Here is a 41610-nt window from a genome sequence, read left to right as displayed (position 1 = left end):
TCACTCAAGCGCACGGCTCCGGCAGCCCCGATCGAGATCGCTGTCAGGCCACAGCCCGCGACGCAGGCGGTTCCTGTCGCCTTTACGGAATCGCTCAAGGAAGCCCGCTGGACGCCGGGCTCCGGCACGCTCCTGGAACTGGCCGAGGCGCGCGGGCTGGAGCCGGCATTCAGCTGCCGCGAGGGCCATTGCGGCACATGCCGGACCAAGCTCGTCAAAGGCCGTGTCGCTTATGTCCGGGAGCCTGCGGCCGCATTGGAAGAGGGCGAGATCCTGCTCTGCTCGACCGTTCCGGCCGAGCCGGAGGGGAGCGGCGACAACAGGATCCAGCTAGCGGTCTAATCTCATCCGCCGTCATTGCTGTCTGGCGCGCAATAATCCCTTCCGCCTTTCGAGCATTCAACACGATGGCCCAACCGATCATTCTTCAACTCAGACGAGAGCGGTTCTCTCGCCTTCAAAACAGGAGAAACATCATGTCCTACATCCCGACTCCCGCGACGATCGAAGAGGCGCCCGAAGGCTCGCAACCGATCCTCGAGACGATCCGCAAGCAGATCGGCACGGTGCCGAACATCTTCCGGCTGGTTTCGACCAGCACCGCCGCTCTGACGGGCCTCACCGGCTTCCAGGCCGCCTTGGGCAAGGGCAAGCTTGCACCGGCGACTCGCGAGCGGATCGCGCTGGCGATGGCCGGCGTCAACGGCTGCGATTACTGCCAGGCGGCGCACACCTATTTCGGCGGCAAGTTCGCCAAGCTCAGCGACGATGAGATTGCGGCCAATCTGGAGGGCACCTCCCAGGATCCCAAGGCGGCTGCGGCGGTCGCCTTCGCGCGGGCCCTGGTGGTCTCGCGGGGATCGGTCGGCCCGGCCGCGCTCGATCAGGTTCGGGCCGCCGGGTACAGCGATGCCGAGATCCTCGAAATCATCGGCCATGTCGCTGTCAACACCTTCACCAACTACGTCAACGAAGCGCTCGGCACCGAGGTCGATTTCCCCCTCGTCGAGCGTCTCGCGGCCTGAAGTCGACGGCCGGCGCGCTCGATGCGCCCGGCCGCCGCTTTCCACCCAATTCCAGGAGATTGAAAATGTCCCGCCCGCCGCTGCCGCCCTTCACTGAAGAGAGCGCCATCGAGAAAGTCCGCCTGGCTGAAGACGGCTGGAATACGCGCGATGCCGCCAAGGTCGCGCTCGCCTACACGCTCGACACGAAATGGCGGAACCGGGCGGAATTCTGCAACGGTCGCGATGAGGCCCAGGCCTTCCTGACCCGCAAGTGGAATCGGGAGCTCGACTACCGCCTTATCAAGGAGCTCTGGGCCTTCCGCGGCAACCGGATCGCCGTGCGCTATGCCTACGAGTATCATGACGACAGCGGCCAGTGGTTCCGGGCTTATGGCAACGAAAACTGGGAGTTCGCCGAGGATGGGCTGATGCGGTCGCGCCATGCAAGCATCAACGAAATGCCGATCAGCGAGGCCGAGCGCAAGTTCCGCTGGCCTCTGGGCCGTCGCCCTGACGATCACCCCGGCCTCAGCCATTTCGGCTTTTGAAATCCTTCGTTCTTGCGGAGACGCGGCCGTGATTCCCGATCCAATCAACGAGCGCGTTCGCGTCTCGATTGAGCTTGCCTTGATTGAAGGCCCCGATGACCCGTCCGCATATTGGCAACAGTATGCGGACGCCAAGCGGCTCGGGATGAGTGAGGCTGAGATCGACATTGCAAGAGAGGGGCGGAGCTTCGATGTCCAGACCGCTACGGTTCAGGCGGTCGCGATCGCGGCACTGTCCGAAGATGAGGCGCTGCGAGCTGCCGCTCGCGCGAGGGCGGAGAGCCTCGGCCTGTGCGAGGACACATGCCGAAAGATCGAGACCTTCGCCAGACGCTTCATCGCGACATTCAAACAAGGCTCGGCCAGCAGGGCGTAAGCCCATGGCGGCCCAGTTTTGCGCAACCTCTTTGCGACCCGCTATAGGCTGCTGACAGCATTGCAGCGGGCAGACCGGCCGTAGGGGGCAATTGATGGATCGCTGGCAGGCCATGCGCATCTTCGTGAAGGTAGCGGAGACCGCGAGCTTTTCGGAAAGCGCGCGCCAATTGCATATGAGCGCGCCTGCCGTGACGCGCTCCGTGGCTGCCCTGGAAGACGCCATCGGCGCGCGCTTGTTCGTGCGCACGACCCGATCCGTAAAGCTCACCGAAGCCGGCGACCGCTACTTCGACGATTGCCGCCGAATCCTCTCGGACATCCTGGAGGCGGAAGCTGCGGCTGCAGGGTCCTATGCGACGCCCTCAGGAACGCTCGCGGTCACCGCGTCGCTCCTGTTCGGCCAGATGTACGTCCTGCCGATCGTCACGGATTATCTTGACGCCTATCCGACCATGGCGGCAAGGACCCTGTTCCTGGACCGCCAGGTCAATATCGTCGAGGAAGGTATCGATGTCGCGGTCCGGATAGGGCATCTCGCAGATTCCGGCTTCACCGCAGTGAAGGTCGGCTCGGTTCGGCGGGTTGTCTGCGGCGCCCCGTCCTATTTCGAGAAGCATGGTGTCCCAACGACCCCCCAGCAGCTCAAGGACCATCGGATCGCGGCCTCGACGAGTGCCTGGGCTTCGCCGGAGTGGCGGTTCGCTCGCGACCAGCGGGTCACCGTCCATCCCTCGCTTCAGTGTAATACCAACGACGCGGTCATTGCGGCCGCCATTGCTGGGTGGGGGTTAACCCGCGTCCTGCATTATCAAATCGGTCCGGCATTGTTGGATGGACGCCTCCAGGTCGTGCTCAGCGACGACGAAGAACCGCCCTTGCCGATCCACGTCGTGTATACGGAAGGTCGCCAAGCCCCGGCCAAGGTACGCACATTTGTGGACGCCGCCGTGACGGCGCTCCGCGCCAACCGTCTCCTGAACTGATCCCCTGCCAGGAAGGCCAGTTCGGCCCGTTCATTGCCGTCCGGGCCCCGTGCGCCAACCCTCACCCCAAAATGGAGCGCGGTTCCAGGAATGCCTCCAGTCCGAATGAGCCGTACTCGCGTCCGATACCCGACTGCTTGAAGCCGCCGAAGGGCGCGTGCGGTTCGTGTTTCGCTCCATTGATGACGACGCGGCCCGAATGCAGCTGCGACGCAATGCGCCGGCAACGCTCTGGGTCGGTACCGATGACATAATTCTGAAGGCCGTAGTCCGTGTCGTTTGCGATGCTAATCGCGTGGTCCTCGTCACGATAGGGCAGAACGCAAAGCACCGGTCCGAATATCTCCTCCCGTGCGATCCGCATGCTGTTATCGACCTCGCCAAAAAGCGTCGGTTTGACGAACCAACCGCTATTCAGGCCGTCGGGCCTGCCTTCGCCACCCGCGAGAACGCGAGCCCCCTCTTGTGGGCCGAGCGCGATGTAAGACTGGACGCGCTCCCACTGCCTGGCGCTGACCATCGGGCCTATGCGCGARGCCGGATCATTGCCGGGTCCGACCGACCAGTTCGCCAAGCCTGCCACCAAGCGCTCTTGCATCGTCGTCAGCTTGTGTTCCGGGACCAGAATGCGCGTTCCTGCGATACAGGCCTGCCCGCTATTGATGAAGCCGTTGGCGAGCACTTGAGCCGCGGCAGCGTCTGGATCGGCATCGTCGAGAACGATCTGCGCGCCTTTTCCGCCTAGTTCGAGCGTGACCCGCTTCATTGTATCCGATGCTGCGCGAAGGATCGCCCGCCCGGTCTCAGTCGACCCGGTGAATGTAATTTTGGCGATGTCGCGATGACGGGTCAGAGCGTCCCCGGCCAATGCTCCAGTCCCGTTGATGATGTTGTAGACGCCGTTCGGCAGTTCGGCCTCATCGAGCGCCTCCGCGAGCACCTGCGTCTGCCAGGCRCTCATCTCCGAAGGCTTGATCACGATCGAGGTGCCCGCCGCGATGGCTGTGGCGAGCTTCGAGCAGATGAAGCCGAGATTGCTGTTCCAGGGCGTGACAGCGGCGGCCACGCCAACCGGGCGCATCTCGACCAGTGCCGATCCGATTTGGCGCTGCCAAGGATAGGCCTCGACCGTTCGTGCCATGTCGAGGAAGACCTGTCCTGCCCGGCTGGCGCTGGCCTCCACGAATGGCGCGGGTGCGCCGTATTCTTCGCTCATGGCCTCGGCGAGATACGCGCTGCGTCGCGAGACGACATCCGATAGCCGATGCAGCATCGCGACGCGCTTGCTGTTCGACATCGTCGAAATCTCCGCATAAGCGGCCACAGCCGCTCGAACCGCTGCATCAACATCCGCGGCATTCGACAAATGGACCGTGCCGATCTGCTCCTCCGTCGCGGGGTTGAACAGCGGCCCTAGGTCAGTGCCTTGCACCGGCACGAAGCGGCCATCGATATAGTTCTGATTGATTGTTCGCATCGAAAGCTCCTGTGTCTGGCTTTCGATATGCAGGGCGACGTGCGATGAAAGAAGCCACGTCAATCTCATCGGATCAATGAGAAGAATCGAGCAATGAAGCTGAGCTTTGCGGAGGCCGAGGCGGTTATCGCCGTGGCGCGCCATGGAGGATTCCGCGCGGCCGGGCGCTCGCTCGGGCAGACCTCGTCTGCGCTGAGCCATGCCGTCGCTGGTTTGGAGAACCGGCTGGCGGTCAAGCTGTTCAATCGCACGACCCGGAGCGTCTCGCTGACGGCAGCCGGTGAGCAATTCGTCAACGGCATCGGTCCGGCCCTCCAGTCGATCGGTCAAACGATTGACGAACTCGGCGCGGAGGCGAGCGAGCCGTCGGGGACGTTGCGCATCACCACATCCTTGGGCGCAGCGCGCATGATGCTGGAGCCGATCCTGCTCGCCTATTCGACACGCTACCCCAAGGTGACGCTGGAGATCGCGACCGATGCGGCCTTTGTCGATCTTGCGGACGGATCGTTCGATGCCGGTGCACGGCTGGCCGACGCAGTGCCCCCTGATATGGTCGCCGTGCCGATCTTTCCCTGGCTCAGGATGATCGTCGTCGGTGCGCCCAACTATTTTGCAGAGCGCCAAAGGCCTTCATCCCCGCTCGACGTGGCGAAGCATCAGTGCATCCATCATCGGATGGCCAACGGTCGCCTTTATCGGTGGGAGTTCGAGCGCCGTGGCGAAGCAATGACTGTCGATGTACCAGGCGTGCTCATCTTCGACGCCACAGAACTCGCTCTATCCGCTGCTCTGGCAGGCGTCGGTCTCGCCTACGTCGAGGAGACTTCGGCCCGCCCGCATGTCGAAGCTGGCCGGCTCATCGAGGTGCTTAGCGAGTGGACGCCGCCTTTTCCGGGCTTGTCGCTGTATTTCTCTGGGCGCCGGAACATCCCGCTGAAGCTTCGCGCGCTCATTGATCTGATCAGAGAGGGAGGCCGATAGCTTACGGCACATTAACAGAGTGGGATGAACGAGAAGCGCCAGGAGCCGACTCTGGCCACTTGCCTAAAAACGGACTTTCCTGCCCGAGTGCGGCGGGCTGCTCATTCCAGCGTGGAATCACTTCGCACACGGCGGTCCATCGCCCAATCAAGCCTATGGGTCGCATTTTCAAGTCGTTCTCGCAGTGGTCCTACGTCGCTGGTATCCAGCATTTATAGCGGGAGGATCGCATGCCGGGCCGCATAGTCGACTACGTCACACCTACGCGGCTTTATCGCTATCGAAGCTTCCGACGCTTCGACGACGATACCGTTGAGGTTCAGCGCCGCGAACTGGCGGCTATCCAGGAGGGGTATATTTGGGCCGCGGCGTACCATCAGATGAACGATCCGATGGAAGGCACATTCTTCGCTCGCCGCCACGGTCCGGGCGATCTCTACTTCCAGACCATTCTCGAATCGATTCGCGAGGGCAAGCAGCGGACCGGGATCGCCTGCTTCAGCGAGACGCCAACTAATGAGCTCATGTGGGCGCACTATGCCGACGAGTTCCGCGGCATTTGCATCGCATACGATTTCTCAGACCTGCGCGATTCCCTTGAGGGAAACGCTGCGTTCTCGCGGCTCTTCTACACCGAGAGCCCACCGAACCTTGATCTCGGAGAGAACGATCTCGAAACCGATGTCCGTAGAGTGCTGTCTTCGAAGAGCCAGAAGTGGGGTTACGAACGTGAGTGGCGCATGTTCACGCAGCGGCTGGGCCGGATCGGCTATCGCAACCCAGCCACTGTCCGCACGATCTACTTCGGTCATCGGATCGACCCGGACATCCGCCACACCATCGAAAGGCTGGCGCGGCAACAAAACATCGATTGCTCTGAGATGCAGCTCAATGGCTATCGACTAAGCTTCGACAACACTGAAGCTCGCATGCGGCGCCGCTGATCAGAAATGAGGTCCATTAACCTGCCGACGTCGACGCTAGAAATACCCTTGATCACTGGCCTGACGAGATGGTGGCGTGGAAGCGAGCAATTTCTCGAAACATCGTAGGCTAACCAGGATTGACGCGGCTTGGGCATAACGCGGGCTAGGACGTTGCCTGAGAGATGCCTTGGCCCTTTAGTGAGTGTTCCCTCCAACAATCGCGAGCGGTCATGTCCGACTGGATGACCCCACACCAGCGTCTGCAATGGCAGATGTCCCTTGAGCTCAAGCTGCGCCGAATTCACGGAGACGGCTTCCAGGAGTTCTTTTCCGAAGTGATGGAGCGGCTCCATGGCGCCGACTTCGTTCCGGCAAGAGCGATGGGCAGCCTCGGTGACAAGGGCTGCGACGGTTACCTGCGAGGTTCGGGGTTCGTCTTCCAGTGTTACGGCAAGCGCCACGACACGCCGGTGAGCGCCGCCACAGTGACGAAGAAGATGAAGGAYGACTACGCCGCCGCGGCGTCGAAGCTGCCATCAATCATGAAGGAATGGCACTTCGTCCATAACCTGTTCGACGGCGTACCCGTCGATGTCATCGAGTTGATCGAGGCTTTCGGCCGCCAGTACTCGAAGCACCGTTTTGGACTGATCGGGCCGCCGGCGTTCAGCGACCGCGTCCTCGGCCTGTCAGAGAACGACATCGTGTACCTTCTCGGCCCGGTCGCCTCGGCCGAGGACAGCATGAACATGCAGGTGGAGGAGGTCGCGACGCTGATGGCCGGCGTCATCAAGGGCATGGACGAGGCGCCCTTCGCCGATGCCAAACCCAACCAGCCGCCCGTGAATAAGCTTGAGATCAACCGGATCCAAGGACACTGGCGGCGGACCTTGATCGGCGCGAGTGGCAATGCGACCGTCGTGGCGACCTATGTCGACCAGCATCCCGATCCGGAACTCGGGAAACAGGTAGCCAAGGTATTCTCGCAACGCTATGCCGACCTCGACGCCCAGAACCTGCCTCCGCACGCGATCCTGACAGCGCTCTACGAAGGCATCACTGGGATCGGCAGCGTCCCGCCGGAGCGGCAAGTCGCCGCGCAGGCGCTTCTCGCCTACCTCTTTGAGGCCTGCGATATCTTTAAGGATGATCCGTCCAAGGCCGCCGCATGATCCTTCCCGGGAAACATCTATCACCGCATCGCGCCATCGTCGGCGTTGGCGCGGAGATCCTTGCCCAGCTCGACCGTCCCCGGGACGTTTCCGAGCTCTGGGAACGCGTGCGCGCGTCACGAGCGGCGCTTCAGGAGGCCAGCCCGATCTCGTTCGACTGGTTCGTCCTCGCTCTGACCTTCCTTTATGCGATCAAGGCCATCGATGAGACAGGCGGGCTGATGCGGCCGGCGGAGCCGGCATGATCATCTCGATCAACAGCGACCTGAAGACGTTCAAGCCCGTGCGCTTCCATGGCGGGCTCAACGTCCTGCTGTCTGATAAGTCGTCGAAGGAGGACGACGCCAAGACGCGCAACAGCGCTGGGAAGTCGAGCCTCATCGAGATCATTCACTTCCTGCTTGGGGCCAAGGCAGATCCGGATAGCCTCCTACGCCACAAGGCCCTGATCGAGAACACCTTCCGCGGGACCTTCCGCGTGGCGGGCCGCGACGTCGAGGTCGAGAGGAGCGGATCGAAGCCGAGCCGCATCTACATCGACGCGGCGAGCGTCGAGCACTTCAAGCTGACGGCGAAGAAGGACAAGGCGGGCGTCGGCTCGGCCTCGAATATCGGCGGGCTGTCGATATCCAACGAGGAATGGAAGGACTTCCTCGCCCATCACATGTTCGAATTCCCGTCCGTGATGAAGGGCTCGGCGTTCGAGGAGAGCTTCTCTCCAAGCTTCCGGTCGCTGATCGGCTACTTCGCCCGCCGTCAGGGCTCGCGCGGCTACTCCTACGTTGAGCGCCAGGCCGAGGCCCAGCAGCGCCCGGATTGGCAGGTGAGCCTCTCCTACCTGCTCGGCCTGGACTGGCGAATTCCCAGGGCGCTTCAGTCCATTCGGAAGCGCGAGAAGCAGCTCGAAGAGCTGAAGAAGGCGGTTGAAGACGGCGCGTTCGGACAGGTGATCGGGAGCGTCGGCGAGCTACGATCGGCGCTCGCCGAGGCTGAGGCGAGGGCTATCAAGCTCAAGGAGGAACTGGGCCGGTTCCAGGTCCACGAAGCCTATCGCGAGATGATGGACCAGGCCACCAGGGCCAAGGTGGAGATGCAGGCGATTTCGCGACGTGCGGTGCCGCTTCGCGAGACCGTCGCGCACCTACGCAACGCCATCGAGGTGGAACGCGTTCCCGAGCGAAGCGACGTCGGCCGGCTGTACGCTGCCGTGGGCATCGAATTGCCGGACGTGGCCATTCGGCGATTCGACGATGTTGCCCGCTTCCACAAGAGCGTGATCGATAACAGGCGCACCCACCTCAGTGAGGAGGTCGATGAGACCGAGCGGCAGATCAAGAAGGGCGAGGACCGGTTCGCGATCCTGGACGCCGAGCGGAGCGAGATCCTGCAACTGCTGGAAGGGCGTGGGGCTCTTGAGGATTTCGTCGGCTTGCAGAAGCGGCTGGCCGATGCCGAGGCCGAGGCCGCCTCGCTGCGCGATCGCTTCCAGTCGGCAACGGTCCTTGCCAGCGAGGGCACGGAGCTCACCATCGAGCGAGCGAGCATCAAGCAACGGCTCCAGCTCGATCACCAGAACCGACACGAGCGGCTGAACGAGGCCATCCTCCTCGTCGGAGCGGCGATCAAAAAGCTCTACGAGGACAGGAAGGGCAAGTTCGAGGTCGAGGCCACGGAGAACGGTCCAGAGTTCCGGATCACGATCCAGGGCGACCGTGGCGGGGGCATCTCAAGCATGGAGATCTTCTGCCTAGACTACGCCTTGTTCTGCATCTGGTCGAAGCGAGGGAACGGACCAGGCTTTCTTATCCACGACAGCCACCTCTTCGACGGTGTCGATCCCCGGCAGGTTGCGCGTGCCATAGGTCTGGGTGCCGCTGCCGCCAGAGATTACGGGCGGCAGTACATCGTCACGATGAACAGCGACATCTACGATTCACTGAAGCTCGAAGACGGCATCGACCGTGAGGCCGCGATCATAGAACCGAGGCTATCGGATCGGGACGAGACGACCGGGCTCTTCGGCTTCCGATTCGACTGATCGCGCCGGCAGCATCCCGCGAACGATCTCTATCTAGAGGTCCGCCTCGTCGGACAGGTGTTCCAGATAGCCGGGACCGGGACGCAAGCAGCGCTTATCGACGAAGATCGCCCGGCGCTTGGGCGCGCCGGGATCGGAGAGCTTGGGCGTGAGCGAGATGATCGCCACTTTCCAATCGGCGGATCCCGGGATTGGCGCGTCGGCGATGCCGACGAGAACCGTGACGCCGCGGCGGCGCAGATCGGCAACCGCGGCCAGGATGCCGTCGCAGAGTGCCCGCCGACGGATCGGCCTGCCCCCGTCGACGGGGGCAGGCCCCAGTGCGAAGGACGCCAAGTCTAGCCACTCCCGCAGGCCCGCTACCTGCTCGTCGTAGGCGGCCCCTACCTCGGGGCGGTGGATGTAACAGGCCTGGGTGGCTGCGATCATTCTAATCTGGCGGTGGGTTTCGAACGGGCGCACCTCGACCTGCTGGAGATTTCCGAGCTGATCGACCATCTGCGTGGCCGCCTCTTCCTTGGGGATTGGCAGGCGGGGCGCTGAGAAGGCGCCGGGTTCGTAACCGAGTGCCTGAGCGATTCGGTCGAGGCTTTCGATACTGACCGGCTCAGCGCGCTCGACGCGCTCGACCGTGGACATGCTGACGCGCGCGAAGTCGGCGAGCGTGTCTTGCTTCCTAGGGTGTAAACAATCGGCATGCCCGAAAGCGGACATTGCCAGCGTCAGCAATGGGCCGGTTCCGGCTGAGCGACTGTCGGCCACCTTGGAGAGGCCGAAGTAGGCATTTCGGCCAACGGAGCCCGTATATCGACGTGAAGTCACGAACTATCGCCCTCGCGTTCGTACTGGGCTAGCTCGGCGTTAGGCTCTTCGAAGAGTTCATCCGACATGCTCTCGAGCGTCCCAACGTTCAGTGCATTGTCATGAAGCTGTAGTCGTTCGTCGTCTCGAAGCCCGCCATTCTTGTCGACGCTGAGGAGCGCGCCAGATGGTTGCTTGGTAACATTCCAATGAGGAGCAGCCTCAATGCCCGCGGCCAGCCTCCACGCATGCTTCAGCCTCTCGGCAACTCTGCCTTGACGTTTGCGGCGCTTACGCATGGCGGTCATCGATGCGGTGACCATTTCCCGCGTCGGCGCTGCTGGAACGAGCCGCCACTGGGCGGCATCAAGGTCCTCGAGTAGGAAGCGTGCCAACCGAGCGGTGTCTTCATCGGAAATCTTATGATTGAGCTGCTGAAGGTTGTCGCGGAGGCGGTTTTTCACCATTGCGAGGATGGTGTTGTTCGTCATCGCCCGGCCCTTCATGTCCCTTTGCCGCTCTTGTTTCAGAGTGGCTGACATGCACGAGTCAGTGATGAAGCTTCTCGTCTGGCTTGAGGAACGTCATCAGCGCCGTGAGCACGGTGACGCCAGACGACATCAATCCTGCGGAGACAGCGTAATCCTGGAAGAAGGCGCCCCCCGCTAGCGCGCTCAGCCCTACGGAGGGAATGCCGAAGATATAGTTCCACCTCGTCCAGCGGGTCGCGGCGTTGAAATGAGCCTTGCCGGAGTGGGTGCAATCCTCCTCCATCCGCAGCAGCTCGGCCACGACCTTATCAGATATTGCAACAGACACGGGCACGCTCGCGAGCTTCCTTTAGATATTCGTCGCGAGGCTAGGATGAAACCGGAAGGAGCAATACTCGGCGAGAGCGACATCTGGTAGTTGTCCACCTCAAACTGGGCCGAGGAACTCGGATCCCTAAAGAACACTTGGGATTAATCGCGGAGTTGCCGCTGGTGGAGGAGCTCGCGACGCGATCTAATGGTGTTGCCTGGGAGATTCGCGAATGGCCGGCCATCATCCTGGCGCTGCGTGGCGGCGCGTCGACCTGCAATGCCGTACGCCACGGGACGTGGCTCGGGATTTCCCTGCCAAGTCGGTTGGTGAGCGATCCCAATGACCACGGTCACCAGACATGCTCTGAGAGTATACGCCGCCCTTTCGGGGTTGAAGGTGAACCAGGACGGCGACGTGCTCGACGCCCTCATCCCGTTCCTCGAACCGGTCCTGGCCGCGATGAACGGCACCATCTTCGACGGCGGCCTTCTCTCGCTAGGCGTCCAGAAGATCTATGGGTGGAGGTTCAACAAGGATGTCGCCGAGAGCTTTACAGGCCGCCTGCTTGCGAAAGGTTATCTGAAGCGACAGGCTGGCGCCGTCTTCACGGTCTCGTTCCAGCCTGCGGCTGACGATGACGAGAACCAGATCGAGATTGTTCAGGTCCTGGATCGGATTGTGGACGATTTCGAAAAGTTCCCACCGAAGGTCACTGACCTGTTCCAGTTCTCCCTGGATCGCGAGAGCTTGAAGGACATTCTGATACGCTTCCTGGTTTCCTTCGACGCGTTCACGGAGGAGGCGTTCGCCCTGCATGTCGAGCGCATCCGATTGGGGATGGCGAACCAGGCTGTCCTCGATCGGCTTGAGGAGGGCGGACGGACGCTGAGCCGCGAGGAGCAGTACCTGTGCGCCCGCTTTGTTCACGACTTGGTCAAGAACAAGAGCGAATTCGTTCCTCACCTCGCCAGGTTGGCCTCGATCGGATTGCTCACCGAGGTCGTCGAGGATTTCGTCAAGCCGACCGGGGAGACCAAGAAGTCCGACCTCACGCTGATCCTCGATACCCCGGTTGCGCTCGATCTTTTGGGATTGTCGGGGAAGGAGGCCTGCGAGGACATCGCCAACGTCGTGACCTCGCTGCGCGGCATCGGTTGCAACGTCATCGTCCTTCCGGTCAGCGTGGAGGAGATGTCGAGAAACCTGCAGAGCATGCTCTCCCAGCCGCTCTCCGCCCGCCATGGGCCGACGCACTCGGCCCTGATGAAAAACGAGATCAACGAGGATTTCGTTAGGTCGGTGATCCGGGATCCCGAGCGCGCTCTCCAGCAGGTCGGTGTTACGGTGCGTCCGATCGACCTGACCACGACGCCCTCCCAGACGAAGTTCTTCGACAAGGCGACCTATGACGACTTTTTCGCCGGTATCCGCTGGAAGGTCGATTCCGTCGACGCCCGGGAGCACGATGCAACCTGCGCAGCGCTCACCATGCGGCTGAGGGCGGGGCACAAGAGCGCCGACCCGTTGACCTCCAGGTTCGTCTTCGTCACCACGAACCCGATCTTCGTGGACTACGCCCGCGACTTCTGCCGCAAGAACCGGATGATCAACGATCGGCAAACACCGCCCGTCATCATCAAGCGCGAGCTCGCGATGACGGCCTGGCTTCGGACCGGCCTCGTCAGGGACGATGCTAAGGCCAAGCAGGTCGACATTCCGCGCGGGCATCTCATCGCCTCCTGCGAACGCGTCCTCAGGCCGCGTAAGGAAGTGCTGAAGGCCGTCCACGACAAGCTGAAGGAGTTTGACCCCGAACGCGCCCAGCAGTTCGAGCTGCTGCTCTCCGACCAGCGCAGTGTCGAACGGCTGATGGACGAGACGCTCGGCCTCGAACGCCTAGCGACCACCGCCAATCCCCAGATGCTCCTGGAAGAGATGCGCAACGCGACCGCCAACGAGGTCCGCAGCGAATATGAGAGGAAGGCCCGGGTGGCCGCGCAGCGTCACGGGCAGGAAAAGCGGGAGCTCAAAGAGGCCCATGAGGCAGATGTCGCCGAGGCGAAACGAGCTTTGGGGCAACGAGACGCTGAGCTGGAAGCGTTGCGCGCGGAGCGCAAGCGACTCCACGGGATCGCCTTGGCGGCCAGACAGGGCGAGATCGACAGAGTTGACACATTGATCTCGGGATCGAACAGGTTCATCGGTCGCCTCGAAACAGGACTGACTTGGTCGACGGTTGTCATCCTTTCGGCCGGAGCTGCTGGATCGGTGGTCGGACTGCCTCAGTCCGCTGYAGTCGCGACCGCCGGCATCTTGGGTCTCACCGGCCTTTACCATACGGTCCGCGAGTTGCAGCAGAAGCCGAAGATCGGGTTCCAAAACCTGCTGGACGGTGTGGCCCGTTTCCGGCTGCGACGGGGTCTGAAGACGCTCGGCCTCGATCGCGCCAAGTTCGAAGACGCGGTCGAGCTCCGGTACGGCAGGATTTCCTGGGTTACGGAAAAACGGGCCGGCCTGCTGCCGACGAATGATCGCAAGTTGGTCGCGGCGGCCCCACCGCGCGATCTGGAAGAGGCGTAGGGGCTCAAACGGGCATTCGCCATTCCGGCGCATCGTGCGCTGGGGGAGTGGAGGGTATCGACCGTGCCGACGCGTGAGCAGGTGTTTTTCGTCGCGGACAGAATAACCCATAGCTCTACGTACAGCGCTACGCGGAATCGTAGCCATCGGGGGCTGGGTCGTGCAGGTCCATGTCCATCGACGGCAGAACGTCGAGGAAGTGGACGTGCATCGCCTGTAGGCGCGCCATGACGGCGCCGAGCAGCGATTTGTTGAGAATCTTGGCCTGCTGGACGCGCTGGTAGTCCAGCATGATCCCCTCGTTGAACCTTGGCGGGAACAGGGTTGTGAAAGGCTCGCCAGCGCCGTCGCGGCCCTTCATCACCACGGGGGCTCTGTACGCGACCTGGCTGGCGTCGCTGTGAGCGAAGATGGTGTTCCGCTTGCTGATGAGGTCGTCGTGCAAGGCGCGGGTGAATGGCGAGAGCTTGATCCCTAGGGCGCCGTAGGAGAGGGAGGGAATGTCTCCCCTCGATTCCGAGAAGGGTCGGCAATAGGAGACGATCAAGGTCGTTTCGTAGCAGAGGAACTTCCTCACGGCCGCGAGGGGATATCGTCCATCGTGGTCCACCTCCTCCTCGATGAAGGCGATCGCGCTTCCGGCGTGCGACAGGTCCCTGACGCTCAGCACCAGGCGCTTGAATAGGCCCCGGTCCTTCAGCAGATTTTCGGGCATCCGATCCAATCGAGGTTGGTCGAATGCACGGACACCCCCGCTTCCTGAGCGGTCGTCGATGCGTTCGTAGTAGAACCACTCGTCGGGAAAGCCGTACTGCTGCTTGAGGAGTGCCTCATAGGCTTGCGTCGCCTCATTCCCATCCGACATTTGCATCACACCTCGGGAAAATGGTCGATCCGATCGTAGCGGAGCGCTCGGCAAGAGCGAAGCGAGCTCCCATCCTCGGGACCATCGTCATCGGATTGCGGTGCTCAGCGACGGGTGGATCGGCCGACGCCGAGAGGCGCCGCTGCCTCTTGTCACCATTGCTAGGATGGTGTTGTTCGTCATCACTCAGTCCTTCATGTCCCTTTGCCACTCCTGTTGATCAGAGGGGCTGACATGCACGAGTCAGTGATGAAGCTCGTCGTCTTCGACCTCACGTTTAGTTCAGGCCTGACGGATGCTGGCCGACGCGCCGTGTTCCAGGCCGTTGGAAGCTAGCGGCCCCGAATGCCCGATCTGATTGGCTGAAAAGCAAAGCGCCGCCCGGCTTGATGGCCGCGCGGCGCAAATCTGTTTGCGGAACTTTTCCTAAAATCGAGGCAACATTATGCCTCTCTTTTCACAATCAATACACGGAGTAACTAGCTACAGCCGGTCGTGCTCCCGCACGTGTTGCACTTCAGGCAGGTGCCGTTGCGGACCAGGGTGAAGTTGCCGCATTCGCCGCACGAGTCGCCGACATAACCCTTCATGATCGCTTCGGCGCGCCGCTCGGAGGCTGTCGGCTGGGCTGCCGGAGCGGCGAAGCCGAGCTTGGCCATTTCCGCCTCGCCATAGGTTTCCGGCTCCTCCTTCAGAGCCGTGGCGCCGGCGGTGGCGAGGCCGGTCGTGGAGGCGACCGAGCGGGCGACCGCGTCGTTCGCAGCATGGCTTCCCTGGCCGCCGCCCTGGATGGCGAGCAGGTTCATCGGCTTGCCGCGGCGGAAGCCGGTCGAGGCGAGGGGGGTCGAGGTGATCGGAGCCGCGTCCGGCGCCTTGTCCTGGCCGACGCCGCCGCCCATCACGTCATGGCCGATCTCGCTGGGATCGACATGGGCGAGGTCGTTGCGGCCGAGATAGGAGATCGCGAGCTCGCGGAAGACGTAGTCGAGGATCGAGGTCGCGTTCTTGATCGACTGGTTGCCGGCAACGAAGCCCGAGGGCTCGAAGCGGGTGAAGGTGAAGGCCTCGACATACTCCTCCAGCGGCACGCCGTATTGCAGGCCGAGCGAGACCGCGATGGCGAAGTTGTTCATCATCGCCCGGAAGGCCGCGCCCTCCTTGTGCATGTCGATGAAGATCTCGCCGAGGCGCCCGTCCGAATACTCGCCGGTGTGGACATAGACCTTGTGGCCGCCGACCGTGGCCTTCTGGATGTAGCCGGTGCGGCGGTCGGGCAGCTTCTCGCGCTCGCGCTTGCGCTCGATGCGCTCGACGATGCGCTCGACGATCTTCTCCGAGATCTGGGTGGCGCGGGCCGCCATCGGCTGGGCGACGAGCGTCTCGACCGCGTCGTCGGCCTCGTCGTCATCGTCCGAGATCAGCGCCGAGTTCAGCGGCTGCGAGAGCTTGGAGCCGTCGCGGTAGAGGGCGTTCGCCTTCAGCGCCAGCTTCCAGGAGAGCATATAGGCGCTCTTGCAGTCCTCGACCGTCGCCTCGTTCGGCATGTTGATGGTCTTSGAGATCGCGCCCGAGATGAAGGGCTGSGCCGCCGCCATCATGCGGATATGGCTCTCGACSGAGAGATAGCGCTTGCCGATGCGYCCGCAGGGGTTGGCGCAATCGAAGACGTTGTAGTGCTCGGTCTTCAGGTGCGGAGCGCCTTCCAGGGTCATCGCGCCGCAGACATGGACGTTGGCGGCCTCGATCTCGGCCTTGCTAAAGCCGAGGAAGGGCAGGAGCTCGAACGACATGTCGTTGAGCTTCTCGGCCGGGACCTTGAGCGTGCCGGTGAGGAAATCCTCGCCCAGCGTCCACTTGTTGAAGACGAACTTGATGTCGAAGGCGCTCTTCAAGCCCTTCTCGATCGCCTCGATCTTCTCGTYGGTGAAGCCCTTGGCGCGCAGCGTCGAGGGGTTGACGCCCGGCGCCTGCTTCATCGAGCCGTGGCCGACGGCATAGGCCTCGATCTCGGCGATATCGGCCTCGCGGTAGCCGAGCGCACGGAGTGCATCCGGAACGGCGCGGTTGATGATCTTGAAGTAACCGCCGCCGGCGAGCTTCTTGAACTTCACCAGCGCGAAGTCGGGCTCGATGCCGGTGGTGTCGCAATCCATGACGAGGCCGATCGTGCCGGTCGGCGCGATCACGGTYGCCTGGGCGTTGCGGTAGCCGTAGCGCTTGCCCTGCTCCAGCGCTTCGTCCCAGACGATGCGCGRGCGCTCCGMCATGGTGRCGSYCGAGCCGCCGAGACGGGCGAGSGTSSCRTGGTCGAGCGGCACGGGAGTGACGCTCAGGCCCTCATAGCCGTCGGCAAGGCCGTGGGCCGCCGTGCGGTGGTTGCGGATGACGCGCAGCATGTGGCTGGCGTTCTTCTTGTAGCCGGGGAAGGGACCGAGCTCGCCGGCCATCTCGGCCGAGGTCGCATAGGCGACGCCGGTCATGATCGCGGTCAGCGCACCGGCCAGCGCACGGCCCTCGTCGCTGTCGTAGCCGAGGCCCATGGTCATCAGCAGGCCGCCGATATTGGCGTAGCCGAGGCCGAGCGTGCGGTACTCGTAGGAGAGTTCGGCGATCTCGCGGCTCGGGAACTGCGCCATCGTCACCGAGATTTCGAGCACGACGGTCCAGAGCCGGCAGAGATGCTCATAGGCCGCGACGTCGAAGCTCTTGGTTTCGGTGTCGTAGAACTGCAGCAGGTTGGCCGAGGCCAGGTTGCAGGCGGTGTCGTCGAGGAACATGTACTCCGAGCACGGATTGGACGCCCGGATCCGGCCGGAAGCCGGGCAGGTGTGCCAGTCGTTCATCGTCGAGTTGAAGTGCAGGCCGGGATCGGCCGAGGCCCAGGCGGCGTAGCCGATCTTCTCCCAGAGGTCGCGCGCCTTCAGCGTCTTGTGGACCTTGCCGGTGGTACGGGCGGTCAGGTTCCAGTCATTGTCRTTCTCGACGGCGCGCAGGAAGTCGTCGGTCAGCGAGACCGAGTTGTTCGAGTTCTGGCCGGAGACGGTGAGATAGGCGTCGGAATCCCAGTCGGTGTCATAGGTGTCGAAGGAGATGTCCTTGTAGCCCTGCTTGGCGAACTGGATGACGCGCTTGATGTAGTTGTCCGGCACCAGCGCCTTGCGGGCGAGCTTGATCTCGCGCTTCAGGGCCGGATTCTGCTCGGGATCGAAGCAGCTGTCGCCATCGCCYTCGCAGTTCACGCAGGCCTTSAKCACGGCCTTCATRTGCTTCTKGACGRTCTTGGAGCCGGTGACGAGGGCGGCGACCTTCTGCTCCTCCTTCACCTTCCAGTCGATATAGGCCTCGATATCCGGATGGTCGGCATCGACCACGACCATCTTGGCGGCGCGGCGGGTGGTGCCGCCCGACTTGATCGCGCCGGCGGCGCGGTCGCCGATCTTGAGGAAGGACATCAGGCCGGAGGACTTGCCGCCGCCGGCGAGCTTCTCGCCTTCGCCGCGCAGCATCGAGAAGTTCGAGCCGGTGCCGGAGCCGTATTTGAACAGGCGGGCTTCACGGACCCAGAGATCCATGATGCCGCCCTCGTTGACGAGGTCGTCCTGCACGCCCTGGATGAAGCAGGCATGCGGCTGCGGATGCTCGTAGCTCGACTTCGACTTCACCAGCTTGCCGGTCTTGAAGTCGACGTAGAAATGGCCCTGGCTGGGGCCGTCGATGCCATAGGCCCAGTGCAGGCCGGTATTGAACCATTGCGGCGAGTTCGGCGCGACGCGCTGGGTCGCGAGCATGAAGCGCAGCTCGTCATGGAAGGCCGCGGCATCCTCCTCGGAGGAGAAATAGCCGCCCTTCCAGCCCCAATAGGTCCAGCAGCCGGCGAGGCGGTCGAAAACCTGCTTGGAGGAGATTTCGGAGCCGTAGCGCTCGCCCTCGGGCAATTCGGCAAGAGCCGCCTCGTCGGCGACCGAGCGCCAGAGGAAGGAGGGAACGTCGTTCTCCTCGAACTTCTTCAGGCGCGCCGGCACGCCGGCCTTGCGGAAATATTTCTGCGCGAGCACGTCGCTCGCCACTTGCGACCAGGTCTCGGGGACCTCGATGCCTTCCAGCCGGAAGACGACGGAGCCGTCCGGGTTCTTGATCTCGCTGACGGCCGATCGGAACGGGATCGCGGCATAGGGCGACTGTCCGGCGGTGGTATAGCGGCGCTCGATGCGCATGATCTTCGTCCCTTGATCTGCCGCGGGTGGATGCCCGCGCGGCCGGTTGATCACCGGCTCCTGATGTCGGCCAACTCGGTTTGATGCCCCGTGGGTCCTGGCGGTGTCGTCCCGCCTGTGGGCCCGGTCGCGGCCAGAGCCGTCCGCGCATATCCGTTCGCTTCCACGATCTCTCGCGGATGCGGCGGCAGGCCCGGACAACTCTGGGAAACTATGGTCTCGCCGTTTCCAGAGGCGTCGCCGCCAGCCGTCATGCGATAGTCAAAATCTAGTCCCGTCGCACCCCTCTCGTCAAGGAATAGTGCGGGTCGATCCTCGTGGACACGACATCTGGTATGAATGTGTGAGTTGTGGGGATAAGTTTCAAGGCGCTGGCTAAGCCTTGGAAATGGCGGGAAGAATCACCGCCGCGCGGCAAGATTGCCACAGCGCCGCATGAAGCGCAGTCCCTAAAATCCCCGCTATTCATGGTTGACGAGGCGTAAATGCGCGTTCGTCCGAGCGGTCTTGCAGATGCCGGTTGCGTGGACCGTCGCAAGTGCTTGAAGTCGGGGCATTTCGGCTGCCCGATTGTGGCGGTCGCCGAGCCGAATCGCGGCGAAAATCCGGCAAGATGATTCCGGCGGGGGCTGACAGAATCAGGCGTCGGCTGGCGCTGATTGCGCCACCGCTTTGTCCAGGCTGGGCTGCAAAGAACCGACCGATCCCGAACGCCGGCGCCGATTCTGCCGTCGCCCCCGTTTTCGAGCTCAGGCGCTAGACGCTGAAGCCGGGCCGGCGCGAGACGCTGATCGTGATCTTCGATGCTGTCACGCGGGGCGGCCACGTCGCTGCGGACTGGACAGGGGCGGGCGCTGCCGCCATAAGTCCGCGACAGACGCGCACGCATTTGCGAGCGCGCGAGTGCATGGACTGAGGACGATGAAGAACTGGCTGCTGCAGATCTTCACCTGGTGGAACGGCCAGACGATCGGCACGCGCTTCCACACCTGGCGCTTCGGCGAGARGGTSGGCSAGGACGAATTCGGCAATRYCTATTACCGCACCAAGGGTGGGGTGAAGGACAAGGCGCTCGGCTTCCAGCGCCGCTGGGTGGTCTATAACGGCCCGATCGAGGCGTCGAACATCCCCGCCGGCTGGAATGGCTGGCTGCATCACACGGTCGATGTCGCTCCCTCCGAGGAGAGCTACCAGCCGCGCGAGTGGCAAGAGCCGCATCAGCAGAACTGGACCGGCACGGCGCTGGCCTATCGGCCCCAGGGCTCGACGCTGGCCGAGGGCGAGCGCCCGGCCGCGACCGGGGATTACGAGGCCTGGACGCCGGGTCGCTGAGGCGCTGAGGCTCCCGCTATCGGGCCGCTCCTGCCGGGGCGGCCTTTTTGATGGGCGCGCGCTTCCTTCCCGGCGCGCATGATGGTTCTTCTGCGCGGCGGCGTGGGGCGGCGGCGCGGTTTCCGATGCAACGCCCTTTTTCCGCTGCCTTCGCCGTGTTACTGCGCCTCGTCGCGCCATGTCCGCGATGCCGGAGAGATTCGCGCCAGCATGCCGTCCTTGTCCCGTTTCCCGATTCTGGCTGGTCTCGCCGCGAGCGCTCTGACGATGACGGTTGCCGCCGGCCCGGCGCTGGCCGACCGCATCAAGAACCCGACGGCGATTTTCGCCGGCCTCGACAAGATCACCGGCCGCATCATCTCCTTCGAGGTCTCGATCAACGAGACGGTGCAGTTCGGCGCCCTCCAGATCACGCCGCGCGTCTGCTGGACGCGGCCGCCGACCGAGGCGCCGCGCACCGATGCCTTCGTCGAGGTCGACGAAGTCACCTTCAACAACGAATACCGCCGCATCTTCTCCGGCTGGATGTTTGCCGACAGCCCCGGCCTGCACGGCGTCGAGCACGCGATCTACGACGTGTGGCTGACGGACTGCAAAGGCGGGACCGAGGTGATCGTCGATCCGAAGGAGCCCGAGCCGCCTCCGCCGACGGACGACCAGCGCAAGCCGCGCACGACCCCGCCGCGCGACGTCAACCAGCCGCCGCCGGGCGGCGGCCGCATCGATGTCGAGCCGCCGCGCGGCGTGCCCGTGCAGCCGCAGCGGCCGAGCCAGCGCTTCTTCCCGACCAATCCCGTCCCCGGCCGCGATCCCACCGGCGGCGGCTGAGCCGTGGAGCCCGCGCCTGCCGACAAGGGAGCGGGGCGCGAGAGCAGGCGCATCCGGCGCCTGCGCGGATATCTGGCCGAGCTGCGCAAGCGCCTCCCGGTCAGGCGGCGCCTCGCGGACGGTCTCGAGCACGCGCTGATGTCGACGGTCGCGGCGCTCGCGGCCTATCTGCCGACGCAGGCTCTGGGACTGCGCGAAGGCTTCTGGGCCGCGATCACCGCCATGGCTGTCGTCCAGACCGAATTCGGCGCGACGCGCACGACGGCCCGCGACCAGTTCGTCGGCGCGGCCATCGGTGGCGTCATCGGCGTCGCGGTGGTCCTGACGACCGGGCAGCACATCGTCAGCTATGCCATTGCGGCCGGGCTTTCGGTGCTGGCAGCCTGGCTGCTCAATGTCGCGACGGCGGCACGCCTCGCCGGCATCACCGCCACCATCATCCTGCTCGTTCCGCATCCCGGCACGACCGCGCAGGTGATGATGCTGTCCCGCGTCTTCGAGGTCGGCTGGGGCGTCAGCGTCGCCATCGTCATCGTCTGGCTGGCGGAGCGGCTCGATCCGCGCCGGCCGGACTGATCAGCCGCGCAGCACGGCCAGCGCGTCCGCTCCCCTGATCTGCGCCGCAGCCGGCCAGGCGAACCAGTTGCCGCGCTGCTGCAGGGCCTCTTCGAGCCTGAGCCGATAGGCATCCCGCGGAATCTCGATGGTGCCGAACTGGGCGAGGTGGCCGGTCTGGAACTGGGTGTCGAGCAAGCGGTAGCCGCCATGGCGCAGCCGCGCGACGAGATGGACGAGCGCCACCTTGGAGGCGTCGGTCTCGCGGTGGAACATGCTCTCGCCGAAGAAGGCGGCACCGATCGACAGCCCGTAAAGCCCGCCGACGAGCCGGCCCTCGCGCCAGCATTCGACCGTGTGGGCATGACCGAGAGCGAAGAGCGCGCCGAAGATCTCGCGGATGCGCCCGTTGATCCAGGTCTCCGGCCGATCCGGCAGCGCCTCGGCGCAGGCGGCGATCACCGCCGCGAAATCGCTGTCGACGCGGATCTCGAAGCGGTCGGAGCGCACGGTGCGTGCCAGCCGCGCGGAGAGGTGGAAGCCGTCGAGCGGGATGACGCCGCGCCATTCCGGCTCGACCCAGAACAGGCCTGGATCGTCGGCGGTCTCGGCCATCGGGAAGATGCCGGCCGCATAGGCGCGCAGCATGATGTCCGGCGTGATGGCGGGCGTGCGCACGGGGACGGAACGGGCTTTCATCCAGGGATGGGAGCGCGGGGCGCTCGGCGAGTCAAACGCGTTCGCGGCTCTGCTCGGTATGGAGCTGCCTGCGGGGGCGCGTCATCCCGGACAAGCGGCGCAGTCGCGCCGATCCCGGATCCATGCCGGAGCGGTGCCGAAGAACGTTCGGGCATGGATCCCGGGTCTCCCTTCAGTCGCCCGGGATGACATGCGCGAGAGATGGAAACATCAGACAGCACTTGCAGATGTTTCCATAGAAGGCTGATCTCTCAGCCTTCCGTCGGCTCCGCGCCCGGCGCTTCGTCACCGGTTTCCTCGTCGCCTTCGCTCTCGCCATCGTCGTTGATGCACTCGACTGAGACGACCTTCTCGTCCTTGGCGGTGTTGAACACCGTCACGCCCTGCGTCGAACGGCCGGCGATGCGGATGCGGTTGTCCGGGCCGGCGTCGACCGGCACGCGGATGAGCTGGCCGCCATCGGTGACGAGCATCAGCTGGTCTGAGTCCACCGCCGGGAAGGAGGCGACGAGCTTGCCGTTGCGGTCGTTGACGACCATGGCGACGATGCCCTTGCCGCCGCGCCCGGTCACCCGGTACTCGAAGGAGGAGGTGCGCTTGCCGTAGCCCCTCTCCGAGATCGTCAGGATGAACTGCTCGGCCGCGCCCATGGCGGCGTATTTCTCCTGCCCGAGCTCGATATCGCCCGAGGCGCTCTCCTCGGCATCGGCCTCGGCTACAGGAACGGCCTCCGTCGCCTCGTCGGCCTCGCCGTTGAGAGCACGGCGGTTGGCCGCGGCGCGCTTGAGATAGGCGGCGCGCTCGTCCGGCGTGGCGTCGAGATGGCGCAGGATCGCCAGCGAGATGACCTCGTCGTCCTTGGCCAGGTTGATGCCGCGCACGCCGGTCGAGTCGCGACCCTTGAAGACGCGCACCTCCGGCACCGCGAAGCGGATGCACTGGCCGTTGGCCGTGGTCAGCAGCACGTCGTCATTCTCGGTGCAGATCTGCACGTCGACGATATGGTCGCCCTCGTCGAGCTTCATCGCGATCTTGCCGGCGCGATTGACGTTGACGAAGTCCGAGAGCTTGTTGCGGCGCACCCCGCCCGAGGCGGTGGCGAACATCACATCGAGCGTTTCCCAGCTCGCCTCGTCCTCCGGCAGCGGCATGATCGTGGTGATGCGCTCGCCGGCCTCGATCGGCAGCATGTTGACCAGCGCCTTGCCGCGGGCGTTCGGCGCCGAGAGCGGCAGCCGCCAGACCTTCTCCTTGTAGACCTGGCCTTCGGAGGAGAAGAACAGCACCGGCGTATGCGTGTTGGCCACGAACAGCCGCGCGACGAAATCCTCGTCCTTGGTCGCCATGCCGGAGCGGCCCTTGCCGCCGCGCCGCTGCGCCCGGTAGGTCGAGAGCGGCACGCGCTTGATGTAGCCGCCATGCGAGACGGTGACGACCATGTCCTCGCGGGCGATCAGGTCCTCATCGTCGAGGTCGGAGCCCCAATCCTCGATGGTGGTGCGCCGCGGCGTGGCGAAGGCGGCCCTCACCTCGGCGAGCTCGGTCTTGACGATCTCCTGGATGCGGGCGCGCGAGCGCAGGATGTCGAGATAATCCGCGATCTCCTTGGCGAGCTTTTCCAGCTCGTCGCCGATCTCGTCACGACCCAGGGCGGTCAGGCGGGCGAGGCGCAATTCGAGGATCGCCTTGGCCTGCGCGTCGGAGAGGCGATAGGTGCCATCCGGGTTCATCGGGTGGCGGGGATCGTCGACCAGCGCGATCAGCGGCGCGATGTCTTCGGCCGGCCAGTCGCGCGCCATCAGCGATTCATGCGCTGCGGCCGGGGTCGGCGCGGTGCGGATCAGGCGGATGACCTCGTCGATGTTCGCGACCGCCGTGGCGAGGCCGCAGAGCACATGGGCACGCTCGCGGGCCTTGTTGAGCAAATAGCGCGTGCGCCGGGAGACGACCTCCTCGCGGAACTCGACGAAGGCCGAGATGAAGTCCTTGAGGTTGAGCACCTCGGGGCGGCCGCCATTCAGCGCCACCATATTGGCGCCGAAGGAGGTCTGCAGCGGGGTGAAGCGGTAGAGCTGGTTCAGCACGACGTCGGCGACCGCGTCGCGCTTGACCTCGATGACGACGCGCACGCCCTCGCGGCTCGACTCGTCGCGCAGGTCCGAGATGCCCTCGATGCGCTTCTCGCGCACGAGATCGGCGATCTTCTCGACCATCGTCGCCTTGTTCACCTGATAGGGAATCTCGGTGACGATGATCGCCTCGCGCTCCTTGCGCAGCTCCTCGATATGCGTCTTCGAGCGCATCACGATCGAGCCGCGACCGGTGTGGTAGGCGGAATGGATGCCGCTGCGGCCCATGATCGAGGCGCCGGTCGGGAAGTCCGGGCCGGGAACGATCTCGATCAGGTCGTCGATCGAGATCTCGGGGTCGTTGATATAGGCGACGCAGGCATCGATGACCTCGCCGAGGTTATGCGGCGGGATGTTGGTCGCCATGCCCACGGCGATGCCGCCGGCACCGTTGACGAGCAGGTTGGGATAGCGCGCCGGCAGGACGGTCGGCTCATGTTCCTTGCCGTCGTAGTTCGGCTGGAAGCTGACGGTGTCGAGGTCGAGGTCTTCCAGCAGCGGCATCGCCGCCTTGTCGAGGCGCGCCTCGGTGTAACGGTCGGCGGCGGGGCTGTCGCCGTCCATCGAGCCGAAATTGCCCTGGCCGTCGATCAGCGGCAGGCGCAGCGAGAAATCCTGCGCCATGCGCACCAGCGCGTCATAGACCGCGAGGTTGCCGTGCGGATGGTATTTACCCATCGTGTCGCCGACGATGCGGGCGCATTTGGTGTAGGGSCGGTCCGGCAGGTTCTTGTTCTCGTGCATCGAGAACARGATGCGSCGRTGAACGGGCTTCAGGCCGTCGCGGACATCGGGCAGAGCGCGGCTCACGATCACGCTCATGGCGTAATCGAGATAGCTCTTCTTCATCTCGTCGGTGATCGCGATCGGCTTGATGTCGCCGCCGAAACCCGGGGCGTCGTCGCGCTTGTCGTCGTTGTCGTCGCTCAAGAGGGAATATCCCGATTTCTATTCGTTTTCAGGCTTCTGGCTACCCGATTCCGCGCCTTGGCGCCAGCAAAAGCCGACGCTGTCCAAGCAAAAATTTCATGAATGATTTCATATTGTTATGGCTTGTTTTTCGGGCGTCCGGCGCGCCCCGCCACAATCCCGCCTTTGTTCACGGATGACGCGGGCCGAAACTCGTGGTCAAGTCGCCGCCATGTTCACCGAATTCGCCACCGCCGCGCTCGTCACCATGCTGGTGACGCTCGATCCGCCGGGTCTCGCCCCGATCTTCCTGTCGCTGACGCGCGGCATGTCGGCGGCGGAGCGGCGCCAGGTGGCGGTGCGCGCCTCGATCATCRCCTTCTGCATCATCGGCTTCTTCGGAGTGGCGGGGGACGTCGTGCTCAAGGCGCTCGGCGTGTCGCTGCCGGCCTTCCGCATCGCCGGCGGTTTGCTGCTGTTCTGGATCGCCTTCGAGATGGTGTTCGAGCGCCGCACCGAGCGCAAGCAGCAGACGGCCGAGACGGCGATCACCAAGGACCATATCCGCAACGTCGCGGCCTTCCCGCTGGCGATCCCGCTGATGGCCGGGCCGGGCGCGCTGACCGCGACGATCCTGCTGGCGGGCCGGGCTCATGGCGACGCGGTGCTGCTGATTACCCTGGCGGTGATCTGCGGGCTGGTGATCCTGTGCTGCCTGGCGGTGTTCCTCGCGGCCAGTTCGATCTCGAAGCTGCTCGGCATCACCGGCAATGTCGTGCTGACGCGCCTGCTCGGCGTGATCCTCGCGGCGCTGGCCGTGCAGTTCGTGATCGACGGTGTGAAGGCGGCGATGGCGGGGTAGGGGCGGTTGCGACCCGTTGCGGCATCTCCGGGGATCTGTTTGGCTGACCTCATGGCAACGAGACGGAGGAAGGCTGCTGCTGTTCGTCCCTGCCCGGCGGGCTTGTTGACGACGACTATCGACGAAGCCGCAGCACTTCAGCATAGGAGCAATCCGCTTCCCACAGCTTGCGGTCAAAGCGAAGTGCAACATAAGATGCGTAAYAGAGGCGCCGGTTGGTAAAGCTCTTCAAGATACCTATGGAGCTGCGCTGGTGGTTGTCCGCGCGCGCACGGGACGCCAGAGATTCGGTTCATAGCGCTGTCCCATCTTGGTCCACGCTTAGAACGCTTGGCTCGTCGAAGATTGTTGGCGCGACGATGCTGGTTCCGTTCTTGGGAACGCTGCTTCTGTTCAATCACGCGGTTCTTGACGCAATCCGCATTCCTGAAGAACTCATGAGTGCTTGGGGAATGCACCTTTCAATCTCTTCGAAGGACGCGAGCTTAGCGCGGCTGAAGCTGACCTACTTCGGCCTGTGCTTTATTGGCATTGCTTCATTCATATTCACGCTGATGTGCCCCGAGGCGGTGAAGCGCTATTCGTCTTCGGCTGAGTACATTCGGGGCGACGAGCCGCTGTTCACCGGTCCTCAGATCGAAGAGGCGACTGGGACGACCATCAGCAATTTTATCCACCGATCACGAGAAACAGAATATGGGCGCGAACCGACCTTTTCATGCCCTCGACCCCTTCTCCGGCAGACCTACGTCTTTCTTGGCGAGGTCGCGACATTGATGCTTACGCGGCGGGAGGAGGAAGAGCGCCTTCACCGCGAGAAGCCAAGTGAGGTGCAATCCATCGAAAGACCGGATGAGACCGAGGAAGAGCAAGCTGAGCGGTGGGAGCGAGAAGAAAAGTACTTCCTTTGGAACCGTCACTCGCCTGGCGCAGACGTCGACAAAATCCTCAACCTCGTTCACACGGGCAGTAGGGCCGATCAGGGGATGTTCTACACTCTGAGTTCGATTGGTCGGGAGTTTCCGGCCGATGCCATGTCGCTAAGCTATCTCTGGCAAAACCACAGCCGCCCGGTCGTCCGACTGATCATTTCCTTGATCTTCTTCGCGGGCTTCGCGCTGTTGTCCATCCCGACGATCTTCACCTTCATATCGGTGCTGCGGCAAACGCTATTCTAGAAGCTGCAAGGGCGCGTCCGCCTCCGACCCATAGCAGAGCCCCACCCTTAGGCCGCCTGGACTTATCCCCGCCACCCGCCGCACGCTTATCCTCCCAGCCATCCCGCCCGACCAAGGGGGCTGTCGCGAGGCATCGTGCGGCCGGGTGGGATGCGGTGTTCGGGCTTGCGCCATCATGCGGATGGCCGAGCCCGGAGGTTCCCCTCGCCGCCGGGCCGAACAGGCAGGCCCGGTGAGCGCTTGAGGCGGGCGGGAGCCATCAAGAGAACCGCGCGCGGGGTTCGGGCGGGGCCGGTCGGCGCCGCATCGACTTCGACATTCGACATCGACATTCGGCACGCGGCTCAGGATCGCGCGCCGCCCGGACCCCGCGCATCCCCTCGGGAGCCAGACGAAAAACCCCGCAGGCCGAGCCTGGACGGGGCTTTCGGCGCGGGCATTCTCCAGGCCCCGTTGCGAATCATATAAGCACGTGCTTATATGATGGCATGATCGAGAACGAGATCTTCAAGGCGCTGGCCGATCCGACGCGGCGCGCGATCTTCGAGAAGCTGGCTGCGGGCGGCATGAACGCCAGCGCCTTGCGCGAGGGCATCGCCATCAGCCAGCCGGCGATGTCGCAGCATCTTTCGGTCCTGCGGGGGGCCGGGCTCGTTCGCGAGGAGCGGCAGGGCCGCTTCGTCAATTACGAGGTCGATCCCGAGGGTCTTGCGCTGATCGCGCAATGGCTGGCGAAGTATCGCGCCTACTGGCCGCAGCGCATCGAGGCTCTCAAGGGCTTGCTCAAGGAGATGGACCAATGAGCGCAGGTGATCTGGAAGAGCCCTCCGGCGCTCTCGTCCTGGAATATCGGCTCGACGAACCGCCGGAAAAGGTCTGGCGCGCGATCAGCATCCCGGCCCTCCGGGAAGCCTGGCTTCCGGGCGCGGCGCTGGCCGATCCGCAGCCGACCGTGCTCGCGCCGGGGGAGGCGATCTCCTATCGCATGCGCGAGGACGAGCCGCCCTTTCTGGAAAGCGTCGTCACGTTCCGGGTCGCCTTCGACGCGGCCGGCGGAACTCGCCTGCATGTAATCCACGAGCTTGCGGAGCGCGGCACCCGCCAGATCCCGCGGGCGGCCAACGGCAACGCGCCGCCGATGCTGCGCGCGGCCTGACGCCCGCCACCCTCCGATCCAACTTCGAGCCTTTGGAGTTCGCCGATGCGCGAAGCGATGCAACTCGTCCCTATGGTCGTCGAGCAGTCGAGCCGCGGGGAGCGCTCTTTCGACATCTATTCACGGCTGCTGCGCGAGCGGATCGTCTTCGTCAACGGCGAGGTCAACGACGCCATGAGCGCGCTGGTCTGCGCGCAGCTCCTGTTCCTGGAGGCGGAAAACCCGAAGCGGCCGATCCATCTCTACATCAACTCGCCGGGCGGCGTCGTGACCAGCGGCTTCGCGATGTACGACACGATGCGCTACATCCGCGCGCCCGTGCATACGCTGTGCATGGGCACGGCCCGCTCGATGGGCTCGTTCCTGCTGATGGCGGGCGAGCCCGGCGAGCGCGCCGCCTTGCCCAATGCCAGCCTGCATGTCCACCAGCCGCTCGGCGGCTTCCAGGGGCAGGCCTCGGATTTCCTGATCCATGCCGAGGAGATCCAGCAGACCAAGCGCCGCCTCACGCGCCTCTATGCCGAGCATTGCGGGCGCAGCTACGAGGAGGTGGAGCGCACGCTCGACCGCGACCGCTTCATGACCGCGGAGGAGGGGCTGGAATGGGGGCTGATCGACCGGATCGTCCACCGGATGGATGAGCGGCCGGAGGCGCCCTTGCAACCATAACCGGCCGAGAAAAAACCTTGCAGATCGAAGGGGCAATTGCAGCGCCTCTCTCGCGGGCGCTGGGCTATCGTCCCGGCGCGCGACCGAAGCGCACCGCCTGGAGCGAGGGACAAGCCGTGACGATCGATCTCGACCATCTGGTGCAGGAGATGACCGCCTGGCGGCGCGACCTGCACGCTCACCCGGAATTCGGTTTCGAGGAGCAGCGTACCGGCGCCTTCGTAGCCGCCAAACTGCGCGAGTTCGGCCTCGACGAGGTCGTTGCCGGCGTCGGCGGCACGGGGGTCGTCGGAACCCTGAAGCGCGGCAGCGGCAACCGGGCGATCGCGCTCCGGGCCGATATGGACGCCTTGCGCATCCCCGAGCAGGGCGAGGCGCCGTATCGCTCGCGCAATCCCGGCGTCATGCATGCCTGCGGCCATGACGGCCATACCGCGATGCTGCTCGGGGCCGCGAAGCTGCTGGCGGCGGAAGGCGGCTTCGACGGCACGGTGCGCTTCATCTTCCAGCCGGCCGAGGAATGGGGGCGCGGAGCCCTGGCCATGCTCGATGACGGCGTGATGGAGCGCTTTCCCTTCACGGAGATCTACGGGCTGCACAATGCGCCGGGCCTGGGCGTCGGCCGCTTCCAGACCCGCCCCGGCGCGATCATGTCGGCGGAGGATAATTTCGAGATCGTCCTGCGCGGCGTCGGCGGCCACGCCGCGCGTCCCCATGTCGGCAATGAGACGCTCGTCGCCGCCTGCGCCCTCGTCACGAGCCTGCAGACCATCGTTTCGCGACGCCTGAGCCCGACGGATATCGCCGTGGTCTCGGTGACGGAGCTGATCACCGACGGAACGCGCAACGCCTTGCCGGGGGAAGCACGCATCCTCGGCGATGCCCGCAGCTTCAGCCCCGCCGTCAGCGCCGATATCGAGGCGCAGATGCGCGTGATCGCGGACGGGATTTCGCGGGCCTACAATGTCGAGCACGCGGTGACCTATACGCGCGAATTCGTGCCGCTCCTGAACGATCCGGCGCTGACGGAGGAAGCCCTCGGCGTGGCGAGGAGCCTGCTCGGCGCGGAGAATGCCTCGGTCGTGTCCGAGCCCTTCACGGGATCGGAGGATTTCGCCCGCTTTCTCGACCATGTGCCGGGCTGCTTCGTCTTCCTCGGCAATGGCGACAGCGCGCCGCTTCACAACCCGCATTACGATTTCGACGATGCGGGATTGCTCCATGGCGCGCGCTTCCACACCGGGATCGTGCGCAAGCGTTTGCCGACCGCCTGAGCCCGGAGGCGAGCGGTCATTCCGGACAAGCCGCCTTGGCGGCACCGATCCGGAATCCATCATGGGGCTTGCGCGCTCTCCGATGGATTCCGGGTCAAGCCCGGAATGACGTGTTTCGCGTCAAGCGAACCTACTTCTCCAGGAAGGCCCGGATCGCGCCCTCCGCCTGCTTCATCGAGATGACGCCGTCGAGATGGCCGCGAACGCCGTCGATGGTGACATGGGTGATGTCGCGCCCGGCATCCTTCGCGGCCTTCAGGGTGCGCTCCACCGCATCCGCCGTGAAGACGAGGTCTTTCGGCTGGGTGATGTAGAGCATCGGCGCCCTGATCTTGGCCATGCCGTCGGCGAGCGAAGTGCCGCCGGTGGTGAAGAGCTGGTTCGCCTTGACCAGATAGAGGAAGTGGTTGGCGTCGGAGAGCTTGGCGCGGGCCATGCCGGCATTGTCGAGCACGCTCTGGACCTGGAACTTGTCGGCGAGCGTCTTGCCCGGATTCTCGCCTTCCTTGGCCGGGCGGCGGCCGAAGGTGGCGTTGGCCCAGTCCTGATGGTTGGCATGGAGCGTCACCGCCGTCAGCGCCTTGGCGAGCCCGGCGAGCGGCGGGGCCTTGCCGTAATAATCGCCATTGTTCCAGTTGGCATCGGCCAGGATCGGCGCCGCCCAGACGTCGAGCCAGCCGATCAGCATCGCGTCGGCCTCGGCCGCGCCGATCACCGGCATCGCCTTGGCGACCATCTCGGGATGGCTCGCCGCCCATTCGAAGGTCTGGAGCGACCCCATCGAGGGGCCGGCGACCAGCGCGAGCTTCTTGATGCCGAGGCTTTCGACCAGCGCTTTCTGGACCTCGACGAAGTCGCGGACGCCGACGATCGGGAAATCGAGGCCGTAAGGCTTGCCGGTATCCGGATCGATGGAGGCCGGGCCGGTGGTCGTCGTCTTCGGGTCGCCGGTGTTGAGGTTGACCAGCGTGTCGGAGGCGATGACGAAATATGTGTTGGTGTCGATCGCCTTGCCGGGGCCGATGATCGCGTCCCAATAGCCCGGCGCGGCGTCCGCGGCGTCGTATTTGCCGGCGGCGTGCGAATTGCCGGAGAAGAAGTGGCAGATCAGCACGGCGTTGGATTTGTCGGCATTGAGCGTGCCGTAGCTCTCCCAGCCGACGCGGACCTGCTTCAGCGTGCGTCCCGATTGGGTCGTGAAGCTCGGCAGCTCGAAGACCTTCTTCTCGACGATCGTCTCCTGCGCCCCGGCCATTCCCGTCACCATCATCGCTGCGAGCGCAAGCGCGCCCGTGATCCCTATACGCATGTCGTTCCCTCCACCTCCCGCGGCCTTCGCGAGGCCACGCGGCATCAGACCGGATTTTCGCGGGAGGGGAAAGTGAGAGCCTTTTCGGGCGAAGCGGATACCGGTTCGCGTGAAGACGATGCGACGCGAGGCGGAATGGCGCGAGGCCCCGAAACGATCAGCGCCCGAGCAAGGCCGGAACCGCCGCGGTGCCGGTGCTGCCGGTCGGGCTGAGGAAGGCCTCGCTCTCCAGATCGAGATCGGGAGTGTCGATGGGGCCGGTGAGGAGGAGCGGCAGTCTGAGTGAGCCGTTGAGCGAGGCGAGCGTGGCGCGCATGTCGAGCAGGCGCGAGCGCAGCGAGGCATTGCCGGAGAGATTGAGCCGATAATTCGATCCGCTCACTTGCGCATCGGTCAGCACGAGCAGCCCGTTGGCGATGCCGGCATTGGCGGCCAGCGTGTCGAAAGGCGTCTTGCCCTGGCGCCAGTCGCGCAGGAGAAGCGACGGGTTTCGCTCCGCCCGGCGCAGCAGCTCGGAGAGGGCGACGCCGCCGATCTCGCCCTGCTTCAGGTTGATGCCGGCGCGCCCGGTCATCGCGCCGAGCAACTCGTCGAAGGTCCGGCCTGCGCCGTCCAGAGCGAGCTGGAAGCCGCCGGTGCCGGTGAGCCGCGCCAGCCGGGGCACATCCGCCGCGGCGCGGCCGAAATCGACCTTGTCGACCCCCGCCTGGACCTTCACATCCACGCCGGTCGGTGCGCTCACCGCGAGGAGGCGGCCCTTGACCGTGCCGCCATAGGCCGAGGCGCGCAGGAGGCCGGTCTCGAAGCGGCCCTTCTTGACCAGGACATAGGTCGCGACATCGGCAAGGCGGGCGCCGTTCAGCCGGGCCGCATCGACCGAGATCCGCAGGTCGATGTCGCGCCCCGTCCAGCCGTCGAGATTGAACGGGCTGGTGTCGCGGGCATCGATCGCAGGCAGCGGCAGCCGGTCGATCAGGCGCCCCAGGTCGAGGCTGGCGCCGGCCAGCGTACCCGACAGCGCGAAGCGGCCGTCGACATCCGTCAGCTTCACGACGCCGTCGAGGCGGTCACCGTCGAGGCTTGCCACGGCATTGTTGAACGAGGCTTCCCGCGGTTTCAATTGAAGGTCGGCATTGAGCGTCAGGGCACCAAGCGCGGCCGACAGCCGCGACTTCTCGCCGAACCAGTCGAGCAGGCCGGGGACGGAAGGCGTGGAGAGGGCGAGCATGCCCGTCACGACCGGCTCGCCGGGGCCGGAGCGTGTGCCCTCGAAGCGCAGCTTCAGCAGGGGCGAGGCGGCGGAGAGGGCGGCCTTGGCGCTGCCGCCGACGACCGGCCAGAGAAGGCTGACATCGGTCGGCACCCCCCGCCATTTGAACGAGCCGGCGAGGCTGAAGGGTTCGTTCTGCTCGCGCTCGTCGATGACCAGGTTGACGTCGCGCACGATGCTCTGGATCGCGGTGCCGCTGCGCAGGAACACGGAGCCGGAGCGGATGACGATGCGGCCCTGGCTCCGCAGCTTCTCCAGCTCGGCCAAAGGCGGGGCCAGCCAGTCGGTCAGCCCGTCGCTCTCGGCCGCCACGGCGACGTCGATCTGCGGCGCGAGGAGATCGACGCGGTCGAAGCTGAGCCGGCCCGTGAGCAGCGGCAACAGGCGCAGATAGCCCCTGACCCGGAGGGCCTCGCCGGCGACGGTGCCGTCACGCTGTGAGAAGACCACTTTGGACAGGCTGATGCGCGGCAGCGGCAGGAAGGCGATCTCGGCGCGCTCGAGCGACCTGACGACGAAGCCGGTCCGCTCCTCGATCGCCACGATGGCGCGCCGCTCGACCCGGCCGAGCGCGAGGTTCCAGGACTGCACTCCGAGCAGGCCGATCGCGACAACGAGGCTGAAGGCGAGAAACGCGGCGCGTCTGGTCATGGACTTCCGAATCGGTACGGGCCGAAAGTCAGCCAGCCCCCTGGCGGCACAGGGTTTAGGCCGATCGATGCCGCTTGTCGAGCCGGCAGAACCGGCTATCCCCTTTGACTTGCACCGGTTCTCGCCAGAATCATGGCGGGATAGAGGCCGGCGAGGATGATGAGCAAAGCCGCGAGCGCGCCTTCCTCGAAGACGCCGCGGGAGGCGTGCCCATAGACGACCGTCGCCAGCGTGTCGAGGTTGAGCGGCCGCAGCAGCAGCGTCGCGGGCAGTTCCTTGAGCCCGTCGACGAAGACGAGCAGGGCGGCCGCGGCGATGGCGGGGCGGGCGAGGGGCCAGTGCAGGCGCTGCAGGATTTCCGCGCCGCCGGCGCCGAGTCCGCGCGCCGCATCGTCGATGCGCGGCGAGACGCGGGCGAGCCCGCTTTCCACGCCGGAGATGCCGATGGCGAGGAAGCGCACGACATAGGAACAGCACCGGCAGCGCGCAGGCCAGCACGGCCAACAGGGCGTCGCGGCCATGCAGCCGCTTGCGGGCAAGCGCGCGCGGCTGGCGCGCGGAGAGGGCGAAGCGGCGCTGGCCGCGCAGTTTCGCCTCGACGGCGATCAGGGCGAAGACGACGAGCAGCATGACGCAGGCGATCTGGGCGGCGCCCGCCAGCGAGCCGCGATTGAGCCAGGTCGTGTAGATCGAGAGCGTCAGCGAGCGGACGCCGAGATATTCGGTCGCGCCGATGTCGTTCAGCGTCTCGAGCAGGACGAGGGTGAGCCCGGCCGCCAGCGCCGGCCGCGCAAGCGGCAGGCCGATGCGCCAGAACAGCCTCGCCCGGCCGGCGCCGAGCGTGCGGGCCGCCTCGACGATGGAGRCGCCCTGGATGCCGAAGAGCGCGCGGGTGCTCAGATAGACATAAGGGTAGAGCACGAGCGCCATGATGACGACCGCRCCGGCCAGGTTGCGCGGGTCCGGAAACCAGTAGTCGCGCAGCGAGCGCCAGCCCGTCAGGGCGCGCAGCGCGGCCTGCAGCGGGCCGTTGAAGCCGAGGAATTCGACGTAGATATAGGCGGTGATGTAGGTCGGCAGTGCCAGCGGCAGGGCGAGCAGCCATTCGAGCGAGCGCCGGCCGGGGAACTCGTACTGGGTCACCAGCCAGGCGGTGCCCGTGCCGATCACGGCGCACAGGATCCCGACGCCGGCGAGCAGCAGCGCGGTCTGGCCGAGCGCGGCCGGCAGCACATTGGCGGCGAGATGCGGCCAGATCTCGGCCGCCTCGCGCGAGGACAGGGCGGTCGCGACCAGCGCCGCCAGCGGCATCAGCACGAGCGCCGCGCCGAGAAGCGAGACGAAGGCAAAACGCGTCGACGGCCGCCAAGCGAATGGCGGCCGTCGCGAAAGCGCGAGCGTCGTGCCCGGGCTCAACTGTCGAAACCGACCTTGTCGACGAGATCGGCCGCGGATTTGCGCTGCTTGGCGACCTCAGAGAGCGGCAGCTTGTCCGGCGTGACCGGGCCGAGCAGCTTCACGGCGGCACTGTCGGTGACGGCGGCGTTGACCGGGAACTCGAAATTGCCGTTGGCATAGAGGGCCTGGGCCTTCTCGCCGAGCATGTAGTCGACGAGCTTCACGGCGTTGTCCTTGTTCGGCGCGTTCTTCGCCAGCGCGACGGCCGAGACGTTCACATGCGTGCCGCCATTGGCGAAGGTGGTCTTGAGCGGCTTGATCGCGTCGAACCAGCCCTTCTGCTCGTTCTTCGCCTGGCTCATCAGGCCGATATAGTAGGTGTTGATGATGGCCACGTCGCAGAGGCCGGACTGGATGTCGCGGGCGACGTCGCGGTCGCCGCCGCCGGGCTTGCGGGCCGCGTTGGCGCGCAGGGCCTTCAGATAGCCCTCGGCCTTGTCCGGGCCGTTATGGGCGACATAGGCGGCGAAGAAGGCGTTGTTGTAGGGGTGCTGGCCGGCGCGGATGCAGAACTTGCCCTTCCACTTCGGATCCGCCAGCTCCTCATAGGTGATGGCATCCTGCGCCACGCGCTCCTTCGAGGCGACGACGATGCGCGCGCGCTTGGTCAGCGTGACCCAGTTGTCGTCGGGGCGAAGCTGCGCCGGTACGACCTTGTCGATGGTCGTCGATTTGAGCGGCTGGGTGATGCCGGCCTCGACGGCGGCGTTGATCTCGCCGACATCGACGAGGAGCATCAGATCGGCCGGGCTGTTGGCGCCCTCGGCGCGGATGCGCTCCTGCAAGCCGTCCTTCAGGAAGACCGCGTTGACCTTGATGCCGGTATCGGCGGTGAAGGCTTCCAGCACCGGGTTGAGGAGGGCGGGCTCGCGCGTCGTGTAGAGATTGACGCTCTGGGCGAAGGCCGGCGCCCCGAGCAGGCAGGACGACAGGGCCAGCAGGCCAAGATGCTTCTTTCCGATCATTCTTGTGTTCCCTCGGTTGGGCAAGTCGCTGCGTTGGGCGAGGGATAAAGGCCCCGCGACGTCTCCGTCAACAGGATAGCCTTTTAAAATCAATGTCTTATACGGTTTCTAGAGTGGTTCTTATTTTGACTGGTTCTAAGAAGGCGAGCATCACACGGAAAAGCTTCGCGAATTTCCGACGCGACCAGTCGTACGGCTTTCGTCGAATGAGCCGCGCTGCCGTTATCGTGAAATTGGAATCATCCGCACCGCGCCGCGCGTGTCGGAATCGAGCGATCCGCGCAGGACGGCGTCGCTCATCACCGTATCGCCCTCGAGGCTGGCTTCGCGAACCCGCATCTGCCGGCGCAGGCTGCGCGCCTCCGCCTCCATCCGCGAGATGCCGACCTGCTCGTCGATCTGGCGGCGCTGGGCCTTGGTGAGTTCGGAGGCCGGAGAGCCTGATGCGCCTTCAGGTCGGACGAGGCGCGCAGATGGCCGATCGGCGCGTGGAAGCCGTCGCAAAGCCGGACGCAGATCGTCTGGGCGGTCTTCGCCGTGACCGACAGCGTGTCGGTCCGGGCGATTTTGGGGGCGGGTTTGTTCGGCCGCTGCGCGATCTTGCGGGCATTGCGGCGAAACGGATTGAGGTCGAGCACGGGCTGCGCGAGCCGTCCATCCGCGCCACTCCGGAACAGGGGCAGGCGCCAGCCATTGCCGGCCGGCGCATAGGCGTTCGCCTGCGGCGAGACATCGGCCTGGCGCTGGGCCTTGCGGGCCGCTTCCTCGATGAAGAAGGAGCGGATGCCGGCATCGTCCTCGGCCTGGACCAGGGACGCCGTCAGGATCGCGCCGCCGGCACCGAGCGCGAGGCCGGCGGCGGTCATCGCAATGAGACGCCGGCTCCGCGACGGCTTGCGCGCGGGCGAGGGAGCGACGGGATGCGACTGGCGGAATGCCGCGACAACAGCTTGCCCGCCGCAGGCGGAAGCCTGCTCGAACCCATCACGGACACGCAACATGCGCCACTCCAAACCACGCTTGTTTCACCGTCCGCCGCGCGATTTGTGTAGTTTACCTTTTGTTAAGACTCAACGTCGCCGCCTGAAGAATTCATGGTAAATGGCGGGAATGCTTAACGGATCGGCCGCCGCCGCACGGCCGAACGCCGTCTCTCAGAGCACCGCCACCAGCACGCCGGCCCACATGCACAGCAGCGCGATGGCGCCCACGCCATAGACCGCGCCGCGCAGCGGCAGCTGGTTCGGGCCGATATGGATGAGGGTGTGGACGACGCGGGAGGCGACGAACAGCCAGGCCAGCGCCGCCATGACATAGCTCGTCGCCGCGACCTGAATCGCCAGCATGATCAGCGCGAAGAAGACGACCGGCAGCTCGAACTGGTTCGAGAAGTTTGCCGAGGCGAGGCGGGCCGGGACAGGGTAGCGCTCGGTCGAAACCGAGACCTCGTCGGGCCGCACCTCGCCCGAGGTGAAGGCGTTCTTGCGGCGAACGCACAGGATGACGCCGACCACGAAGATCCAGAAGATCATCGCGAGCGCCGGGTAGACCAGCTTCAGGGCCATGTGTTGCTCTCCGCCTTCGTCACAGTCCGGCTCGTCCGGGCGAGCCAGACTGCACGAAGGCGCGACAGGCTCAAGAGCGGGTCGGGTAGTTCGGGCTCTCGCGCACGATCGTCACGTCGTGGACATGGCTCTCGCGCAGGCCGGCGCTGGTGATGCGGATGAAGCGCGCCTTGGCCTGGTAATCCGACAGATCCTTGCCGCCAACATAGCCCATCGCGGCGCGCAGGCCCCCGGCGAGCTGATGCAGAACGCCCGAGACCGGGCCCTTATAGGCGACCTGRCCCTCGATSCCYTCSGGCACCAGCTTCAGSGMATCCTTGATGTCCTGCTGGAAGTAGCGATCCGCTGAGCCGCGCGCCATGGCGCCGACCGAGCCCATGCCGCGATAGGATTTGTAGGAGCGGCCCTGGTAGAGGAAGGTGTCGCCCGGCGTCTCGTCGGTGCCGGCGAGTAGCGAGCCGACCATGGCGCAGGAGGCGCCGGCCGCGAGCGCCTTGGCGAGGTCGCCCGAATATTTGATGCCGCCATCGGCGATGATCGGAACGCCGGCCTTCACCCCTGCCGAGGCCGCGTCCATGATCGCGGTGAGCTGGGGCACGCCGACGCCCGCGACGATGCGGGTGGTGCAGATCGAGCCCGGCCCGATGCCGACCTTGATCGCGTCGGCGCCGGCGTCGATCAGCGCCTGGGCGCCGCCGGCGGTGGCGACGTTGCCGGCGATGACCTGCACGGCGTTGGAGAGCTTCTTCACGCGGCTGACCGCGTCGAGCACCTTGGCCGAATGGCCGTGGGCGGTGTCGACGACGATGAGGTCGACGCCGGCGTCGATCAGCATCTCCGAGCGCTCGAAGCCCTGCTCGCCGGTCGTGGTCGCGGCGGCGACGAGCAGGCGGCCCTGCGAATCCTTCGCGGCGTGGGGATGGGCGACCTGCTTCTCCATGTCCTTGACGGTGATCAGGCCGATGCAGCGRAARTGATCRTCGACGACSAGCAGCTTCTCGATGCGGAACTGGTGGAGCAGGCGGCGYGCCTCYTCCTGGKTCACGCCYTCGCGSACSGTGATGAGCCGCTCCTTGGTCATCAGCTCGGAAACCGGCTGGTCCGGGTTGGCGGCGAAGCGGACGTCGCGGTTGGTCAGGATGCCGACGAGCTTGCCCTTGTGGCCTTGCGGCCCGCGCTCGACGACCGGGATGCCGGAGATGCCGTTCTGCTTCAGGATGACGCCAAGCCCGCCGGCCTGCGCCATGGCGATCGCCATGCGGGCCTCGGTGACCGTGTCCATCGCCGAGGCGATGATCGGCAGGTTCAGCGAGATCGAGCGGGTGAGCTGCGTGCGGATGTCGACATCGGCCGGCATGACCTCCGACGGACCCGGCTCCAGAAGCACGTCGTCGAAGGTGAGGCCGTCACGAATCAGACCGTCGAGGGAAAGCGTCATCGTCAACTCCGACGCCGGCCGAGCCGGCTTTTCTAAGGGGCCGGGCAGATGCGCCCATGGCCGAGTTGACGAGGCCCGTTAGCACGCGTCCGGCTGGTCCGCTAGAGCGCGTGCCAATTTATTTTGCAGTGCAGAAGCGGCACCGGCGCATGGCCGTGCCGCTTTGCCGTTTGCCGAGGGCGGATTCAGCGTGCCGGCCGGCGGAAATCGGACGCCACCGGCGCCTCGGGCGAGACCCAGAAACAACCGGCGGCGAAGACCGTGGTGCCCGCCGCATTGGCGAGTTGCTGGCAGTCCCTCTGCCTCACGCAGTTGTTATACCGGATCATCTCGCCATAGCCCTGCGGCGCAGCCTTGTCCTGGCAGCCGCCGCGCCACTCCGAGGGGGCTGCGGAAGCGGGCGCGGGCACCGCCATGCCATAGGCCAGGCCTGCCAGCGCGCCGAGAGCCGCAAGGCGCAGGCTCGAGCGGTTACGACGGAGAACGGGGGAAATTCTTGAAATATCGAACATGTCAGCCTCCAAGGTCAGCGACGCGCGCCCCTCGCGACGGTTCGGCTTAGCCGAACGAATCTTGAGGTGGGGCGGTGCCGGGTCTTGTTGCAGGGCGAAAAACGCATGGCGGCATTGTGTTCGGTGCCGGGTTATAATCTCAGGGCATAGCGGAGGCGCGCAAGGGGCGACCAAAACCGCGATTTCGACCTCGTCACGGGCGAATTGTCGCGTTAATAGCCGAGCTTATGATTTCAAGCGCGCCGGTTTCGTGCCGGCGCGGAGGTTCGGACCTTGCAACGCGCCAAACTGCTTCCCCTGATCGTCGCCTGCGCCCTGTTCATGGAGAACACCGACTCCACCGTCATCGCCACCTCGCTGCCGATGATCGCGAAGTCGCTGGGGGAGGATCCGATCGCGCTGAAGCTGGCGCTGACCTCCTATCTCGTCAGCCTCGCGGTCTTCATCCCGATCTCCGGCTGGATGGCGGACAAGTTCGGCGCCCGCAGCGTGTTCCGCGCGGCGCTCTGCATCTTCATGCTCGGCTCGGTGCTCTGCGCGGTGTCGAATTCACTCGCCGCCTTCGTCGGAGCGCGCTTCATCCAGGGCATGGGCGGGGCGATGATGGTGCCGGTCGGGCGCCTCGTGATCCTGCGCAGCGTCAGCAAGGCCGAGATGGTCAGCGCGCTCGCCTATCTCACCGTCCCGGCGCTGGTCGGGCCCGTGGTCGGCCCGCCGCTCGGCGGCTTCATCACCACCTATTTCGATTGGCGCTGGATCTTCTTCATCAACATCCCGATCGGCCTCATCGGCATCGTGCTGTCGAGCATCTTCTTCGAGGACATCCGGGAGGAGGACGTGGCGCCGCTCGATGTGCGCGGCTTCGTCCTCTCGGCTTTCGGCTTCGCCGCGCTGATGCTCGGGCTGGCAACCGGCGGTCGGCACATGGTGCCGGAATATATCTCCTATGGCTGCGTGCTGGGCGGGGCGGCGGCGCTCGTCGCCTACTGGTTCCATGCGCGCCGCGTGCCTTACCCGGTCCTCGACCTCGCGCTCTTCCGCATCCCGACCTTCCGCATCGGCGTCGTCGGCGGCTCGATCTTCCGCACCGGCATCGGCGCGATCCCCTTCCTGCTGCCGCTGATGCTGCAGCTCGGCTTCGGGCTCGATCCGCTGCAATCGGGCCTGATCACCTTCGCTTCGGCCGCCGGCGCGATGATCATGAAGACGCTGGCGCGGACCATCCTGGCGCAATACGGCTTCCGGCGCGTGCTGATCTTCAACGCRCTCGTCGGCTCCGCCTTCCTCGCGGCCTCCGGCCTCTTCACCCCGACGACACCGCACGCGATCATGCTGTCGGTCCTGCTGATCGGCGGCTGCTTCCGCTCGCTGCAGTTCACCGGCATCAACGCGCTGAGCTATTCCGACGTCTCCAACCGCGAGATGTCGAGCGCGACCAGCCTGTCCAGCGTCGCGCAGCAATTGTCGCTCAGCATGGGCGTGACGATCGGCGCTTTCGCGCTGGAGGCGGCCAACGCCTTCAACGGCGGCAAGGTGCTCGCGGCCGGCGATTTCTGGCCAGCCTTCGTCATCGTCGGGCTGATTTCGGCCTCCTCGGCGCTCTGGATGGCGCAGCTCGCGCCCGATGCCGGCGCCGAGGTCTCCGGCCACGCGCCGGTCAGCAAGCGCAAGCTGACGGCCGAGGCGATTGCCGAGCAGAAGCCGCTGGATTGAGCGGCTGCGATCTCGGCAAAGCCGCGATCATATCCCGTCTTGGGGTGGTTCTCCGGGTGCGAGGCCCGGCTCGGGACGTGCGGTCTACGGGCCGAGGCCCGCTTCCCCGATCTGGCGCGCGATGGCGCCGGTCACCTGATCCATGCCGCTGCGGCTCGTATCCGGCATCCAGCGTTGTTTCGCCGACCCCGCGGTCACATCCATCTCCGTCGAAACCCGGCGTGTCAGCGGAGCTCTCTCGAAGGCCTCGATGACGCCCTTCAGCAGGCGCGGGGAGGGATTGACCATGTTCGACCGCCCTTGCTCGTGCTCCTTCGTCTGGCGCAAACCCGCCACGGCATCCGGCACGGCGCATTCAAGC

At 65.1% G+C, this 41610-nt stretch carries 38 protein-coding genes; 22 read left to right on the top strand and 16 right to left on the bottom strand.

Annotated features, from left to right (window positions below):
• The 5 genes from AB4Y99_RS09555 to AB4Y99_RS09535 all read left to right on the top strand — a co-directional run.
• Positions 1-342 (top strand): 2Fe-2S iron-sulfur cluster-binding protein (locus tag AB4Y99_RS09555; protein ID WP_441523144.1); only part of this gene is annotated, 342 nt, incomplete at its 5' end.
• A 134-nt stretch (positions 343-476) separates the two neighbouring features.
• Positions 477-1025, top strand: coding sequence for a carboxymuconolactone decarboxylase family protein (locus AB4Y99_RS09550; RefSeq protein ID WP_142022874.1), 549 nt, complete (start codon positions 477-479; stop codon positions 1023-1025).
• A 65-nt stretch (positions 1026-1090) separates the two neighbouring features.
• The gene (locus AB4Y99_RS09545) at positions 1091-1555 is read left to right on the top strand and encodes a nuclear transport factor 2 family protein (protein ID WP_142022873.1); all 465 of its coding nucleotides are present in this window, start codon (positions 1091-1093) and stop codon (positions 1553-1555) included.
• Positions 1556-1583: 28 nt separating this feature from the next.
• Positions 1584-1931 (top strand): hypothetical protein, encoded by a 348-nt coding sequence (locus AB4Y99_RS09540; protein ID WP_142022872.1) that lies wholly within the window; start codon positions 1584-1586, stop codon positions 1929-1931.
• A 94-nt stretch (positions 1932-2025) separates the two neighbouring features.
• Positions 2026-2916: a LysR family transcriptional regulator gene (locus AB4Y99_RS09535; protein ID WP_142022871.1), complete on the top strand. Its 891-nt coding sequence runs from the start codon at positions 2026-2028 to the stop codon at positions 2914-2916.
• A 61-nt stretch (positions 2917-2977) separates the two neighbouring features.
• On the opposite strand, the gene AB4Y99_RS09530 is transcribed toward AB4Y99_RS09535, so the two are convergent.
• Positions 2978-4393, bottom strand: a complete 1416-nt coding sequence (locus AB4Y99_RS09530) for an aldehyde dehydrogenase family protein (RefSeq protein ID WP_142022995.1) — start codon at positions 4391-4393, stop codon at positions 2978-2980.
• A 93-nt stretch (positions 4394-4486) separates the two neighbouring features.
• Between AB4Y99_RS09530 and AB4Y99_RS09525 the strand changes: the two genes are divergently transcribed.
• The 5 genes from AB4Y99_RS09525 (at position 4487) to AB4Y99_RS09505 (ending at position 9513) form a co-directional block, all read left to right on the top strand.
• A complete protein-coding gene (locus AB4Y99_RS09525) occupies positions 4487-5377 on the top strand; it encodes a LysR family transcriptional regulator (RefSeq protein ID WP_142022870.1) in 891 nt (296 codons plus the stop codon).
• A 230-nt stretch (positions 5378-5607) separates the two neighbouring features.
• A complete protein-coding gene (locus AB4Y99_RS09520) occupies positions 5608-6321 on the top strand; it encodes a DUF2971 domain-containing protein (protein WP_441523143.1) in 714 nt (237 codons plus the stop codon).
• A 212-nt stretch (positions 6322-6533) separates the two neighbouring features.
• Positions 6534-7475, top strand: a complete 942-nt coding sequence (locus AB4Y99_RS09515; RefSeq protein ID WP_441513498.1) for a hypothetical protein — start codon at positions 6534-6536, stop codon at positions 7473-7475.
• Entirely contained in the window at positions 7472-7720 is a 249-nt protein-coding gene (locus AB4Y99_RS09510) for an ABC-three component system middle component 6 (protein ID WP_441513497.1), read from the top strand. Before AB4Y99_RS09515 ends, AB4Y99_RS09510 begins: the two co-directional genes overlap by 4 nt.
• Positions 7717-9513, top strand: a complete 1797-nt coding sequence (locus AB4Y99_RS09505; protein ID WP_441513496.1) for an ABC-three component system protein — start codon at positions 7717-7719, stop codon at positions 9511-9513. The genes AB4Y99_RS09510 and AB4Y99_RS09505 overlap by 4 nt, the downstream gene beginning before the upstream one ends.
• A gap of 33 nt (positions 9514-9546) precedes the next feature.
• Here the strand turns inward: AB4Y99_RS09505 and AB4Y99_RS09500 are convergent, their stop codons facing one another.
• The 3 genes from AB4Y99_RS09500 to AB4Y99_RS09490 form a co-directional block, all read right to left on the bottom strand.
• Positions 9547-10242 carry a helix-turn-helix domain-containing protein gene (locus AB4Y99_RS09500; RefSeq protein ID WP_441523142.1) on the bottom strand — a complete coding sequence of 232 codons (696 nt, stop codon included), beginning with the start codon at positions 10240-10242 and terminating at the stop codon, positions 9547-9549.
• Positions 10243-10331: 89 nt separating this feature from the next.
• Positions 10332-10805, bottom strand: a complete 474-nt coding sequence (locus tag AB4Y99_RS09495; protein WP_441470836.1) for a hypothetical protein — start codon at positions 10803-10805, stop codon at positions 10332-10334.
• A gap of 58 nt (positions 10806-10863) precedes the next feature.
• A complete protein-coding gene (locus AB4Y99_RS09490) occupies positions 10864-11106 on the bottom strand; it encodes an SLATT domain-containing protein (RefSeq protein ID WP_441470837.1) in 243 nt (80 codons plus the stop codon).
• 351 nt (positions 11107-11457) lie between these two features.
• On the opposite strand from AB4Y99_RS09490, the gene AB4Y99_RS09485 reads away from it, so the two are divergent.
• Positions 11458-13698 carry an AAA family ATPase gene (locus tag AB4Y99_RS09485; protein WP_441523141.1) on the top strand — a complete coding sequence of 747 codons (2241 nt, stop codon included), beginning with the start codon at positions 11458-11460 and terminating at the stop codon, positions 13696-13698.
• A gap of 127 nt (positions 13699-13825) precedes the next feature.
• On the opposite strand, the gene AB4Y99_RS09480 is transcribed toward AB4Y99_RS09485, so the two are convergent.
• A complete protein-coding gene (locus AB4Y99_RS09480; protein WP_441513492.1) occupies positions 13826-14563 on the bottom strand; it encodes a hypothetical protein in 738 nt (245 codons plus the stop codon).
• A 479-nt stretch (positions 14564-15042) separates the two neighbouring features.
• Positions 15043-18777, bottom strand: a complete 3735-nt coding sequence (locus AB4Y99_RS09475) for a vitamin B12-dependent ribonucleotide reductase (protein ID WP_441523140.1) — start codon at positions 18775-18777, stop codon at positions 15043-15045.
• A 921-nt stretch (positions 18778-19698) separates the two neighbouring features.
• Between AB4Y99_RS09475 and AB4Y99_RS09470 the strand changes: the two genes are divergently transcribed.
• The 3 genes from AB4Y99_RS09470 to AB4Y99_RS09460 all read left to right on the top strand — a co-directional run bounded on the left by AB4Y99_RS09470 (position 19699) and on the right by AB4Y99_RS09460 (position 21513).
• Positions 19699-20109, top strand: coding sequence for an NADH:ubiquinone oxidoreductase subunit NDUFA12 (locus AB4Y99_RS09470; RefSeq protein ID WP_441523139.1), 411 nt, complete (start codon positions 19699-19701; stop codon positions 20107-20109).
• Positions 20110-20319: 210 nt separating this feature from the next.
• Positions 20320-20937 carry a DUF2155 domain-containing protein gene (locus AB4Y99_RS09465; RefSeq protein WP_051988532.1) on the top strand — a complete coding sequence of 206 codons (618 nt, stop codon included), beginning with the start codon at positions 20320-20322 and terminating at the stop codon, positions 20935-20937.
• A 3-nt stretch (positions 20938-20940) separates the two neighbouring features.
• Positions 20941-21513 carry an FUSC family protein gene (locus AB4Y99_RS09460; protein WP_038368508.1) on the top strand — a complete coding sequence of 191 codons (573 nt, stop codon included), beginning with the start codon at positions 20941-20943 and terminating at the stop codon, positions 21511-21513.
• Here AB4Y99_RS09460 and aat read toward each other — a convergent pair whose 3' ends face one another.
• On the bottom strand, positions 21514-22191 hold the full coding sequence (aat, locus tag AB4Y99_RS09455) for a leucyl/phenylalanyl-tRNA--protein transferase (protein ID WP_051988531.1): 678 nt from the start codon (positions 22189-22191) through the stop codon (positions 21514-21516).
• A 251-nt stretch (positions 22192-22442) separates the two neighbouring features.
• Positions 22443-25250: a DNA gyrase subunit A gene (gyrA, locus tag AB4Y99_RS09450; protein ID WP_441523138.1), complete on the bottom strand. Its 2808-nt coding sequence runs from the start codon at positions 25248-25250 to the stop codon at positions 22443-22445.
• Positions 25251-25461: 211 nt separating this feature from the next.
• On the opposite strand from gyrA, the gene AB4Y99_RS09445 reads away from it, so the two are divergent.
• The 6 genes from AB4Y99_RS09445 (at position 25462) to AB4Y99_RS09420 (ending at position 30368) form a co-directional block, all read left to right on the top strand.
• Positions 25462-26091 (top strand): MarC family protein, encoded by a 630-nt coding sequence (locus AB4Y99_RS09445; protein ID WP_441523137.1) that lies wholly within the window; start codon positions 25462-25464, stop codon positions 26089-26091.
• Between the two features lie 359 nt (positions 26092-26450).
• Positions 26451-27269 carry a hypothetical protein gene (locus AB4Y99_RS09440; protein WP_441523136.1) on the top strand — a complete coding sequence of 273 codons (819 nt, stop codon included), beginning with the start codon at positions 26451-26453 and terminating at the stop codon, positions 27267-27269.
• A 488-nt stretch (positions 27270-27757) separates the two neighbouring features.
• Positions 27758-28072: an ArsR/SmtB family transcription factor gene (locus tag AB4Y99_RS09435; protein ID WP_038368499.1), complete on the top strand. Its 315-nt coding sequence runs from the start codon at positions 27758-27760 to the stop codon at positions 28070-28072.
• Positions 28069-28425: an SRPBCC family protein gene (locus AB4Y99_RS09430; RefSeq protein ID WP_441523135.1), complete on the top strand. Its 357-nt coding sequence runs from the start codon at positions 28069-28071 to the stop codon at positions 28423-28425. The genes AB4Y99_RS09435 and AB4Y99_RS09430 overlap by 4 nt, the downstream gene beginning before the upstream one ends.
• Positions 28426-28470: 45 nt before the next feature.
• Positions 28471-29094, top strand: a complete 624-nt coding sequence (locus tag AB4Y99_RS09425) for an ATP-dependent Clp protease proteolytic subunit (RefSeq protein WP_113255037.1) — start codon at positions 28471-28473, stop codon at positions 29092-29094.
• Between the two features lie 116 nt (positions 29095-29210).
• A complete protein-coding gene (locus tag AB4Y99_RS09420) occupies positions 29211-30368 on the top strand; it encodes an amidohydrolase (RefSeq protein ID WP_441523145.1) in 1158 nt (385 codons plus the stop codon).
• A 130-nt stretch (positions 30369-30498) separates the two neighbouring features.
• Here the strand turns inward: AB4Y99_RS09420 and AB4Y99_RS09415 are convergent, their stop codons facing one another.
• The 4 genes from AB4Y99_RS09415 to AB4Y99_RS09400 all read right to left on the bottom strand — a co-directional run bounded on the left by AB4Y99_RS09415 (position 30499) and on the right by AB4Y99_RS09400 (position 36393).
• The gene (locus AB4Y99_RS09415; RefSeq protein WP_441523134.1) at positions 30499-31677 is read right to left on the bottom strand and encodes an E22 family MetX-like putative esterase; all 1179 of its coding nucleotides are present in this window, start codon (positions 31675-31677) and stop codon (positions 30499-30501) included.
• A gap of 157 nt (positions 31678-31834) precedes the next feature.
• Positions 31835-35014, bottom strand: a complete 3180-nt coding sequence (locus AB4Y99_RS09410; protein ID WP_441523133.1) for an AsmA family protein — start codon at positions 35012-35014, stop codon at positions 31835-31837.
• A complete protein-coding gene (locus AB4Y99_RS09405; protein WP_441523132.1) occupies positions 35011-36021 on the bottom strand; it encodes an extracellular solute-binding protein in 1011 nt (336 codons plus the stop codon). The genes AB4Y99_RS09410 and AB4Y99_RS09405 overlap by 4 nt, the downstream gene beginning before the upstream one ends.
• A 222-nt stretch (positions 36022-36243) precedes the next feature.
• The gene (locus AB4Y99_RS09400; protein WP_441523131.1) at positions 36244-36393 is read right to left on the bottom strand and encodes a hypothetical protein; all 150 of its coding nucleotides are present in this window, start codon (positions 36391-36393) and stop codon (positions 36244-36246) included.
• 71 nt (positions 36394-36464) lie between these two features.
• On the opposite strand from AB4Y99_RS09400, the gene AB4Y99_RS09395 reads away from it, so the two are divergent.
• The gene (locus tag AB4Y99_RS09395) at positions 36465-37073 is read left to right on the top strand and encodes a hypothetical protein (protein ID WP_441523130.1); all 609 of its coding nucleotides are present in this window, start codon (positions 36465-36467) and stop codon (positions 37071-37073) included.
• Between the two features lie 102 nt (positions 37074-37175).
• Here the strand turns inward: AB4Y99_RS09395 and AB4Y99_RS09390 are convergent, their stop codons facing one another.
• From AB4Y99_RS09390 to AB4Y99_RS09380, 3 genes are all read right to left on the bottom strand, one after another.
• Positions 37176-37586, bottom strand: coding sequence for an MAPEG family protein (locus tag AB4Y99_RS09390; RefSeq protein ID WP_191123359.1), 411 nt, complete (start codon positions 37584-37586; stop codon positions 37176-37178).
• Between the two features lie 70 nt (positions 37587-37656).
• The gene (gene guaB, locus AB4Y99_RS09385; protein WP_441523129.1) at positions 37657-39024 is read right to left on the bottom strand and encodes an IMP dehydrogenase; all 1368 of its coding nucleotides are present in this window, start codon (positions 39022-39024) and stop codon (positions 37657-37659) included.
• A gap of 185 nt (positions 39025-39209) precedes the next feature.
• A complete protein-coding gene (locus tag AB4Y99_RS09380; protein ID WP_441523128.1) occupies positions 39210-39536 on the bottom strand; it encodes a hypothetical protein in 327 nt (108 codons plus the stop codon).
• A 273-nt stretch (positions 39537-39809) separates the two neighbouring features.
• Between AB4Y99_RS09380 and AB4Y99_RS09375 the strand changes: the two genes are divergently transcribed.
• Complete coding sequence (locus AB4Y99_RS09375; protein WP_441523127.1) at positions 39810-41249, top strand: DHA2 family efflux MFS transporter permease subunit; 1440 nt, start codon at positions 39810-39812, stop codon at positions 41247-41249.
• A gap of 84 nt (positions 41250-41333) precedes the next feature.
• On the opposite strand, the gene AB4Y99_RS09370 is transcribed toward AB4Y99_RS09375, so the two are convergent.
• Positions 41334-41610: hypothetical protein (locus tag AB4Y99_RS09370; RefSeq protein ID WP_441523126.1), on the bottom strand; the 277-nt coding region annotated here is incomplete at its 5' end.

It is taken from the genome of Allobosea sp. TAB14, from assembly GCF_052113865.1.
GTDB lineage: Bacteria > Pseudomonadota > Alphaproteobacteria > Rhizobiales > Beijerinckiaceae > Allobosea > Allobosea spartocytisi.
This window is presented reverse-complemented; position numbering and strand designations above follow the sequence as displayed.

Bases quoted from the DNA above. Each gene is read 5' to 3' on its own strand.
- AB4Y99_RS09465 (WP_051988532.1), top strand. From the start codon at position 20,320: ATGCCGTCCTTGTCCCGTTTCCCGATTCTGGCTGGTCTCGCCGCGAGC.
- AB4Y99_RS09405 (WP_441523132.1), bottom strand. From the start codon at position 36,021: ATGATCGGAAAGAAGCATCTTGGCCTGCTGGCCCTGTCGTCCTGCCTG.
- AB4Y99_RS09390 (WP_191123359.1), bottom strand. From the start codon at position 37,586: ATGGCCCTGAAGCTGGTCTACCCGGCGCTCGCGATGATCTTCTGGATC.
- AB4Y99_RS09550 (WP_142022874.1), top strand. From the start codon at position 477: ATGTCCTACATCCCGACTCCCGCGACGATCGAAGAGGCGCCCGAAGGC.
- AB4Y99_RS09480 (WP_441513492.1), bottom strand. From the start codon at position 14,563: ATGTCGGATGGGAATGAGGCGACGCAAGCCTATGAGGCACTCCTCAAG.
- AB4Y99_RS09495 (WP_441470836.1), bottom strand. From the start codon at position 10,805: ATGACGAACAACACCATCCTCGCAATGGTGAAAAACCGCCTCCGCGAC.
- AB4Y99_RS09380 (WP_441523128.1), bottom strand. From the start codon at position 39,536: ATGTTCGATATTTCAAGAATTTCCCCCGTTCTCCGTCGTAACCGCTCG.
- AB4Y99_RS09415 (WP_441523134.1), bottom strand. From the start codon at position 31,677: ATGCGTATAGGGATCACGGGCGCGCTTGCGCTCGCAGCGATGATGGTG.
- aat (WP_051988531.1), bottom strand. From the start codon at position 22,191: ATGAAAGCCCGTTCCGTCCCCGTGCGCACGCCCGCCATCACGCCGGAC.
- AB4Y99_RS09440 (WP_441523136.1), top strand. From the start codon at position 26,451: ATGCTGGTTCCGTTCTTGGGAACGCTGCTTCTGTTCAATCACGCGGTT.
- AB4Y99_RS09435 (WP_038368499.1), top strand. From the start codon at position 27,758: ATGATCGAGAACGAGATCTTCAAGGCGCTGGCCGATCCGACGCGGCGC.
- AB4Y99_RS09510 (WP_441513497.1), top strand. From the start codon at position 7,472: ATGATCCTTCCCGGGAAACATCTATCACCGCATCGCGCCATCGTCGGC.
- AB4Y99_RS09520 (WP_441523143.1), top strand. From the start codon at position 5,608: ATGCCGGGCCGCATAGTCGACTACGTCACACCTACGCGGCTTTATCGC.
- AB4Y99_RS09430 (WP_441523135.1), top strand. From the start codon at position 28,069: ATGAGCGCAGGTGATCTGGAAGAGCCCTCCGGCGCTCTCGTCCTGGAA.
- AB4Y99_RS09425 (WP_113255037.1), top strand. From the start codon at position 28,471: ATGCGCGAAGCGATGCAACTCGTCCCTATGGTCGTCGAGCAGTCGAGC.
- AB4Y99_RS09545 (WP_142022873.1), top strand. From the start codon at position 1,091: ATGTCCCGCCCGCCGCTGCCGCCCTTCACTGAAGAGAGCGCCATCGAG.
- AB4Y99_RS09395 (WP_441523130.1), top strand. From the start codon at position 36,465: ATGCGCCTTCAGGTCGGACGAGGCGCGCAGATGGCCGATCGGCGCGTG.
- AB4Y99_RS09525 (WP_142022870.1), top strand. From the start codon at position 4,487: ATGAAGCTGAGCTTTGCGGAGGCCGAGGCGGTTATCGCCGTGGCGCGC.
- AB4Y99_RS09535 (WP_142022871.1), top strand. From the start codon at position 2,026: ATGGATCGCTGGCAGGCCATGCGCATCTTCGTGAAGGTAGCGGAGACC.
- AB4Y99_RS09400 (WP_441523131.1), bottom strand. From the start codon at position 36,393: ATGGAGGCGGAGGCGCGCAGCCTGCGCCGGCAGATGCGGGTTCGCGAA.
- AB4Y99_RS09505 (WP_441513496.1), top strand. From the start codon at position 7,717: ATGATCATCTCGATCAACAGCGACCTGAAGACGTTCAAGCCCGTGCGC.